Consider the following 57365-nt stretch of genomic DNA (forward strand, 5'->3'; position numbering starts at 1 on the left):
TTGGAATAGGCGCGGACCACCTCTTTCTCCCACGCATCGCGCGCGGCGTTGAAGCAGGCGACCATGCCGGTCGTGCTGTCCGCCGCCGGCTTTTCGAGGCATTGGGAAAGGGTGGCGTCGATCGGATCGACGGCGTTGTCCTGCGCCAGGGCTGGGGAGAATAGAGCGCCTCCCGCCAAGAACAGCAGGCCGGCCAGAATCAGGCGCATCGCGTTCCACTCCTTTTGAAGCAAATCACTCTGTCCGGATTTCGTCCTGAACGGGAGGCGCGGTCAATCCCGTGGCGCGGGTCCTGTCGAGGCGCGAACGACAAGATCCACCGGCCAGAGTTCGTGGATGCTGGTGGGGGCGCGGCCTTCGGCGATGATTTCCATCAGAAGTTCAGCCACCCGCGTGCCCGCGGCGCGGATCGACGAGCGCGTCGTCGACATGGTCGGCACCATGGCGTCCGGATTGAGGAAGGGGATGACGTCATCATGGGCGATCATCGAGATGTCGCGGCCAAGCTCGAGGCCGGCCGAGCGGATGGCCCGCAGCGCGCCGAGCGACATCATCATCGACGACACGAGCAGCGCGGTCGGGCGCGGGCTCTGGGCCAGGAAGCGGGCGGTGATCCGGTAGCCGGTCTCGTCCGTCATGATGCCCTCGGCGATCAGGCTCTCATTGACGGCGACGCCATGGTCGGCCAGCGCCTGGCGAAGCCCGCGCTCACGGTCGACGGCAAAGGTCTGGCGCGTCTCGCCATTGATAAGGCCGATGCGGCGATGACCGAGATCGAGCAGATGTTTGGTCGCATGTCGGAATGCGCCCTCATTGTCGATGTCGAGCCAGGCGTGCGGGATCGGGCATTCCGAACGGCCATGCACGACGAAGGGCAGGCCAAGCTCGGTCAGAAGTGCGATGCGCGGATCGTTGAAGGTCGGGCTCGACAGGATGACGGCGTCGACGCGCGAACTGATCGCCATGCGCCGGTAGGTCGCCAGCTCGTCACCGGCGCGCGACGGCGACAGCACGATGTCGATCTCGTCCTTCATCAGCCGCTCCCCGAGGCCTGCCTGGAACTCGACATAGTGGGGATCGAGCAGCATGTTGCGGTCGGTAGGCAGCACGATGCCGATGGCGTTGGAGCGCCCTGTGGCAAGGCGACGGGCGCTGGCATTGGGGCGATAGTCGTAGTGGCGCGCGGCATCCAGCACACGGCGCCGCGTTTCCGCATTGACCTCGGGATAGCCGTTCAGCGCGCGGCTCACCGTCGTCTGCGACAGGCCGAGATGCAGCGCCAGTTCCTTCAGTCTCATTGGAAATGTGTCCTCCCCGGAAACATTCAAAGCGCTTTCAAACCGGCGCGCAAGTGAGCTTTCGATAGCGGCCGGAGATCTGAGATGTCTGCTGCAGTGCGTCACCGGCAATAGCCTCAGAAATCGTCAATGAATCAAGTAAGTATTATGTTTTGTCATATGAATTTACAATAAATCATGCTGCAACGCACAGTCACACGGATCGGCGTCGGGGTTGACAGCGAGGGGCGTTGCCGGTTTGATCGCCTTCAAAGCGCTTTGAGGCCGGTGAAGGGGATCCACCTTTGTCGGGAGTGCTTAGGGGGAGGAGAGGCGGGCTTCCGCGGTGCACGGCACCCAGTGGTCGCAGTAGCTTCGAGGCTCCTGTCACGCGATATTTCTCAGGGAGGGTTCTCGCAATGAAGTTGCGCACTGCGCTTATGGCTTTCGGGGCCGGCGTCGTCCTTATGGGCAGCGCCGCCAATGCCGCCAATCTGTCGATCGTGTCCGGCGATACGGGCAACGGTCTCGCCGTGCTGCGTGAGCAGCTCGACATCTTCGAGAAGAACACCGGCAACAAGGTCACGATCGTGCCGATGCCGTCGTCGACCAGCGATCAGTTCGGTCAGTACAAGCTTTGGCTCGCGGCCGGTAATTCGGATATCGACGTTTACCAGACCGACGTCATCTGGGCGCCGCAGCTCTCCGAGCAGTTGCTCGACCTGACGGACGCCACCAAGGATGTCGTCGGCGCGCATTTCCCGTCGATCATCGAATCGCAGACCGTGAACGGCAAGCTCGTCGCGCTGCCGATCTTCACCGATGCGCCGGCGCTCTACTATCGCAAGGACCTGCTCGAGAAGTACGGCAAGCAGCCGCCGAAGACCTGGGACGAACTCGCCGTAACCGCGAAGGAAGTCCAGGACAAAGAGCGCGAAGCCGGCTCCAAGGATATCTGGGGCTTCGTCTGGCAGGGCAATTCCTATGAAGGCCTGACCTGCAACGCGCTCGAATGGGTCAAGTCGAATGGCGGCGGCCAGATCATCGAGGCCGATGGTTCGATCTCAATCAACAACCCGCAGGCAGCCGCTGCGCTCGATCGCGCCAAGGGCTGGGTCAACACCATTTCGCCGCCCGGCGTGCTCGCCTACCAGGAAGAAGAAGCCCGCGGCGTCTGGCAGACCGGCAATGCCGTGTTCATGCGCAACTGGCCGTATGCCTTCGGTCTCGGCAATGGCGCCGACTCGGCCGTGAAGGGCAAGTTCGACGTCGTCCCGCTGCCGGCAGGCTCCGGTGAGGGCGCCAAGTCCGCCGCAACGCTGGGCGGCTGGAACCTGGCCGTCTCGAAGTACAGCAAGAGCCCGAAGGAAGCGATCGAACTGGTCAAGTTCGTCGCTTCGCCGGAAATGCAGAAGCTCAAGGCTCTCAAGGCTTCGAACCTGCCGACGATCCAGGCTCTCTATGACGATGCCGACATCGCCAAGGATCAGCCGATCATCCCGCGCTGGAAGGAAGTCTTCCAGAATGCCGTGCCGCGTCCTTCGGCTCCGGCCAAGGTCAAGTACAACGAAGTGTCGTCCAACTTCTGGACCGCGACCCACGACACGCTCAGCGGCAACGGCTCGGCAGCCGATAACCTCGAAATGCTCGAGGCCAAGCTGACCAAGCTCAAGGGCGCCGGCTGGTAAAGCCAGACGCAAGCCATGCCGGCGTTCCCAAGCCTGACCGCCGGCATCGCCCATTGACCCGTTCCGCGTGGCGGATACCGTAAGGTTTCGCCACGCCTTTCCCGTTCAATGCCGAGCCATTGGTCCAAACAGCGAGAGCCGAGAACATGGCGGTAGCCGAGACAATTGCCGTGCCCATCGCAGGCATGCGCTCCGACCTGATGCGCCAGCGGGTGCGTTCGGCCTGGATTTTCCTCGCCCCGATGCTGATCGTCCTCGCTCTCGTCGCCGGCTGGCCGCTGGTGCGAAGCATCTATTTCTCGTTCACCGACGCCTCGCTCGCCAACATCGATGCGGCGCAGTGGATCGGCTTCGAGAATTATCTGTCCATCACCACGCTGAAGAGCGGCAAGGTCCTGTATGACGGCCTGCTCGCCGACCCGATCTGGTGGCGCGCCGTCTGGAACACCGTCAAATTCACCATCGTCTCGGTGACGCTGGAGACGATCTTCGGCATCATCGTAGCGCTGGTGCTCAACGCTGAATTCAAGGGCCGTGGCATTGTCCGCGCCGCCATCCTCGTCCCCTGGGCGATCCCGACCGTCGTCTCCGCCAAGATGTGGGGCTGGATGCTGAACGACCAGTTCGGCATCATCAACGACATCCTGATGAATCTCGGCATCATCTCCAGCAAGATCGCCTGGACCGCCAATCCGGACACGGCGATGTTCGCGGTGCTGATCGTCGACATCTGGAAGACGACGCCGTTCATGGCGCTGCTGATCCTCGCCGGCCTGCAGATGGTGCCGGGTGACATCTACGAGGCCGCCAAGATCGACGGCGTCCATCCGGTCAAGGTCTTCTTCAAGGTGACGCTGCCGTTGATCCGCCCGGCCCTGATGGTCGCGGTGATCTTCCGCATGCTCGATGCGCTGCGCATCTTCGACCTGATCTACGTGCTGACGCCGAACAATTCGCAGACCAAGACCATGTCGGTCTACGCCCGCGAGAACCTGTTCGATTTCGACAAGTTCGCTTACGGCTCAGCCGCCGCGACCTTCCTGTTCCTGATCCTGGCGGTCATCACGGTGGTCTACATCGTCGTCGGACGCGTCAATTTCGACGGAGGCCGATAATGCTCTGGACCCTTGCCAAGCGCGTCGCCTTCTACGGCCTCGTCATCGGGATCGTCTTCATCTCGCTGTTTCCGTTCTATTACGCGATCCTGACTTCGTTCAAATCCGGCACGGATCTGTTCCGCGTCGACTACTGGCCGAGGACCTTCGCCCTCGACAACTACATCTCCGTGCTGACCACGGGCAGCTTCGTCCGCAATCTCGGCAACTCGCTGCTGGTGTCGACCGTGGTGGTGGCGATCTCGCTACTGCTGGCGATCACGGCCTCTTTCGCACTCGCCCGCGTCCGCTTCCGCGGTCGCTCGCTGCTGCTCTTCACCATCCTGTCGGTGTCTATGTTCCCGCAGATCGCGGTGCTGGCTGGCCTGTTCGAGATCATCCGCTTCTTCGGCATCTTCAACACGCCGCTGGCGCTGATCTTCGCCTACATGATCTTCACCCTGCCGTTCACCGTCTGGGTGCTGACCACCTTCATGCGCGACCTGCCGATCGAGATCGAGGAAGCGGCGATCGTCGACGGCGCCTCGCCGTGGATCATCATCACCAAGGTGTTCATGCCGCTGATGTGGCCGGCGCTGGTGACGACGGGCCTGCTCGCCTTCATCGCCGCCTGGAACGAGTTCCTGTTCGCTCTGACCTTCACCTCGTCCAACGCCACCCGCACGGTGCCGGTGGCGATCGCGCTGCTCTCGGGTAGCAGCCAGTATGAAATCCCCTGGGGCAACATCATGGCCGCGTCGGTGATCGTCACCGTGCCGCTGGTCGTGCTGGTCCTCATCTTCCAACGCAAGATCATTTCCGGCCTGACCGCCGGCGGCGTAAAGGGCTGATGGATGAGTGAAGTTGTTTCCGGCGGCGGGATCGCCTCGCACGCCGCCGATGCAGACTGGTGGCGCGGCGCGGTGATCTACCAGATCTATCCGCGCTCGTTCCAGGACACGGACGGCGACGGCGTTGGCGACCTGAAGGGCATTGCCGGTCGGCTCGACCACATCGCCTCGCTCGACGTCGATGCGATATGGATTTCGCCTTTCTTCCAGTCGCCGATGAAGGACTTTGGCTACGACGTCTCGGACTATTGCGCCGTCGACCCGCTGTTCGGCACGCTTGCGGATTTCGACCACCTGATCGCCGAAGCGCACGCGCGCAACATCAAGGTCACGATCGACCAGGTGCTGTCGCACACCTCCGACCAGCACGCCTGGTTCAAGGAAAGCCGCTCTTCCAAGACCAATGCCAAGGCGGACTGGTATGTCTGGGCCGATGCCAAGCCGGACGGCACGCCGCCCAACAACTGGCTGTCGATCTTCGGCGGTTCGGCCTGGGAATGGGACACCACCCGCTGCCAGTATTTCCTGCACAACTTCCTGACCTCGCAGCCGGACATCAACTTCCACTCGCAGGCGGCGCAGGACGCGTTGCTCGACTCGGTCGAGTTCTGGCTGAAGCGCGGCGTTGACGGTTTCCGGCTCGATACCGTGAACTTCTATGTCCACTCGCAGGGGCTGGAGAACAATCCGCCCGCTTCGCTGGAAGACCGCAGTTCGCCCGAGGCGCCGGCCGTCAATCCGTATAACTGGCAGGACCATATCCACGACAAGAGCCAGCCGGAAAACCTAGAATTCCTGAAGCGCCTGCGCGCGTTGCTCGACCGCTATCCGGCCAAGACGACCGTCGGTGAGATCGGCGACGGTCCGCGCTCGCTGAAGACGATGGCGGCCTATACGTCCGGCGGCGACAAGCTGCACATGTCCTACACTTTCGACTTCCTCAGCCCGATCTTCTCGAAGGCGCATTTCGTCCAGCGGGTGAAGGCGTTCGAGGCAATCGTTGGCGATGGCTGGCCATGCTGGGCGTTTTCCAACCACGATGTCGTGCGCCATGTCTCGCGCTGGACCAGCGATGGCGACTTTGACGGGGTCGCGAAGATCGCCGCCGGCATCCTGCTTTCGCTGCGCGGCTCGGTCTGCCTCTATCAGGGCGAAGAACTGGGATTGACCGAGGCCGACGTCGCCTATGAGGATCTGCAGGATCCCTACGGCATTCGCTTCTGGCCGGAATATAAGGGTCGCGACGGCTGTCGCACGCCGATGGTCTGGGAATCGAACGGCGCCTATGCCGGTTTCTCGTCGGCCAAGCCGTGGTTGCCGGTACCGCCGGAACACATTGCCAAGGCCGTCAATCGCGAGACGTCGGACCGGTCGTCGGTCCTGGCTCAATACCGCCAGATGATCGCCTTCCGACGCGCCCATCCGGCGTTGCGCGATGGTTCGATTGAATTTGTCGATGCGCCTGGCGATGTGCTGGCCTTCGTGCGCGAAGACGGCGGCGAGAAAATCCTTTGCGTTTTCAATCTCGGCAGTTCCGGCGCCAGCTTCGCGGTGCCGGCTGGCATGAAACTCACGGCGCTCGACGGGCATGGCTTCAAGGCCGGGCTCGACGCGGCGGGTCGGACCGTCAGCCTCGGCGGACGCGACGCATTCTTCGGCAAGATCGCCTGAAACAAGAAACGGGCACGGGAAGGAAACCATATGGCTGGCTTGCTGCTACGCGATATCCGGAAGGCCTACGGCACCGTGAAGGTGCTGCATGGCATCGATCTCGACATCAAGTCGGGTGAGTTCGTCGTCTTCGTCGGTCCGTCCGGCTGCGGCAAGTCCACGCTTTTGCGCCTGATCGCAGGGCTCGAGGACATCACCTCCGGCACGCTGCAGATCGACGGCAAGGTGGTGAACCAGCTGGCGCCGTCTAAGCGCGGCATTGCCATGGTGTTCCAGAGCTACGCGCTCTATCCGCATATGACCGTCTACGACAACATGGCCTTCGGCATGAAGATCGGCGGCGGTGGCAAGGAAGAGATCGATCGCCGCGTGCGCGAGGCGGCCAATGTCCTGCAGATCACGCCCTATCTCGACCGCCTGCCGAAGCAGCTTTCCGGCGGCCAGCGCCAGCGCGTCGCCATCGGCCGCGCCATCGTGCGCGACCCAAAAGTGTTCCTGTTCGACGAGCCGCTGTCCAACCTCGATGCGGCGCTGCGCGTGCAGACCCGCATCGAGATCAACAAGTTGCATGAGCGCATGGCCGGCGTGACGATGATCTATGTCACGCACGACCAGGTCGAGGCGATGACGCTGGCCGACCGCATCGTCGTGCTGAACGGCGGTCGGGTCGAGCAGGTCGGCGCACCGATGGAGCTCTACCACCATCCCGACAATCTGTTCGTGGCCAAGTTCCTCGGTTCGCCGTCGATGAACACCATCCCCTGCGTGATCGAATCCGGCGGCGCCAATCCGACCATTCGCCCGAATGGCTGCGGCTCGATCCGGATTCAAGCCTCGATCCCGGAAAGTGCAGCCGGCGCGAAGGGAACCTTCGGCGTCCGCCCCGAAGATCTTCAGATCACCACCGGCGATGACGCCATCTTCCGTGGCACCATCGATATCGTCGAGCAGCTTGGCGAAGTGACGCTGATCTATGTCGATATCGGCACTGAAGAGCCGATCGTCGCCAAGCTCGAAAACGACATTCCCTTCACCAAGGGCGAGACGATCGCGCTGACCTCGCCGCTGAAGCATCTGCAGGTGTTTGACGAAAAGGGCGTTGCCTATCGGCGGACCTGATCGGCGCGCCAACGCATGCCAATTCTATGGCCCGTCGATCGGCCTGCCGGTCGGTCGACGGGAGTAACGAGATAGCGAGGTTGCCATGACGCTTACGCTCTACATGCATCCGCTCGCGTCCTACTGCCACAAGGCGCTGATCGCGTTCTACGAGAACGATACGCCTTTCAAGACCCATTTCCTCGATCTCGGCGACCCGACGGTTCGGGCGGAATTCAACGCGCTCTGGCCGATCGGCAAGATGCCGGTGCTGCTGGACCAGGTCCGCGGCCAGACGGTGCCCGAGGCGACCATCATCATCGAATACCTCGCGACCTATTACCCGGGGCCGACGAAATTCATCCCGGAAGATCCGGAACGCGCCTGGCAGACCCGGCTCACCGACCGCTTCTATGATCTCTACGTGCATGAGCCGATGCAGAAGATTGTCGTCGACCGATTGCGCCCGGACGCAAGCAAGGATCCGTTCGGCGTCGAGGCGGCGAGAACGACGTTGCTCACATCTTACGACATCCTCGAAAAGCAGATGGACCAGCGTTTCTGGGCGATGGGCGAGGACTTTTCCCTCGCCGATTGCGCCGCCGCGCCGGCTCTCTTCTATGCCGACAAGGTGCAGCCCTTCGGCGAGACACATCCAGCCCTTGCCGGCTATTTCGGCCGGCTGCTGGACAGGCCCTCCTACGCCCGCGTGCTGGAAGAGGCGAAGCCCTACTTCGACATGTTCCCCGGCTAGTAGACGCTCTAGGCAAGCCGCCGGGCGACAATCTTGCCTTCCGTGCGCAGGGTCAGTTCGATATGGCCGGCCTGGGTGACGTCCTGCACCTTGCTGGGTCGATAGGCGCAGAGATTGGTACCGCCGCGATGGCGCAGGCTGTCGAACAGGACGCCATCGCCCCCCTCGGCCCGGATCGCCTCGCCAAATGCCTGCGCGCTGGCATAGTCGCTGCGTGAATAGAGGTGCGGCCGCTCGTTCTGCCGGTTTCGGATGTCGCAATAGGCGCCGTCGATGCGGGCGGTATAAGCGCGATAGGTGGTGACGAAACGCTCCGCGCCGCTACGCAGCATCTCGCGTCGCAGATGATGGGCCACTTCGGCGATACAGGTCTCGACCGCTAACGCGCCATACCACGCCCCGAGCGCCCCGCCGGAAAAGCGCAGGCCCGATGGCGGCGTGTGCAGGAAGGACGCCATGATGACGCTGGCGTTCGGTCGGCCATAGGCCCATTCGGATCGCGGCAGGCGGGCGGCGCGCTCGGCCACCAGCCGGTCATTGGTCCAGCCTTCCAGTTCCATCACATCCGCGAGGTCGTCGGCCGATGCGACGTCCTCGAAGGCGGCGACGGGCGGAAAACGCGAGGGAATCAGCCGATGCGTCGGCTGGTCGATCGCAACCTGCGGGAATTCGGATGACGTCATGCCCAGACGATGTCGCTCGTCTCGATCGGGTCGATATCATCGAAACCGGGCAGGGGAGCGGAGAACAACCCACCGCGCCAGGCGTCGAGATGGCGGCGCACCAGCATCAGCCCGTCCTGCGTTCCGGCCGTGATCAGCGCCAGCGGCGACTGGCCGCCGAACAGCGGTCCGCTGTTACCGGCTGTTAACCATCTGTTAGCCTCAACGTCACTTTGGAAGACGATTTTCAGCGCCTTGTAGATGCCGAGGATGGCCGAGATGCGAAGCAGCGTATCGACGGGCAGGGTGAGGTCGACACCAGCCCGCGTTTTGGCGAGCCAACCAAAATAGGTCGAGCGTCCGGGCTGGCCGAGCACGCGCATCCGCTCGGCCTCGGTCAGGCCCCATGTGTCGGCGATGGCGCTGAAGGTTCGCAACCCGGGGCCGCTCATCCGGCGGCGGGCAGCCGCGCTGTAGCGATCCGCCACCATCGGCGCGGGCTGAGTCAGGGCGTTCGACGTTCGCGCGAGGCGGGTCATGACAAGCTCCTTATCCAGTTAAGGACAATATAGTCCGGATCTGGACAAGCGCAAGGCTTTGTACGCAAGGCGGGCGACAGGAGCACGGTCTGGTCCGGTCGGCTTCTAGCCGCGCCGGATCATTGTGCGAACGGGGCGAGGGCGCTTTGGCAGCGGGGTGAGAGCGAGGCGGCGTTTGCCTTCAGGCAGGCGATGACGTTACCGCCACCAATCGGAACGCCACGGCAATGAGTGCGAAAGTCCCGGCTGCAGGATTGGCGGATCAATGCCGCCTCCTGGCGTGGAGCCAGATTGACGGCCGGCGGCGTTGCCGCTGCAGCGGCCGGTGGTGTCTTGGCGGCTGCCGCAGGCGCTTTGGTGGCAGGTGCGGCGCCGGTGGTCTTTGCGGCCGGCTTTGTGGCGTCTCCGGCCGGTGCCGTCGCGTCTGCCGGTTGCGTGGCTGGTGCCGCGGCGCTGCCGCCAACCGCCTGCACCGCCGTACGGCAGGCGTCCGACAGCTTGGCGACGTTCTGTTGCAGGCAATTCAGCGCGGGCATGCCGCCGGGCGGTACGCTGGCGCAGTAGGTGCGATAATCGGTGGGGCAGGCGGATCGGATCGCGGATTGCTGCGCCTTGCTCGGCGTTTGCGCCATCACGGGCAAGAGGCCGAAACCGAGGATGACGGCGAAGGCCGCCGAAGCGAAGACCTGCAAGAAACGCGAAATGGGTCGAGCCATGAAGTCCTCCCAAAAGGGGAGTTTCTTACCATGAGGCTTCCGTAGCGGCAATTTGCCCGCAATCGACGCCTGGCAGCATGGATTGCCCTATCGAAACAGAGATTATTTCGTTGCGATGCCGGGACCATCCTTCGGTTCTAGGAATTCCAGCCGGTTGCCGAACGGGTCGCTGGCATAGAAGCGGTCGTAGCCGGCGAGCGGCTCGTCATCCTGGAGTGCGTGGCCATTCGCGAGCAGGCGTTGGCGGAGTTCGGCGAGGTCGTGGACGAGAAAGGCCGGATGCGCCTTTTTCGCCGGACGGAAGTCCGCCTCGACGCCGAGATGAAGCTGGCGCGACCCTGCCTGGAACCAGACGCCGCCGCGCCGGGCCAGATTGGCCGGCTTGGCAAGCTCGGCCAGGCCGAGCAGGTCGCCATAAAAGCCGCGCGCCGCGTTCTCGCAACCCGCCGGCATGGCGAGTTGTACATGGTCGATGTCGACGATCGGCATTCGTCGCTCTCCGATAGGCTGGAAATATCCGGGGCGCGGGCTGCGCCCCGGAAATTCCGTCTTCAGCCGTCGATCTTGAACACGTTTTCCGCCACGCCCGCGACGTCGAGCTCGACGGCGAACAGGCCGCCGGCCAGGCGCTCGAGCGGGCCGTCGCCGCCCTGGGCGGTGGTGATGTAGAGCGTCTTCAAATCCGCGCCGCCAAAGGTGCAGTTGGTGATGTTGGAGACCGGCATGTCGAGAACGCGGTCGACCTTGCCCTCGGGCGAGATGCGGACGATGCAGCCGCCATGATAGCGGCAGTTCCAGACATAGCCTTCGCTGTCGATCTGCGAACCGTCGGGCGAGCCGCGCTCAAAACCCGAAAACCAGACGGTCTCACCGGAAACCGCGCCCGTCGCCGGGTCATAGTCGAACGACCAAAGCTCGTTCTTCATGGTGTCGCCGGTGTAGAAGCGGTTGCGTGACAAGTCCCAGCACATGGTGTTGGAAATGCCGATATCCGACTGGATCGTTTCGCTGGCGCCATCCTTGGTCACGCGGTAGAGGCCGCCCAGCGCCGGGCCGGTGATGTCGACGCCCGAACCATCCGGCGCGACATTGTTGAACATCGAGCCGACGACGAGATTGCCGAACGGATCCGGCCTGCCGTCATTCAGCCGTGCTTTCGGTGTGTTTTTCTCCGGAAAGGCGAAGTCGGCGCGCGCGTCATTGGCGGGCTGCCAGAGAATTACCTTCGAGCCGAGCGCGAGAATCAGCGTATCCGCCCGGTCGGTCAGGCCGATGGTGGTGACGGGCTCGTCGAACAGCCAATTCTGCGTCGTTTTGGTCGCAGGATCGTAGCGATGAACGAGGAAACGATTGATATCGGTCCAATACACAACCTGTTCGGCGGCGCTCCACACCACACCTTCGCCGCAACGATCGCCCGCGGGCACAACGCAAACCGGATCCGCCATCGACATTTCCCCTTTACCCCGCCGGAGCGGGCCTCGTCCAACTCACTGAAATCGCATAGCGTGGCGCGAACACCACCACACGCGAATCTTGTCGCAAAGTTTTTATTTCGATGCTCTAATTTTTTCCCTCAACTTATGTAGCGGAATTGATTAGGACACAGGGCAGACCAGTTGAGGTCCGGCTGACACCGGAAAGAGGGATTTCATGACCAGTCGTATCATCGCCGTCGACCCCTTCGATCTCGTCGTCTTCGGCGCTACCGGCGATCTCGCTTATCGCAAGCTTATGCCGGCGCTCTACCACCGCCATCGTGACGAGCAGATTCCTTCCGTCGCGCGCATCATCGGCGTTTCGCGCCGACCGATGAGCGACGACGAATACCGGAAGCTGACCGAAGCGGCGCTGGAGAAGTTCGTGCCGGTCGAGGAGCGTGAGCCGGAGCAGGTCGCCTCGTTCCTGAAGCGCATCACCTATGTCTCCGTCGACGCCACCGCGGAAAAGGCCGGCTGGCCCGATCTCGCCAAGGCGCTGGAAGGCGGCAAGGATCGTATCCGCGCCTTCTATCTCGCCGTGGCGCCGGATCTGTTCGGCATCATCTGCGAAGGCCTCGGTGCGCATCACCTCGTGACGCCGAAGACCCGCGTCATCATCGAGAAGCCGATCGGCAAGAGCCTTGCCTCCGCCAACGAGTTGAACGACTCGATCGGCAAGGTGTTCAAGGAGAGCCAGATCTACCGCATCGACCATTACCTCGGTAAGGAGACGGTGCAGAACCTGATGGCGCTCCGCTTCGCCAACGCTCTGTTCGAGCCGCTCTGGAACGCCAACCACATCGACCACGTGCAGATCACCGTCGCCGAGAGCCTCGGCGTCGAAGGTCGTGCCGGCTATTACGACACTGCCGGCGCGCTGCGCGACATGGTGCAGAACCACATCCTTCAGCTCGTCTGCCTCGTGGCCATGGAGCCGCCCAGCCGCTTCGACGCCGACGCGCTGCGCGACGAGAAGCTGAAGGTGCTGCGCGCGCTCAAGCCGATCGTCGATGGCGATGTCGAGACCGTCACCGTGCGCGGCCAGTACAAGGCCGGCGCTTCGGCAGGCGGCCCGGTTCCGGGTTATCTGGAAGAACTCGGCAATGATGGATCCAACACCGAGACATTCGTCGCGGTGAAGGCGGAGATCGAGAACTGGCGCTGGGCTGGCGTCCCGTTCTATATCCGCACCGGCAAGCGCCTGCCGTCGCGCCTTTCCGAGATCGTCGTCAACTTCAAGTCGATCCCGCATTCGATCTTCGAAGGCGCCGCCGGCCAGCTCGCTTCCAACCAGCTGATCATGCGGTTGCAGCCCGACGAGGGCGTGCGTCTCTGGCTGATGATCAAGGATCCGGGCCCGGGCGGCATGCGCCTTCGCCATGTTCCGCTCGACATGAGCTTCGCCGAGACCTTCAAGATCCGCAGCCCCGAAGCCTATGAGCGGCTGATCATGGACGTCATCCGCGGCAACGCCACGCTGTTCATGCGGCGCGACGAAGTCGAGGCGGCGTGGAAGTGGATCGACCCGATCCTCGACGGCTGGGCCAATTCGCGCGAGGCGCCGAAGGCCTATACGGCCGGAACATGGGGACCGTCCTCGTCGATCGCCTTGATCGAGCGCGACGGGCGCACCTGGCACGAAGAAGGCGCCTGAGGATCGCGCCGCTCGCCTCCAAAACCGGCGAGCGGCCCATACTCAAAAAAATCGACCGAGCGGGAATCCCTCTCCCGCTCCCGGAGGGGTTCCGTTGAGGGGTTTGGAGTGAGCAGGCGCCACCCTGCTTCTCGCCCGTTCGGACGTCCAGGAGACACCACATCATGACCATTCACCCCAAGGTCCTCGAAGTGACCGATCGGATCCGGGCTCGCAGCGAACAGACGCGCGGGCTTTATCTCGATCGCCTGGCCGCCGCCAAGGAAGCCGGACCGCGTCGTGCGGCGCTCGCCTGCGGTAACCAGGCTCACGGCTTCGCCGCCTGCGGCCCGTCCGACAAGGCTGTGCTGAAGGGCGACGTCTCGCCCAATCTGGGCATCATCACGTCCTACAACGACATGCTCTCGGCGCATCAGCCTTACGAGACCTATCCCGAGCTGATCCGCCAGGCGGCCCGCGAAGTCGGCGGCGTGGCGCAGGTTGCCGGCGGCGTCCCGGCCATGTGCGACGGCGTCACCCAGGGCCAGACCGGCATGGAGCTGTCGCTGTTTTCGCGCGACGCCATCGCCATGTCGGCGGCGATCGGCCTGTCGCACAACACCTATGACGCCGCCGTCTATCTCGGCATTTGCGACAAGATTGTTCCCGGCCTGCTGATCGCGGCGCTGACCTTCGGCCACCTGCCGGCGGTGTTCATTCCGGCCGGACCGATGACCTCTGGCCTGCCGAACAGCGAAAAGGCCCGCATCCGCCAGCTTTATGCCGAAGGCAAGGCGACCCGCGCCGACCTGCTCGAAGCCGAGAGCGCTTCCTATCATGGCCCCGGCACCTGCACCTTCTACGGCACTGCCAATACCAACCAGATGCTGATGGAGATCATGGGCCTGCATCTGCCGGGCTCGTCCTTCGTCAATCCGAACACCCCGCTGCGCGACGCGCTGACCAAGGCCGCCGCCAAGCGCGCGCTGGCGATCACCGCGCTCGGCAACGAGTTCACGCCGATCGGCGAGATCATCGACGAGAAGGCGGTTGTGAACGGCGTCGTCGGCCTCAACGCCACCGGCGGCTCGACCAACCACACCATGCACCTCGTCGCCATGGCCAAGGCTGCCGGCATCCAGCTGACCTGGGACGACTTCTCCGACCTTTCCGACGTCGTGCCGCTGCTGACGCGCGTCTATCCGAACGGCCTTGCCGACGTGAACCATTTCCACGCGGCAGGCGGCATGAGCTTCCTCATCCGCGAGCTGTTGCAGGCGGGTCTGGTGCACGAAGACGTCAAGACCGTCTGGGGCCCCGGCCTCTCGAGCTACACCGTCGAGCCGAAGGTCAACGAGGCGGGCGTCATCGAGTGGCAGGAAGGGGCGAAGGTTAGCCTCGACGAGAAGGTGCTGGCTCCGGTATCCAAGGCCTTCCAAGCATCGGGCGGCCTCAAGGTGCTGGAGGGCAATCTCGGCCGCTCCGTCATCAAGGTCTCGGCCGTGAAGCCGGATCGCCACGTCATCGAAGCGCCGGCTCGGGTGTTCCACACCCAGGACGCGCTGATCGACGCGTTCAAGGCCGGCGAGCTGACGCATGATTTCATCGCCGTCATCCGCTTCCAGGGTCCGCGCGCCAACGGCATGCCGGAACTGCACAAGCTGACGCCGACGCTCGCCGTGCTGCAGGATCGCGGCCTCAAGGTGGCGCTGGTCACCGATGGCCGCATGTCGGGCGCATCCGGCAAGGTGCCGGCGGCGATCCACGTCACGCCGGAAGCGGCGGCCGGCGGCGCCATCGGCAAGGTGCATGATGGCGACATCGTGCGGGTCGATGCGGTGGCGGGAACGCTGGAAGTCCTGGTCGACGCCGAGACTTTCGCGGCACGCGAGCTTGCGGTGGTGGATCTTGCCGGCAACGAGTTCGGCATTGGCCGAGAGCTCTTCGCCATGTTCCGCGCCAACGCTGCCCCGGCCGAGCTGGGCGCTGGCGTATTCTAGGGGCGCGCAGGCGGTGTCTCGATAAAGGCGATAAGGTAAGTCGTGTATTCGTGATCAACGTCTTGATCTCATCGTTGCGAGATCAAGACGTCATTCGCGCCAAGGGGCGCGAAATCTGAAGTTCTGCAATCGGCCCACTCGAAATACGCACGCACCGCTGTGTGTACGGGCAACAGTGGAATGTTTTTCCGCCGTACTTCCAGAGATTGGAATGCGTGCCGTCGTCTTCCGTCGGGCAAGTCTCTACAAAGTCTGCAATCGTTCCAGACTTCGCGTGGTCCTTTCTTCGGACCGCGCTCAGGGAGAGACGGATGGCCCCGATCCATCGTTCGGTTCAGCGCAAGCTCGGCACGTTTCCCGCCTTTCACAAGGTCGAGGGTCGTCGGGTCGTGATCGTCGGTGGCGGTGGCGAAGCGGCGGCCAAGATTCGCCTGCTTTCCGAGACGAGCGCCGATCTCGTCGTCTTCGCAGTCGAGCTGGAGGCTGAAGCACAGCGCGATCTCGAAGCCGCTGGCGCAACGCTGGAGCGCCGGGTGCCTGTCGCTGCCGATCTCGCCGATGCGGCGCTCGTCTTTGCCGCGACCGGCGAACTGCAAGCGGACCGCGCCGTGCGCGATCTCGCCAAGTCTGTCGGCGTACCGGTCAATGTCGTCGATCGCCCCGATCTCTGCGATTTCTACACGCCCGCGCTGGTCAATCGCGCACCGCTGTCGATTGCCATCTCGACGGAAGGTGCGGCCCCGGTTCTGGCGCGGCATGTGCGCGCCCGCATCGAGGCGATGCTGTCGCCGCGCCTTGGCGATCTCGCCGATCTGGCCGAACGCCTGCGGGGGCAGGTTGCGGCGAAGATCGGCACAGGCGAGGGGCGCCGTCGCTTCTGGGCGCATTTCTTCACCGGTCCGACCGCTGCCAAGGTTCTGGCCGGCCAGATCGAAGACGGCGCAACGGATGCGATCGCGGATATTGATCGCGCAGCCGAGACGTCGAAAACAACCAGCGTCGGCCATGTCAGCCTTGTCGGTGCGGGGCCGGGCGCGGAAGACCTGCTGACGCTGCGCGCGCAGCGCCTGCTGCAGGAAGCCGACGTCATCGTCTATGACAAGCTGGTGCCGGACGCGATCGTCGCCATGGGCCGCCGCGATGCGCTCAGGATCTATGTCGGCAAGGCCAAGGGCGCGCATGCCGCCAGCCAGGACGAGATCAACGCCATCCTCGTTCGCGAAGCCTCGGACGGCCGCCGCGTCGTGCGGCTGAAGTCGGGCGACCCGCTGATCTTCGGTCGCGCCGGCGAGGAGATGGCAGCTTTGCGCGCCGCCGGTATCCCGTTCGATATCGTCCCGGGCATCACCGCCGCCTTCGCTGCCGCCGCCGAGAACGAAATTCCGCTGACGCTGCGCGACGTCGCCTCCAGCCTGGTGGTCGCCACCGGCCACGACATGCGCGGCGATACGCTGCCGGATTGGGCTGGCCTGGCGCTCTCGGGCGCCACCGTCGCCGTCTATATGGGCCGCAGCGTCGCCACCAAGGTGGCGGGCAAGCTGATCGAGAACGGCCTGTCGCCGTCGACGCCGATCGCCGTCATCGAAAACGCCTCGCGCGCCGATCGCCGTGCCTATGCCGGCCGGCTCGACGAACTGGCTCAAATCGCCGACCGCCCGGAACTCGACGGCCCCGTCGTCATCATCGTCGGCCGCGTGGTCGCCGAGAGCGCATTGGGCGTTTCGCCGCTGCCGCTCGTGGCGATGGCGGCGTGAAGCAAAGCATCTGGAAAGCGCCATGACCGACAAGCTCATCACAGCGAACCATCTCGGCGACGGGCTCGTCGTGTTCCTGACCGCCAAGGGCGGCTGGTCCTACAAGCTCGCCGAGGCCCGCGTCATTCCCGAGGCCGAGCTGGAGGCTGCTCTCGCGGTCGCCAAGAGCCAGCACGAGGCCGGCATCGTCGTCGACCCCTACGAGATCGAGACGACTGTCGTCGAGGGCATTCCTGTCCCGGTACGCCTGCGCGAGCGCATCCGTGCTGCCGGCGGTCCGACCGTCACCTATGGCGAGGCCGAGATCGCCGAACGCGCCGCCACTTTGAAGCATGCAGGTTGAGTGATGTATCGCTACGACGAGTTCGACCATGAGTTCGTGACCGCCCGCGTCGCGCAGTTCCGCGATCAGGTCGGTAGGCGCGTTTCCGGCGAGTTGACGGAAGACCAGTTCAAGCCGCTCCGGCTGATGAACGGCGTCTATCTGCAGCTGCACGCCTACATGCTGCGCGTCGCCGTGCCCTATGGCACGCTGAACAGCGAGCAGATGCGGATGCTGGCGCATGTCGCGCGGAAGTATGACCGCGGCTACGGCCATTTCACCACCCGCCAGAACATCCAGTACAACTGGCCGAAGCTCTCCGAGATCCCTGATGCGCTGGCCGAGCTTGCCTCGGTCGAGATGCACGCGATCCAGACGTCTGGCAATTGCATCCGCAATGTCACGGCCGACCATTTCGCCGGCGCCGCCGAGGACGAGGTCGCCGATCCGCGCCCCTATGCCGAGATCCTGCGCCAGTGGTCGTCGCTGCACCCGGAATTCGTCTTCCTGCCGCGCAAGTTCAAGGTTGCCGTCACCGGCGCCGAGCGCGACCGCGCTGCGATCCAGGTGCATGACATCGGCCTGCACCTGAAGAAGGATGCCGAGGGCCGGCTGGGCTTCGCCGTCTATATCGGCGGTGGCCAGGGCCGCACGCCGATGGTCGCCAAGAAGATCCGCGACTTCCTGCCGGAAGAGGACCTGCTCTCCTATTCGGAGGCGATTCTGCGCGTCTACAATCTGAACGGCCGTCGCGATAATAAGTACAAGGCGCGTATCAAGATCCTCGTCCACGAGACCGGCGCCGACGAGATTGCGCGCCAGGTCGAGGAAGAGTGGGAGCGCATCCGCCACGGCGCGCTCAAGCTGCCGCAGGGCGAAGTCGAGCGCATCCGTGAATATTTCGCCGCTCCCGACACACTGACGGCGCTGCCGCCGAGCCCGGCGCTGGCGATCGAGCGGGCGCGCGATCCCGAATTCGACGCCTGGGTCGAGCGCAACACCCATCCGCACCGCATCGCCGGCCATGTCTCGGTGACGATCTCGCTGAAGCCCATCGGCGGCACGCCGGGCGACGCGACGGCCGACCAGATGGACCTCGTGGCCGATCTTGCCAAGCGCCTCGCCTTTGATGAGATCCGCGTCAGCCATGAGCAGAACCTGATCCTGCCGCATGTCGCCAAGAGCGACCTGAAGGCGATCTATGACGAGCTGGTCGTGGCGGGCCTTGCCACCGCCAATGCCGGCCTCGTCACCGACATCATCGCCTGCCCGGGCCTCGATTATTGCGCGCTCGCCAATGCCCGCTCGATCCCGGTCGCCCAGCGCATCTCGCAGCGCTTCGGCGACATGGAACGCCAGCGCGACATCGGCGATCTGAAGATCAAGATCTCCGGCTGCATCAATGCCTGCGGCCACCACCATGTCGGCCATATCGGCATTCTGGGCGTCGAGAAGAAGGGCGAGGAATTCTACCAGATCTCGCTCGGCGGCTCCGGCGACGAGAATTCGTCAATCGGCGAGATCATCGGACGCGGCTTCTCGACCGAAGAGATCGTCGATGCGATCGAGACGGTGGTCGACACCTATATCGCCAAGCGCGAAAGCCACGACGAGACCTTCCTTGCCGCCTATCGCCGCCTTGGCCAGGCACCCTTCAAGGAAGCTCTCTATGGGACGGCTTGAACCGGTAGCCTTCGGCTTCGACCATGAAAGCGCGGGGCTGCAGGAAGCGGCCATTCTGAATGCGCGCTTTTCCGGCCTGACCGCGCAGCAACTCGTCGCGCGCTCGCTCGACGAGATCTTTCCGGGCCGCATCGCGCTGGTTTCCAGCTTCGGCGCGGAATCGGCGGTGCTGCTGCATCTGGTCGCCTCGATCGACCGGCACGTGCCGGTCGTGTTCGTCGACACGCGGCGCCTGTTTCCCGAGACGCTTGCCTATCGTGATGCGCTGGCCGAGAAACTGAAGCTCACCGACATGCGCACCATTGCGCCGGACGCGGAAAAGCTTGCCGCGGCCGATCCCTACAAGGCGTTGTGGATGACGGACGCGGACGCCTGCTGCCATATCCGCAAGACGGAGCCGCTGGCGCGCGCCATGGAAGGTTTTGATGCCTGGTTCACCGGGCGCAAGCGTTTCCAGGCGGCGACGCGCGCGGCGATCCAGTCGTTCGAACAGGACGGCGCGCGGATCAAGGTCAATCCGCTGGCCTCCTGGGGCGTGGACGAGCTCAAGGCCTATATGGCCGAGCACGATCTGCCGCCGCATCCGCTGGTGGCGCAGGGTTACCCGTCGATCGGTTGCCAGCCCTGCACGTCGAAGGTAAAGCCCGGCGAGGATGCGCGGGCGGGACGCTGGCGGGGTCTGGAAAAGACCGAGTGCGGCATCCATCTAGGTCTTGAGAACGACGGAAGCGGCATCTGACATGAGCCTTTGGAAGAACGGATCTTTTGTCCTGGACGTGTTTCGGCGCGTCGCAGACGACGAGGCGATTGGCGCGGACGAAGCGGTGATCGTCACGCTGGGGCGTTTTCGCGCCGAGAGAGCGGAATTGCTGGCTCGCAGCGCGCCGCTTGGCGTGGTGATCGAGCCGGGCGCGGACTGGTCGGATATCGTCGATGACTTGCCGCGTCTCGCGGTGGTGGCGGCGGACCTGCCGAAGTTTGCCGATGGCCGGGCCTTTTCCATCGGCCGTCTGCTGCGCGACCGGGATGGCTTCACGGGGGAGCTGCGCGCTGTCGGCGCGTTTTTCCTCGACCAGATCCCGTTCCTGAAGCGCGTCGGCTTCGACGCCTTCTCGACCGAGGACCCGCTTGTGCTAAAGGGACTTCGCGAAGGCCGTTGGCCGGAAGTGACCGAGTATTTGCAGCCGATCGCCGATCATGGCGAAGTGCCGGCCGGAACCCGCCCCTGGGCGCGCCGGCCTTCGGCACCGGCTGTTGAGTAAGGAACGCGTTTCATGAAGATCTTCGTCACCGATCATGCCGGCGAGGAGCACGAGCTGGAAGCCCTCGAAGGCTGGCGGGTGATGGAAGTTATCCGCGACTGGAACGTCGGCATCAAGGCGGAATGCGGCGGCGCCTGCGCCTGCGCGACCTGCCATGTCTATGTCGACGCCGACTGGGTCGACCGGCTCATCCCGATGACGGACGAGGAAGAAGAGCGGCTGGACGACGCGATGGCGGTCAAGTCGAACTCGCGCCTGTCGTGCCAGCTGCTGATGTCCGACGAACTGGATGGTCTTCGCGTTCGCTTGGCTCCCGGCAGCGAGCCGGAAGAGCTGGCGGCGTAGAGGCAGCCCGGTCGCCTATTTTCCTGAGATTCGGATGCCCGCCCTACGCTCGCCGTCATCCCTGCGAAAGCAGGGATCCATTCGGCATTCGGCGGAAGGCGGCTGTATGGATCCCTGCTTTCGCAGGGATGACGGCCCGTAGGTTGGCGGGTACGCCTGTCCGCTCGCTTGCTGCAACCCCCACAGCCATCATCAACCCCCACCCACGGCCATCATCCTGAGGTGCCCGGCGCAGCCGGGCCTCGAAGGAGGGTCCAGATGTCGTCCGTCTGGTTGGCAGCAAGCCTATGATCCGGCGCGCACAGGGAGGTTCCGGAGTTTCGCTGGACCCTCCTTCGAGGCTTCGCTGCGCGAAGCACCTCAGGATGATGGGCGGGGGAAGCGGGAAGCGGGAAGCGGGAAGCGGCAGGAAGTCAGTCTCCATCGATCGATCTGCTTCGAGAAACCTTTTGCGGTCGAAATCCGGTGTCTGAAACGTGCCTTTCTCTCCAAAATTCCCTCGCGGGATCTTGATATTTAGGTCAGGCTCCGTTACCTATTTCCCTGTCGAAAAACGTTAGCCGGTGTGGTTATCCCGGCTGCCGCGAAAGCGGTTGAGTCGCTTCCCAGCGAACCCACGGCGCCTTTGATCCGGAATCCGGGTGGCGCTGTGGAACGAAATGTCTTCGTCCGCTCCACCCATTTTTATGCATGGAGCCCCCACTTGAATCCCAAGACCATTGTTATCGCGCAGTTCTTCATTTCGGGCATGATGGCCTTCATAATGACGGGCTTTTTCGGCTTCCTCCATCTCGGTCTGACCTCCGAGTGGCTGCACGAATGGGCTGGGTCCTTCGTCATCGCGTGGCCCGTCGCCTTCGTCCTCTCGCTCGGGGTCGGCAAGCTGGGATTCCTGATTGCGACCCGGATTACCGGCGAGACTGCCTGAGATCTGGCCGTGGCCGGTTCCATGGATCTAGGCCGCAGCTGTCATGGCTGCGGCTTTTCCATGCCGCCGTTTAGTCCAGCGTCCTGCGATAGCGGAACAGCGCCAGCGTGCCGACCGCGAGCCAGAAGGCAATCAGCGGCCAGACCTCGTTGACGAGATCCGTGGGACCGCTGCCCTTCAGCATGATGCCGCGCACAGAGCGGATGTAATGCGTGATCGGCAGGGCGCTGCCGATGACCTGGGCCCAGTCCGGCATGCCGCGAAACGGGAACATGAAGCCGGAAAGCAGGATCGACGGCAGGAACCAGAAGAAGGTCATCTGCATCGCCTGCATCTGGTTGCGGGCGATCGTCGAGAAGGTGTAGCCGAGCGTCACGTTGCAGCCGATGAACAGGAAGGTTACGCCGAGCAGCACGGCGAACGAGCCCATCATCGGCACATGGAACAGGATCTGCGCGCAGACCAGGATCACCGCGACCTGCACCAGCCCGAAGCCGATATAGGGCACGATCTTGCCGATCATGATTTCGAGCGGCGTCGCCGGCATCGCCATCAGGTTTTCCATCGTGCCGCGCTCGATCTCGCGCGTCAGGGCCAGCGCCGTCATCAGGATGGTCGTCATGGTCAAAATGGTGCCGAGCAGGCCGGGCACGATGTTGTAAGCGGTGATCCCTTCCGGGTTGTAGCGGCGCTGGATGACGAGATCGACCGCGGGCGGCAGTCTTTCCTGCGTCGCAAGCGGGCCGGTCAGTTCGCGCGCGAGCGCGCTGGAGAGTATCTGGGGCAGGGCGCCCAGTGCGTTCGAGGTCGCGGCCGGATCGGTGGCGTCCGCCTCAACCAGCAATTGCGGCCGTGTCCCACGCACGAGATCGCGTTCGAAGCCGGGTGGCAAGGTGATGACATAGCTGGCCGAGCCATCGATCAGCGCCTCGTTCGCCTGCGCCTCGCTGGCCAGGCCCGGCGCGATGGAAAAATAGCCCGACGCCTCCATCGCCGCGACGATGGTGCGTGTCGCCGGGCCGCTTTCGGCCGCCACCATCAGCGTCGGCAACCGCTTGGGGTCGAGATTGATGGCGTAGCCGAACAGGACCAGCTGGATGATCGGAATGCCGATGATCATGGCGAAGGTCAGCCGGTCGCGTCGCATCTGGATGAATTCCTTCACCATCAGCGCGACGATCCGGGAAAGCGAGAAGCCGGCGCTCATGATGCCTTGCCGTTCGCAGATCTATCGGCGGCCTGCGCCGTCTGCATCAGGCGGATGAACACGTCCTCGAGGCTGGTTTCGCCCGGTTCGGCGACGGCGTCGGAGCCGGCCTCGGCCAGCGCCGAGTCGACAGCCTGCTTCAGCGCGGCGGGATCGGGCCCGACGACATGCAGGTCATTGCCGAACGGCGCCGCCTGTTCGACGCCCGGCTTTTCCCGCACCGCCTTGGCGATCACGCCGACATCGCTGCCGCTGACCACAATGGTGGAAAGCCCCGAACTCTCGATCACCTCGGCGACGGTGCCGCGCGCAACAATCTTGCCATAGGCGATGTAGATGATGCGGTGGCAGCGCTCGGCCTCGTCCATGTAGTGGGTCGAGACGAGCACGGTCAGTCCGTCGCTGGCGAGGTCATGGATTTCGTCCCAGAATTCGCGCCGCGCCTGCGGGTCGACGCCGGCCGTCGGCTCGTCCAGCAGCAGCAGTTTCGGCTGGTGCATGACCGAGGCTGCCAGCGCCAGCCGCTGCTTCCAGCCGCCGGAAAGCGACCCCGCCAGCTGGTCGCGGCGTTCATAGAGGCCGAGCCGTTCCAGCGTCCTGTTCACGGTCGCAGCGCGATCGGACAGGTCGTAGATCCGCGCCACGAAATCGAGGTTTTCGCGGATGGTCAGATCTTCGTAGAGCGAGAAGCGCTGCGTCATGTAGCCGACCTGCCGCTTGATCCTGTCGGCATCCCTGAGGATGTCCATGCCGAGGCAGGTGCCGTTGCCGCCATCGGGACGGAGCAGGCCGCAGATCATGCGGATCGTCGTCGTCTTGCCGGAGCCGTTCGGGCCGAGGAAGCCGACGATCTCGCCGCGCCGGACATCGAGCGAGACATCGTCGACGACGGTCTTGTTGCCGAAGCGCTTGGTCAGGCCGTGAATGTCGATAACGACGCTTTCGGGCCTGTCGGACGCCATCCTATTGCTCCGCCGCCATCAGCCGGACATCGACGGGCTGGCCGGGATCGAGCCGCCGGGCCTCGCCCTCGGGCTTGGCCTCGACGCGCAAGACCAGCTTGGCGCGGCTCTCCTTCGAATAGATCACCGGCGGGGTGAACTCGGCCTCGGTGGCAATGCTTGCAACGGTGGCGCTCAGGCCGTCGGCGCAGCCGTCGCAGAGGATCTTTACCCGCTGGCCGGGATGCACGGAGGAGCGCGTTGCTTCCGGCACGTAGAACAGGATTTTTCGCGCCCCCTCGGGCAGGAGGGAGACGACGGCCTGGCCCGCCGGCACGAGCTCGCCGATCTGGTAGAAGACCTCCTCAATACGGCCGGAGGCGGTGGCGGCCTGCTTCCGCCGCGCCAATTTCGTCTCGGCGGTGGTCACGGCGGCGGCGAGGGCTGCGACCTGCTGCTCGGCCGCGACGATCAAGTCGGGCCGGGCCGGCAGGTTGGCGACGGACCGGTTCTCCTGCGCCACGCGCACACGGGCGGCGGCGGAATCGAGATCGGCTTTCGACTGGTCGAGCGTCGCGACCGCGACGACGGCTCGCTTCGAGAGGTCGCGATTGCGATCATAGGACTTCTGCGCGACCGTCAGCGTCGCCTCGGCATCGGCAAGCTGCGCGTCGAGCACCCGGATCTCTTCCGGCCGCTTGCCGGTCAGGAGATCGGCGAGGCTCGCCTTGGCCTGGGCGAGTTGCGCCTTGGCCTCGGCGAGGGCCGAGGTCTCGTCGCGATCGTCGAGCGTGAAGAGCGTGGCGCCGGCCTTGACCGGGTCGCCGCGCTTGACCGCAAGCGTGGTCAGCCGGCCTGATGCTTCCGCCCCGACCAGCACATAATCGGCATCGACATAGCCATGCAGCAACGGGTCACGCGCGCTGTCGCCGCAGCCGGCCAGGAGCAGCAGCGCGACGATCCAGGGCGCATGGCCTGCCCGCATGTCATCCCTCGTTGATCAGCGTCTCTCCGACCAGCAGATCGATGTGCTCGGCGACGACGCGGCGAATCTGATCGCGGTCGCCGCAGGCCAGCGTATCGCGTCCGAGCTTCTTCGCCACCATGGGGCGGGCGACACAGAAGATCACGAACTGGCCCGAGATCGCAAAGGAGCGGAACGTCGCTTCTTCCGAGTGGGGATCGAGGTTCAGCAGGAACGCGATCAGCTCCGTCGTCGTGCTTTGGCACTTCATCATGAAGTCGTAGATGACGTCGAAGGTGGAGGAGGGCTCCATCTGCTCGCGCATGATGAAACGGCCCCAGAGTTCGGCCTCGGCCTCCCCCAGCATGGAATCGATATGGACGTCGATGATCCCCTGCAGCAGGCTCCGCGCGGTCGGACGGTCAATCGATCCGGTCAGCGCTTTCGCGGCTCGGTCGATGCTGTCGCCGATGCGCGATTCCATCTGCTCGACGACATATTCGGCGACGGCCTTGTGCAGCGCGTCCTTGCTGCCGAAGTGATAGACGATGGCCGCGAGATTGGCGCCGGCGCGCTTGGCGATGTCGCGGGTAGCCGCGCCTTCGAAGCCATAGCGACCAAACACGTCGAGCGCGGCGATCAGCAGGTTGTGGCGCGTCTCGGCGCCGCGATCCTGGCGGGCGCGACGGTAGTGTCGCGAGGCGGGTAGTGCCGGCTCTTCGGCGCGTTCGAGCCCGTCGAAGACAATTGCTTCGATCGGGCTCGCGTCGAATTCCGATCGTTCCATCGTGACCGCTTCCGCATTCATCCTGGCATGACTCCGATTTATTCCGCCCCGCTAGCAAAATCATGCAACCGGGCGGCGTAGTCAATCGATCGAATGAATTTATGCCAGACTATAAATTTTTGCGAAGGCCTTGCGCGACGACTCCTGCCTCACCAAGGGAAACAGAGCGAAACAGCGGGAAACATTGAGCAACAAATGACGACGCGCAAAAGCGGTTTGCGCGCCGGTCGTGGCTGCCCCGTTCGAAATGGCGTCCAGCCGTTGGCGATCGGAGCGCCTGTCGGTTGTGTCGGTGGCTCCGGAAGCCGGGCCGCGAAAGCCTTCGCAACCCGGCGTTCGCGGCTTCAGCTGGTGGTGACGATTCCCTTGGCGACCAGCCAGTCGACAGACTCGCGCACCGCCTCGAAGGACGAGTAGCGCGGCTGGTAGTCGAGGTGGCGCTTTGCCTTGTCGATGCTGCAGTTCGGGCTGCGCGAGATGTGGTCGAGCGTCTGCTCGACGATCTCCGCGCTATGGACCTGCTTCCATTGGTCCCAAGGCAAATAGGCGAGCTTCGCCTCGTGGCCGAACCACGACGACACCGTCTCGGCATAGCCGCGCAAGGTGACCGCCTGCGACGAGACCGTGTGAAACGCCTCGCCGACCGCCATACTCCAATTGCCGATAGCCTTCATGAACATCTGCGCCACGTCGTCGGCATGGACGTGATGCACTGTCTCGAGCCCGAAATTCGGCAGCACCAGTTCCTTGCCTTGCGCCAGCGTCGAGAACACGGCCGGATCGAAATGGCCGGCCGGGTTGAGTGGCGCCCAGCCGGGGCCGACGATGTGGCCCGGATGCACGATCGTGGCCGGAAAGTCGTTCCGCTGCGCCTCGTGCATCAGATAGGCTTCGATCGCTGCCTTCTGGGTTCCGTATTCGCCGAAGGGACGGCGCGCGACGGTCTCGGGCGTCGGCACCGCGACGCTTGGACCATGCACCCAGATCGTGCCGGTATGGAGGAAATGCTCGACCCGACCGCGCAGCGCATCGACCAGCAGTTGCGCGCTCGGTAGGGTGAAGCAGATCATGTCGATGACGATATCGGGCCGGAGATCGCTGATCTTGGCCCCAAAGGTTCCGGCGCGGTCTTCCGCCTCGCGGTCGAGCGTTACCGTCTCGACCTGCGACCAGGCGGCGTTTGGCTTGTAGGCCTCGCGCTGGCCGCGCGCGACGTTGACGACCTCGAAACCTGCCGCGACGAGTCTCGGCACCAGATAGGTGCCGACATGGCCGCTGCCCCCGATCACGATCACGCGCGTCATTCTTGTCTCCCCGGATTTGGTTGCCCTGATGTTAGCGTAAGCGCCTTGGCGCGCCAGAGGGCCTGCGCGCCCCAAAAGGGTTGTCGGCCTGTTTATGTGGGGGTGTCGCGGGTGCTATCGTTTCGGTTCCGCCGTCCGTAGGAGTTCCACATGACCGCTTGGCCCGATCGACGCATTCTGGACCTGTTCGGGATCGAGCATCCAATCCTGCTGGCGCCAATGGCGGGCCCTGGCACGGCGGAACTGGCGATCGCCGTGGCGGAAGCGGGCGGGCTCGGGGCGCTGCCCTGCGCGACGATCACGCCGGAACAGGCGCGCAGCGCCCTCGACGCATTTCGCGCTGCGACGTCCAGGCCGGTCAATCTGAACTTCTTCTGTCATCGCAAGCCGGAGGACGATCCGCAGCGCGAGGCCGCCTGGCGGGCGCGCCTGGCGCCCTATTACCGCGAACTCGGCCTCGACCCGGCGATGCCGGTGGCGCCGTCCAACCGCGCGCCGTTCGACGATGCTTTTTGCGAGGTGGTCGAGGCCTACAGGCCGGAGATCGTCAGCTTCCATTTCGGCCTTCCGGAGCCGCGGCTGCTCGACCGGGTCAAGGCGACCGGCGCGAAGGTGATCGCCTCGGCAACGACGGTGCGCGAGGCGCGGCATCTGGAGGCCGAGGGCTGCGACGCCATCATCGCCCAGGGATTCGAGGCGGGCGGCCATCGCGGCATGTTCCTGACCGCCGATGTCTCAAGCCAGATCGGCACCTTCGCCTTGGTGCCGCAGGTGGTGGATGCGGTTGGCGTTCCGGTCATCGCGGCCGGCGGCATCGCCGATGCGCGCGGTGTCGTCGCGGCGCTGGCGCTCGGCGCGTCGGCGGTGCAGATCGGCACGGCCTTCCTGCTGTCGCCGGAAGCAAAAATTCCGTCGCAGCATCGCCGTGCGCTGGAAACGGCCGAAGCCGACGAGACGGCTATCACCAATATCTTCACCGGCCGTCCGGCGCGCGGCATCATCAACCGGCTGATGAGCGAGCTTGGGCGACTGGCCCCCGACGCACCGGCGTTTCCACTCGCCGGCGGCGCGCTGGCGCCGTTGCGCGCCGAGACGGAGCCGGTCGGCTCGCGCGATTTTATGTCGCTCTGGTCCGGCCAGGCAGCGCGTCTCGCCAAGCCGATGCCGGCGGGCGATTTCGTCAGGACGCTGGCGGCCGAGGTGCTGGCGAAGGTCCGGTGAGGCCAGAGCGAGATCGATCTTCTTTGGAGCATCCTCACCTCTCCCTGAGGGAGAGGTCGACGGCCGCAGGTCGGCGGGTGAGGGTTTACGGTCTCACCGGATGGTTCCCTAAACCCTCTCCCGGCTCTTCGAGCCGACCTCTCCCTCAGGGAGAGGTGAAAGGTCGGAATCGACCCAGATGGAACTTGCTCTAGTTCTCGCTCTCCCTCGGAGGCACCACCCTCGACATGCTGAGGAGGCCCGGAGGGCCGTCTCGAAGCACGCACTGAAGTGCAAGACCGAAGCGCCGCGCTGCATTGCCCCTGTGCGTCCTTCGAGACGGCTTTCTACGAAAGCCTCCTCAGGATGATGGGAATGGGTGTCTGGCAGTGTGGCCGGCAGCCCCTGAACTGGCTCATCCAAGCCCAAGAGCCATAGAGGACAAAAAGGGCGGACGAAGCCGCCCTTGCGTGGCGTGAAGTGCCAAACCCTCAGTGCGTGTTCGGCCCGAGTGCGTGCGCCAGTTCCTCGTCGGACATGCCGGTAATAACCCGCTCGACCGCCTCGACCGTCGTCTTCTTCGGGTCGATGTCATCGGCCACCACCTTGCCGCGTCGCATCACGACGATGCGGTCGACGACCTGGAAGACGTGGTGGATGTTGTGGGCGATGAAGATGCAGGAGTGGCCCGAATCCCGCGCCCCGCGCACGAAGCGCAGCACGCCCTGCGTTTCCGCGACGCCGAGATTGTTGGTCGGCTCGTCGAGGATGATCAGGTCGCTTTCGAAATGCATGGCGCGGGCGATCGCCACCGCCTGCCGCTCGCCACCCGACAGGGAGCCGATCGGCGTTTCGGGCGGGATGTTCTTGCTGATGCCGACCTGCTTGAGCAGGTCGCGGGCGACCTGGTTCATCATCTCGTCGTCCATCCGGTTCAGGAAGCGCGGGCCCTTGATCGGCTCGCGCCCGAGGAACAGGTTTCTCGCGATCGAGAGCTGCGTCACCAGCGCCGAGTCCTGGTAGATCGTCTCGATGCCGGCGGCGATGGCGTCGGTCGTCGACTTCATCTCGACCTTCTTGCCGCGCACATAGATCGAACCGCTTGTGAGCGGCACGGCGCCCGAAAGCACCTTGATCAGCGTCGACTTGCCGGCGCCATTGTCGCCGAGCAGGCCGACGATCTCGCGCTCATTGACGGTGAAGGAGACATTTTCCAGGGCCTGGATGCGGCCATAGAACTTGCTGACATTGTCCATGCGGATGAGTGGTTCGCTCATGATCTCATGTCCCCGCGTGGTGGCGGCGTTCAAGCCACGAATGCAGGGCCATCATGCCCAGGATGATGGCGCCGATGAAGATGTTGTAGGCGAGGCCCGGCACGCCGATCAGCACGATGCCGTTGCGCATGACGCGCAGGATGAAGATGCCGAGCACGGTGCCGATGATGGTGCCGCGACCGCCTGTGAGCGCCGTGCCGCCGATGACGACCATGGCGATGACTTCCAACTCGTAGCCCATGCCGCTGTTCGGATTGGCGGCGGAGGTGCGTACCGACGAGATGATGCCGGCGAAGCCTGCGAGCGTCGAGCAGAGGATGAACAGCGCCACCTTGGTGCGGTCGACCTTGACGCCGCGCGCCCTTGCGGCGCCCGGATTGCCGCCGGCGGCCTGGATCCAGTTGCCGACGCGGGTGCGGTTCAGCACATAGCCGAGGATGATGACGGCGGCGATGAACCAGAACAGCGACATGTAGATCCGGAACGGGCCGACATAGAAATCACCGACCAGCACCTCGGCCAGCCAGTGACCGCCCGCGTCCCATGTGCGCTGCGGGAAACCGTTGGTGATGAACAGCGCCGTTCCGCGCACGACCAGCAGCATGCCGAGCGTGACGAGGAAGGATGGAATCTTGAGCTTGGTGACGAACCAGCCATTGACCAGGCCGATCAGCGCCGCCGTGACGATGGCGATGATGAAACCGATCTCCATCGGCATCATGCCGCCATTGACGAAAGTCCACATCAGCACCGGCGTGAAGCCGAACACCGAACCGACGGAAAGGTCGAATTCGCCCGAGGTCATCAGCAGCGTCATGGCGAGCGCGATGAGGCCGAGTTCGACGGTGAAGGCGAGCGTGTTGCCGATGTTGAGCGGCGACAGGAACTCGGGATTGATCGCCCAGAAGACGAAGAGTTCGAGGGCAAGAAGAATGAAAGGGCCGAATTCGGGCCTGGCGATCAGGCGTCGCAGCATCGGGGATTTCCTTGAGGCTCAGACCGTCGATGCCGCGGAGGCGTCGGATGTCACACGCTAGGGAGCCGCGCACGCGAGATCGCGGCGGCAGCAGCTCATGCGGAAGGATAAGGGCATTCGCGACGGATGCCGTCGCGAATGCCCAGGATGCGGGAGCCTACTTGCCCGAGAGGATGTCGTCGTAGATCTGCGCGGTGTCCTTTTCGTAGAGGGCGCCGGTGATCACGTTGAAGCCGGGAGGAATGCCGCCGGCTGCCATGTTGGCGAGCGAGAGGGCGACATAGGAGGTCGCCTGCGGGTCCTGCCACTGGGCGGCGTTCACATAGCCCTGCAGCACTTCCTGGGTGGTGTCGAGCGAGTTGCCCCAGCCGACGACCGGGATTTCGCCGGCCTTGACGCCGACCTGGTCGAACACGCGCTTGATCGAGCCATTGACCAGATCGCCCATGCCGATGATCGCCTTGATCTTGGCGCGGTTTGTGGTCAGGTAATCCGACATGCGGGTGATGATTTCGCCCTGGTCGAGCGTCGTGTCGGTGACTTCCCAGGTGATGCCGAGCGGCTTGAAGACGGAGGCGATGCCTTCTTCTTCCTGCACGCCATAGGTGGCGCCGGGAACTTCAACCGGCATCCAGACGAAGTCGCCTGACTTCACATGGCCCTTGTCGACCAGATACTGCGCCCAGGCCTTGCCGAACACGACGTTGTCGCCGCCGACATAGGCGTCGAACGAAGCCTTCGGGTCGGGGGTGTTGAAGTTGATGATCGGGATCTTGGCGGCGTTGGCTTCCTTGGCGATCTCGACGAGGCTGCCCGGATCGGGGCTCGACGTGACGATGCCGTCGGCCTTGGCGGCGATGGCGGCGCGCAGGGCTTCCTGCTGCGAGGGCACGTCATTGCCATGGAACGAGGTATTGACGGTGTTGCCCGTATCCTTCGCCCACTGCTGCGCACCGGCGAGGAAGTAGGTCCAGACCGGATCGGCCGGCGTGCCATGCGAGACCCAGTAGAAGGTCTTCGCCTGGGCTGCGGCCGGAATGGCCAAAGCGAGCATCGCGCCCGACAGAAGTATCGTCAGCTTTTTGAACATGGTCGTCCTCCCGTTGAACTTTTTCGTTCGTGGACCACGGCTATGGCTGCCGCTTCGCCGCTTTGCACGGCGCGCTTGCGGCCCGGTCGAGAGGGTTTCTCGCCATGGCCGCAGCGGTCTCGGAGTGGAGACTGACACAACTAACGCAGGCGTCAACCGGCGCTGCGACAGATTGTCCAAAGAAATGACATCGCTGTCATCGGCAGGGCGCAAAGGTTTTTTTGGCCAGCCCGCCAAGAGCGGCAGCCCATGCGGCCTGAGATCTCAGATCCTGTCGCGCAGGGCGTACCAGCTCATGCCGGCGACCAGCGCCGGCCAGCGCAAAAGCTTGCCGCCCGGGAAGCGCGGGCAGGGCAGGGAGGCGAAGGCGTCGAGCTTGCCGGGGTTGCCGAGAATCGCTTCGGCGAGGATTTTGCCGCCGAATGGCGCCAGCGCGACGCCCTGGCCGGAATAGCCGGATGCCGCGTAGACGCCGCTGCGCACCTTGCGCAGGAAGGGCAGGCGGTTGACCGTGACGGCGAGCGTGCCGCCCCAGGCGTGGTCGATCCGCGTCCGCTCCAGCTGCGGATAGATTTTCAGCAGATGCCGCCGCACGAAGGCGAAGATGTCGGCCGGATCGGAGCGCGAATAGGTCTCGCCGCCGCCGAACAGGATGCGGCCGTCCGGCGTCGGTCGCCAGTAATAGACGACGAAGCGCGAGTCCGAGACGGCCTCGCCGCCGGGGATCAGGCCACCCGGCCCGCCGGCGCCGATCGGCTCGGTGGTGAGGATGAAGTTCTTGATCGGCATCGCCCGGGTTTCGACCTCCTGGTCGATGCCGTCGAGCAGGCCGTTGCCGGCGAGAATGATGGTTTCGGCCTTGATCCGCCCGCGCAGCGTTTCGATCACCGGCGTCTCGCCGTCGACGAGCTTTGTCGCCGCCGTGCCTTCATGGATGCGCGCGCCCGCCTTGGCGGCGGCGCGGGCGAGCCCCTGTGCGAATTTGAGCGGGTGCAGATGACCGGCCGTGCGATCGAGCCGGCCGCCGAAATAGCTGTCCGTGCCGATCATCGGCGCCAACTGCTCGCGGTCGATCCATTCGGCCGGGGCATAGCCATAGTCGCGGTTCAGCTTTTCGACATAGTGGCGCTCTTCGTCGACGAGGCGCGGCTTGTGAACCGTCTCGATCAGGCCGGGCCGCCATTCGGCGTCGATCTGGTGCTTGTCGATCAACTGATGGACGAGCGCCTTCGCTTCTTCGGCAAGGCCCCACAGTTCATGCGCCGCCGGTTTGCCGAGGCGCTTTTCCAGAAAATCCTGGTCGCGGCGCTGGCCGGTATGCAACTGGCCGCCATTGCGCCCCGAGGCGCCCCAGCCGATTTTTTCGGCCTCGATCAGGACGGTGTCGATGCCCGCTTCGGCCAGATGCAGCGCCGCCGACAGGCCGGTATAGCCGCCGCCGACGATGACGACATCGGCGCGCGTATCGCCGTCGAGCGGCGGAAAGGCGAGCGTCTGGTCGGCGGTATCCGCATACCAGGAAGGGGCGTGCGGCTGGCTCATGCGCGCCTCACAGCAGGCCGAGCCGCTTCAACTCGGCTTGCGTATCGTCGAGCGTCTTGCGGGCCGAGGTGATCAGCTGATCGGCCTCGTCATGGGAGAGCGTCAGCGGCGGCGCGATGATCAGGCTGTCGCGCACGGCGCGCATGACGAGATTGTTGCGAAGCGAGATGTCGCGCGCCAGCGTGCCGACCCTTCCGGTATCGGCGAACTTTTGTCCCCGCGAGCGCTTGTCGGGCACCAGTTCGATGGCGCCCATCAGCCCGGTCATGCGGGCTTCGCCGACCAGCGGATGGTCGGCGAGCGATTGCCAGCGGCTTTGCAGATAGGGGCCGATATCGTCGCGCACCCGCTCGACCAGCTTCTCGTCCTCGAGGATGCGGAGGTTTTCGAGTGCTGCGGCGGCCGTGACGGGATGGGCCGAATAGGTGAAGCCGTGGTGGAACTCGCCCGAGGCTTCGAGGACGTTGCCGACCTTGTCGGAGACCATGACGCCGCCGATCGGCAGGTAGCCCGACGAAATGCCCTTGGCGATCGACATCAGATCCGGCTCGATGCCGAAAGTCTCGGAGCCGAACCAGTTGCCGGTGCGGCCGAAGCCGGTGATGACCTCGTCGGCGACCAGCAGGATGTCGCGCTGATCGAGGATGCGCTTCACTTCCGGCCAGTAGGTGGCGGGCGGGATGATGACGCCGCCGGCGCCCTGGATCGGCTCGGCGACGAAGGCGGCGATCTTGTCTTCGCCGATGGCGTCGATCGCCTTCTCCAGCTCGCGCGCGGCAAAGATACCGAATTCGTCCTGGCTCATCTCGCCGCCCTCGCCGAACCAGTAGGGCTGGGCGATATGGTGGATGCCGGGGATGGGCAGGCCGCCCTGGCTGTGGATCGACGTCATGCCGCCGAGGCTGCCGCCGCCCATGGTCGAGCCGTGATAGGCGTTTTTCCGCGCGATCAGGACCGTCTTGTCCGGCTTGCCGAGGCTCGCCCAATAGTGGCGGACCATGCGGATGACGGTGTCGTTGGCCTCCGAGCCCGAGCCGACGAAGAAGACGCGGTTGAACTGCGGCGGCGTGATCGCGGCGAGCTTTTCGGCGAGCGCGATTGCCGGCGGGTGGGTGGTCTTGAAGAAGGTGTTGTAGAAGGAAAGCTCGCTCATCTGCCGCTGGACGGCGTCGGCGATTTCCTTGCGGCCATGGCCGATATTGACGCACCAGAGACCGGACATGCCGTCGAGGATGCGGTTGCCCTCGGAATCCCAGATCCAGGAGCCCTCGGCCCGGACGATGACCCGGCTGCCCTCGGCGTTCAGGCTCTTCATGTCGGAGAAGGCATGGATGTGGTGCGCCGCGTCGCGGGCGCGATAGTCGGCGGTGACGTTGGATGGCTTCGTCATGAGCGGGTCCGGTTGCGGTATTCCCAACATCGCCGCCCGGGCTTTCGGCTCGGGCAGCGCAGGCGCGGCAAGCTGCGGAAGTACTAGACGTTCAGCAGCAGGAACTCGCGCTCCCACGGGCTGATCACCTGCATGAACGTCTCGTATTCCGCTCGCTTGATCGCGCCATAGGTGGCGACGAAGCGCTCGCCGAAGATCTCCGCCAGCTCGTCCTGTTCCTCGAACAGGGCGACGGCCTCAAGCAGCCCGCGCGGCAGGTCGATTTCGTTCGAGTTGGCCGAGCCGGTGACCGGATCGCCGACCTTCAGCCCTTCCATCAGGCCGAGATAACCGCAGGCAAGCGACGCGGCGATGGCGAGATAGGGGTTGGCATCGGAGGAGGGCAGGCGGTTTTCTAGCCGCCGGCCGGCGGGGTTGGAGTTCGGCACGCGCAGGCCGACGGTGCGGTTGTCATAGCCCCATTGCGTGTTGACCGGGGCCGAGGACGAACGCACCAGCCGGCGATACGAGTTCACATAGGGCGCCAGCATGCAAAGCACGGCCGGCAGGTATTTCTGCGAGCCGCCGATGAAGGCGAAGAACTTCGACGTCGGGTCGCCGTCCGCGTCGGAGAAGATGTTCTTGCCCGTCTCGACGTCGAGTACCGACTGATGGATATGCATGGCCGAGCCCGGCTCGCGCGACATCGGCTTGGCCATGAAGGTGGCATACATGTCGTGGCGAAGCGCCGCCTCGCGGATCGTCCGCTTGAACAGGAATACCTGATCGGCAAGCGCCAGCGGGTCGCCATGCAGGAGATTGATCTCCATCTGCGCGGCGCCTTCCTCGTGGATCAGCGTGTCGATCTCCAGGCCCTGCTGCTCGGAGAAGTCGTAGATATCGTCGAACAGGTCGTCGAACTCGTTGATCGCGGCGATCGAATAGGACTGCCGCGCTGCTTCCGGCCGGCCGGAGCGCCCGGTCGGCGGTTCGAGCTGGTAATCGGGATCGGTGTTCGGCTTGACCAGGTAGAATTCGAGCTCCGGCGCCACCACGGGCTGCCAGCCCTGATGCGCATAGAGCTCGACGATGCGGCGCAGAACCTGGCGCGGCGCGGTTTCCACCGAGCGACCGTCACGATGATAGCCGTCATGGATGACCTGGGCCGTCGGATCGGCCTCCCATGGCACGACGCAAAGCGTCGACAGGTCCGGTTCGAACATGATGTCCTGGTCGGCGGCGTCGCTTTCGAAGCGGTCGTCGTCGTCAGGATAGTCGCCCGTGATGGTCTGGGTCAGGATCGATCCCGGCATCGACATGGTCGGGCCGGCGAGGAACTTCTGCACCGGCATCATCTTGCCGCGCGCAACGCCTGCCTGATCGGGCACGACGCACTCGATATCCTCGATTCCGCGCGCCTTCAGCCAGTCCCGAGCTTCATCCAGCGACTTTACGCCACGAACGCCGCCCTCGATTGGCTTGGCGCCCTTCTTCCGTTTTGCCACGATATTTCCCCGGCTTTCACGCGACTGCCCATGGAGTGTCGCCATGGCTGAACCGAAGTCAACTTGGACGGACATCCATGCGACTTCCGGTCCCTGCGAATGCTCGCAGGAAACGGTTGAGGTAGCCGAAAAAGCCTTCTAACGTCTGAATCTTAGGACGGGTTTGTGGTCGGGCCGATCAGGATTGGCACGGCTGTACCAGGGGAAATGCATGATCAAGAATGCCTTCAGTGGCGTCGCCCTTTCCGCGATGCTGACCGTCGGAGCCGTCAGCGGCGCCAATGCCGCCGACAAGGAACTCCATATCTTCAACTGGTCCGACTATATCGACACGTCGATCATCGAGGATTTCACCAAGGAAACCGGCATCAAGGTCGTCTACGACGTCTATGATTCCATGGAAATCCTGGAAACGAAGATGCTGGCAGGCGGTTCGGGCTACGACATCGTCGTGCCGACGGATCGCAATCTGAAGCGCATGATCGACGTCGGCGTGTTCCAGGACCTCGACAAGTCGAAGATCCCGAACCTCTCCCACATGTGGGACGAGATCACGACCCGCCTCGCCACCTATGATCCCGGCAACAAGATCGCCGTGAATTACATGTGGGGCACCACCGGCATCGGCTACAATGTCGAGAAGATCAAGGCGATCATGCCGGATGCGCCGGTCGACTCGATGGACATGTTCTTCAATCCGGAAGTCGTTTCGAAGTTCAAGGATTGCGGCGTCTATCTGCTGGATTCGCCTGACGACGTCATCCCGGCCGCGCTGAACTATCTCGGCCTGCCGCCCGACTCGAAAGACCCGGCCGAGATCGCCAAGGCTGGCGAGCTGCTCGACAAGATCCGGCCGTTCATCCGCAAGTTCCACTCGTCGGAATACATCCAGGGCCTCGCCAATGGCGATATCTGCCTGGCCTTCGGCTATTCGGGCGATGTGATCCAGGCCCGCGCCCGCGCGATCGAAGCCAACAACAAGGTTGAAGTCGGCTACGCCATTCCGAAGGAGGGCGGCCTGCTCTGGATGGATTCGATGGCAATCCCGAAGGATGCCCCGAACCCCGAGGCGGCGCTCGCCTTCATCAACTACATCCAGAAGCCGGAAGTGATCGCCAAGGCGACCAACTACGTCTCCTACGCCAATGGCAACAAGGATTCGCAGTCCTTCGTCGACAAGGCGATCCTCGACGATCCGACGATCTACCCGCCGGCGGACGTGATGAAGAAGCTCTACACGACGACGCCGAACGATCCGAAGGTCCAACGCGTCGTGACGCGGCTCTGGACGAAGATCAAGAGCGGCACCTGATCAATGGACAAAAGAGGCCCGGTCTTGTACCGGGCCTTTTCTTGACGGCATGGAACACGGGGTGAGGGCTCATGGCTGGAAAGTCGCTATCGGCAGGCAAGTCGCTTGGGCCGATCCGCAGGGCCTTCGCGCCCTGGAATGATCCGGCCGCGAAGCCGTTCATCCAGTTCCAGAACGTCACCAAGAATTTTGGTGATTTCACCGCCGTCGACGACCTTTCGCTCAACATCTACGAGCGCGAGTTTTTTGCGCTGCTCGGGCCTTCGGGCTGCGGCAAGACCACCTTGATGCGGATGATCGCCGGCTTCGAGGAGCCGACCAGCGGCCATGTCATGCTCGACGGTCAGGATCTGGTCGGCGTCCCGCCCTATCGCCGCCCGACCAACATGATGTTCCAGTCCTACGCGTTGTTCCCGCATATGAACGTCTGGGACAACATCGCCTTCGGCCTGAAGCAGGACGGCATGCCGAAGCCGGAGATCGCCGCGCGCGTCGACGAGATGCTGGCGCTGGTGAAGCTGGAGAAATTCGCCAAACGAAAGCCGCACCAGCTTTCCGGCGGCCAGAAACAGCGCGTCGCACTCGCCCGTTCGCTCGCCAAGAAACCGAAGGTTCTGCTGCTCGATGAACCGCTCGGCGCGCTCGACAAGAAGCTGCGCGAAGAGACCCAGTTCGAGCTGATCGACCTGCAGGTCAAGCTCGGCATGACCTTCGTCATCGTCACGCATGACCAGGAAGAGGCGATGACTGTCGCCGACCGCATCGCCGTGATGGACCAGGGCAAGATCGTCCAGATCGCCACGCCGGCCGAAATCTACGAACAGCCGAATTCGCGCTATGTCGCGGACTTCATCGGCGACATCAACCTGCTCGAAGGCCATATCAGCTCGACCGAGGGTGGCGTCGCGACGCTCGATTGCGTCGGCACCGGCGCCAAGGTGCAGGTGATCCAGGATGGCGGCGCCAAGCTTGGCGACCACGCCTGGTTCGCCGTCCGGCCGGAAAAGGTCACCATCTCGCTGACGCCGCCTGCCGACCCCAGCATCAATGCCGTCACCGGCGAGGTCTGGGACATCGCCTATCTCGGCGACGTCTCGATCTACCATGTGCGGCTCGCGACCGGCGCCACCGTCAAGGCGACCATCACCAACACCACCCGTCTCGTCGAGCGGCCGATCACGTGGGATGACAAGGTCTGGCTGACCTGGTCCCGCGACGGCGGCGTCGTGTTGACGAGGTAGGCGATGGCCCTGACAGACCGCTCTTCCGGACATTCCCGCCTGCGCTGGCTTGTTGTCGCGATCCCCTATTTGTGGCTGATCCTGCTCTTCCTGGCGCCGTTCCTGATCGTCGTGAAGATCTCCCTGTCGACGTCGGCGATCGCCATGCCGCCCTATACGCCGGCGCTCGATTTTACGGCGGGGCTCGGCGCGCTGTGGGAGCAGATCAAGGAATTCACCTTCGATAACTACGTCTTCCTGACGGAGGATGCGCTCTACTGGGAATCCTACCTTTCCAGCCTGAAGATCGCTGTCATCTCGACCTTCCTGGTCCTGCTGATCGGCTATCCGATCGCCTATGGCATGGCGCGTGCCCGCAAGGAGTGGCGGACGACGCTGCTGATGCTGGTGATCCTGCCGTTCTGGACCTCGTTCCTGATCCGCGTCTACGCCTGGATCGGCATCCTGAAGCCCGAGGGGCTGCTGAACCAGTTGCTGCTCTATCTGGGTGTCATCAGCGAGCCGCTCAACATCATGCCGTCGACGCTCGCCGTCTATATCGGCATCGTCTATTCCTACCTGCCCTTCATGATCCTGCCGCTCTACGCGACGCTGGAAAAGCTCGACGAAACGCTGCTGGAGGCCGCCGCCGATCTCGGCTGCCCGCCGACCCAGGCGTTCTGGAAGATCACCTTCCCGCTGTCGCTGCCGGGCGTCATCGCCGGCTGTTTCCTCGTCTTCATCCCGGCCATGGGCGAGTTCGTCATCCCCGACCTGCTCGGCGGTTCCGACACGCTGATGATCGGCAAGACGCTCTGGGCCGAGTTCTTCTCCAACCGGGACTGGCCGGTCTCCTCGGCGGTCGCCGTCGTGCTGCTGGCGATCCTCGTCGTGCCAATCATGCTCTTCCAGAGAGCCCAGAAGAAAGCGGCGGAGTAGGCACATGCGGGCAAGCATTGCGCGGGCAAGATTGGTTCGGTGCGGCCGTTCGGCGGCCGTCATGCGGGGAGCGGCACGATGAGACGCGGCGGTTCCTGGTTCAATGTCACGGCGATCACGCTCGGTTTCGCCTTTCTCTATCTGCCGATCGTGCTGCTGGTCGTCTATTCGTTCAACGCCTCCAAGCTGGTGACGGTCTGGGGCGGGTTTTCGACCAAGTGGTATGTATCGCTCCTGAGCAATCAGGGCCTGCTCGACGCCGCCTGGGTGACCATCCGCGTCGCGCTGCTTTCGGCGACGCTGGCGACCGTGCTTGGCACGCTGGCGGCGATCGCGCTGGTGCGCTTCGGACGGTTTCCAGGCGGCACGCTGTTCTCCGGCATGGTCTACGCGCCGCTCGTCATGCCCGAGGTCATTACCGGCCTCGCCATGCTGCTGCTCTTCGTCGCCATCGGCTTCGCCCGGGGGTTCTGGACGCTGACACTGGCGCACATCACCTTCTCCATGTGCTTCGTCGCCGTGGTCGTGCAATCGCGGCTGGTCACCTTCGATCGCAGTCTGGAGGAAGCGGCGCTGGATCTCGGCTGCCCGCCTTTCCGCACCTTCTTCACCATCACGCTGCCGCTGATCCTGCCGGCCGTTGTCGCCGGATGGATGCTTGCCTTCACCCTGTCGCTCGACGATCTGGTGATCTCGAGCTTCACCACGGGGCCGGGCGCCACGACGCTGCCGATGAAGATCTACAGCCAGGTTCGTCTCGGCGTGACGCCGGAAATCAATGCGATCTGTACGATCCTGATCGCCATCGTCGCGACCGGCGTCATCATCGCCTCGATTGTCACCAAGCGCCGCGAAGTCGAACGGCAGCGCGCGGAACGACTGGCCATCCAGGGCGTTTGATAGGGGTGAAACAAAAATTATCCGGGTAATATTGACGATGCTGATTATATCCGGGTAAAATGCGCGTCTGTTTGAAAAGGACGTGACGATGAGTCTGCCCCAGCAAATCTACTGCACCGCGTTCCAGGGCATCCGTCGCATCGCGACGGGGCTGCTGCCGGATGTCGCGCTGAAAACCAAGCAGGCGCTCGAGCAGGGCGGCGAGCCGGTTCTGCTGTTCGACGACGAGACCAGCCGTCCGATCGAGGTCGATTTTCGCGGCTCGTATGACGATGTGCTCTCCCGGCTCTCGGACGGCACGCCTCTGGCTCCGGCCGCACCGGTCGAGCCGGCGGAAGAAGCGGCGCCGCGCGGCCCCGGTCGACCCAAGCTCGGCGTCGTGGCGCGCGAGGTCACGCTGTTGCCCCGGCATTGGGAATGGTTGAACGGCCAGCCGGGCGGGGCGTCCGTCGCGCTGCGAACACTGGTCGAGGAAGCCCGCCGGGTGCATGAGGGTCGCGACCGGGCCAGGCGCGCGCAGGAATCGACGCTGCGTTTCATGACCGCGATGGCAGGCGACCAGCCGGGCTATGAGGAGGCCAGTCGCGCCCTGTTCGCCGGCGATGGCGCGCGCTTCCGCCAGATGATCGACAACTGGCCCGTCGATATCAAGGAACATACCGGCAAGCTCGCTGGTCCCGCCTTCGAAGAGGCCTGATCCGTCGAGTCTTGTCTCGTCGCGGCTTCTTCACGCGAACCGCCGCGCATTTCGTCCGAGAAAGTTCGGAGATCATCGATGTCCCTGCCGCCGCTCTGGAGGACCTTCCTCGTCTTCCTCGGGCCGATGATCCTGAGCAACATTCTCCAGGCTCTGTCGGGCACCCTCAACAACATCTATCTGGGCCAGATGCTGGGCGTCGGCGCGCTTGCTGCCGTTGCCGCCTTCTTCCCGATCCTGTTCCTGTTCATCTCCTTCTCGATTGGGCTGGGCGCGGGCGCTTCCGTGCTGATCGGCCAGGCCTATGGCGCGCAGAAGCTGGAGACGGTGAAGGCGGTGGCCGGCACAACGCTGACCATGGCGTTCCTGTTCGGCCTGGTGGTGGCGATCTTCGGCGGCGCTTTCACCGCGCCCCTGCTGAAGGCGGTCGGGACGCCGGCCGATATTCTGCCCGACGCCATCGCCTATGCCCGCATCATGCTGATCGCGATGCCGGGGCTGTTCATCTTCCTGCTGATGACGTCGATGATGCGCGGCGTCGGCGACACGGTGACACCGCTCTATGCGCTCACCCTTTCCACGGTTACCGGCTTGATCCTGACACCGGCGCTGATCAAGGGCTGGTTCGGCCTGCCACAGTTCGGCATCGTCAGCGGCGCCTATGCCTCGATTGTTTCGTTCCTGGTCGCGCTGGTCTGGCTGTTCTTCTACATGCGCCGCCGCAAGCACCCGCTGGCGCCTGACGCCGTGCTGATCCGGCATCTGCGCATTGACTGGAAGCTGCTGCGTTCGGTGCTGAAGATCGGCATTCCCTCGGGCGTACAGTTGATCCTCGTCTCGGTGGCCGAAATCGCCGTGCTGGCGTTGGTGAACTCGTTCGGCTCGGATGCGACGGCGGCCTATGGCACCGTCAACATGGTGGTCAACTACGTGCAGTTTCCGGCGATCTCGATTGCCATCACGACGTCGATCCTGGGCGCGCAGGCGATCGGCGCCGGTCGCCAGGCGACGCTGGGCGTGATCACCCGCACCGGTATCCTGCTGAGCCTGATGATAACCGGGGGCCTGGTCGCGATCTGCTATCTGTTCTCGCGCACCTTGATCGGCTTCTTCATCACCAGCGATCCGGTGATCGAACTGGCGCAGACGCTGCTGCACATCGTGCTCTGGGGCTATATCATCTTCGGCGTTTCGAGCGTGCTGGCCGGCGTCATGCGGGCCAGCGGCACGGTGCTGATGCCGACCGCGATCTCCGTCCTGGCGATCCTCGGCGTCGAGGTGCCGGTTGCCTATTGGCTGTCGGGACATTTCGGCATCAACGGCGTCTGGGCTGCCTATCCGATCGCCTATATCGCCATGCTGGCCATGCAGGCGAGCTATTACCAGTTCGTCTGGCGCAGGAAGCCGATCAAGCGGATGGTCTGAGGCCGCCGTTCTACGGCAGCAGGGAGCGGGCGAAGCTCCGGATCGGGCCGACGGCCGGAACGGCGTCCTGCTGGCTGCGGCGCGAAAGGCCGCTGAAGTCCGGCACCAGCGTCGGGTGTTGCCAATTGCCACCAATGATGAAGGGGACGTGGACCGGCGTGCTGGTCGTGCCGCTGGCCCGGTCGATCTTCAGCTCGCCGCGTGCGCTCAGCGTCGGGGATTGCAGCGGCGCTTCGCCGGACAGCGTGATCGTGTAGCCCGACCCCGTCACGAGGATCGATGGCGCCGCGATCCGGTCGGCGTCGATGGTGAAGGTGCCGTCGGCCTGGCGGAATTTCGTCGAGCCGCCGAGCAGGTTGCCGCTCATCGTGCCGTCCGACGTGATCGCTTGTGAAAGGGCGCCAATGTTGACGCCGTCGAAGGTGCCGTCGGCGATCGTCGCCTTGCCGCTGCCGGAGAGCGAGCCAATCAACCCGTTCCAGTTGGTGCCATGCGCCGACAGGCTGACCGTGCCGGAGCCGATGCCGTCGATCTGGCCGATGCCGAACAGGTCGGAGAGTGCGGCGCGCACGGGCAGGCCGTCGATGCGGCCCTGCAGCGAGCCCGAGGCCGCTTCGTCCCGCAGCGAGGCCGAGAGGCTGGCGGAAAGGCGGCCGCCATAGAGCTGGGCCTCGCCGACCGAAAGATCCAGCCGCTCGTCGCGGATCGTGGCCGATGCCGCCGTGCGCCCGAGCCGGGCGCTGCCAAGCAGCACCTGGGCTGCCGAGATGCGCAGGTCGAGATCGTTGCTGTCGAGACCGGCGAGCGGCAAGGGCAGGTCGGGCGTGGCGCGCGCCTCCGCGACAAGGCTGGCCAGCGCCTCGGCATAGGCGGAAAGATCGAGGCTTTCGAAGGCAAGCGTGCCTTGGACGGACGGCCGGTGGCCGGTGAAGTCAATCGATAGCGCGCCTTCGCTCTCATTGCCATCGACGCTGATCTTGGCGTCGGCGAAGGTCAGGGTGTTGGACGCGAGGCTGGCATGGGATTCGATTGAAGCGCTGCCCAGTGTCGAGCCTTCGCCCATCGGCATGTCGAAGATGCCGGCGAGACGACGGATCGAGGGCGTCGTGACGGTCAGCTCGCCTTCGCCCTGCAACTGGATGAGATTGGCGACCGTGCCGGTAAACGAGGCGCGCAGCGGCGTCGAGGCAATGGCGAAGCGCAGCGCCGTCTCGCGGCCGCTGACGAGATCGAGCGGCGCGCCGATCGAGCCGTTGAAATCAAACGCCTCGCTCTGCCAGGTCGCGCTGCCCTTGATGCTGGCGGTGGCCGCGGGATCCGGCCAGTCCAGCCGGGCATCGACACCGGTCAGCAGCAACTCTTTCCGGTCCTGGCCGACATAATGCAGGGTTCCCGAGCGGATGACGAGGCGTCCGAGTTCTGAATCGCCGCGCAGCGCCCGCGGCAGCGTCCAGTTCGGCTGGCCCTTTGCATTGACCCCGAAGCGGAACACCGGCTTGTCGAGTTCCAGCACCGAGGGGCGGACGCGCCCGATAATCAGCGGCAGGAATCCGAGCTCCGCCGAAAGCGACTCCATCTCGACGAGCGGCTGCGGGTCCTTGTCCGAGCTGATGCGGACCTTGGCGAAGGTGACGGTCGGATAGGGGTTGAAGGCGACGGTCGGCGTGCCCTCATAGGTAAGCGCGCGTCCGCTCCAGCCCGCAACTTCGCGCGTGAGCGATCGGCGGACGGCTTCGATGGTGACCAACTGGGGCGCCAGAAGGACAAAAGCGCCGCAAAGAATCAGAATCACTGCGAGGGCGGATAGGATTTTTTTCATGTCACCCGGTGACGGTTGCCCCTAACGTATCGGCAGGTGCCACGACCGAATGGTTCCCCGATAGGCAGAATTCCGTTATTTCGCAAGGCTTTTCTCGTCAAAGCCGGCAAGGTTTCCCGCGTGACTTGGCGGCAGGCTGCGGATATCCATGGCACGTCAGCGCATTTTTGCCGCACTGCAACCTTTTCGGAGAGGCCGTTTCCGTCATGACGCCTGCGATCGCTTCGTTCCCTTCCGAGCAGCCCTTGTGGACGCCGTCAGCGGCGCGTCTCGCCGATCATCCGATGACGCATTTTCGCGCAGCGGCGGCGGAACGGTCCGGATTGTCGCTTCCTGACCATGATGCCTTGCATCGGTGGTCGATCGACGACCGGGCGACGTTCTGGGATCTGGTCTGGGATTTTTGCGGTGTCGAAGGCGACAAGGGCGAGCGGCTGCTGATCGATGGCGACCGCATGCCGGGGGCGCAGTTCTTTCCCGATGCGACGCTGAATTTCGCCGAAAACCTGCTCAAGGTTTCGGGCGATGACGACGCGCTCGTCTTCTGGGGCGAAGAGCGGGTCAAGCGACGGCTAAGCTGGGACGAACTTCACGCGCTCGTCTCCCGGCTGCAGCAGGCACTGGAAGCTGCCGGCGTCAAGGCTGGCGACCGCGTCGCCGCCATGATGCCCAACATGCCGGAAACGATTGCCGCCATGCTGGCGACCGCCTCGATTGGCGCTGTGTGGTCGTCCTGCTCGCCGGATTTCGGCCCGAATGGTGTTCTCGATCGCTTCGGCCAGATCGAACCGACCGTCTTCTTCGCCTGCGACGGCTATTACTATGGCGGCAAGACCATCGATATCGCGGCGAAACTGGCCGAGATCGTGCCGGGTCTGCCGACGGTGCGAAAAACCGTCATCGTGCCCTATATCGGCACGGCGGAAGCGACGGCGTCGACGCTGGCCAACGGCGTTTCGCTCGACGGCTTCTTTTCGCCCTTTTTGGCGCGGCCGGTCGAGTTCGCCGCCATGCCCTTCGCCCATCCGCTCTACATCCTGTTTTCGTCGGGGACGACGGGCGTGCCGAAATGCATCGTCCATTCGGCCGGCGGCACGCTGTTGCAGCATCTGAAGGAGATCCATCTCCATTCCGGCATCGGCGAGGAAGACCGGCTTTTCTATTTCAGTACCTGCGGCTGGATGATGTGGAACTGGCTCGCTTCCGGCCTCGCCACCGGCGCGACTCTGCTGCTCTATGATGGCTCGCCCTTTCATCCGAACGGCAACATCCTGTTCGACTATGCCGATGCCGAGCAGATGACCTTCTTCGGCACCTCGGCCAAGTTCATTGATGCTCTCCACAAGTCCGGCCTGAAGCCGATCGAGACGCATGATCTGGGCTCGCTGAAGATGATGAGCTCGACCGGCTCGCCGCTGGCGCCGGAAAGCTTTTCCTTCGTCTATGAGAGCATCAAGCACGACATCCATCTCGCTTCGATCTCCGGCGGCACCGACATCGTTTCCTGCTTCGTGCTCGGCATTCCGGGCAAGCCGGTCTGGAAGGGCGAGATCCAGGGACCGGGCCTCGGCCTTGCCGTCGATGTCTGGGACGAGGACGGCAAGTCGCTCGCCAGCGGCAAGGGCGAGCTGGTCTGCTGCAAGGCGTTCCCCGCCATGCCGATCGGCTTTTTCAAAGATGCGGACGGCAGCCGCTATCACGCGGCCTATTTCGACCGCTTCGACAATGTCTGGTGCCATGGCGATTTTGCCGAATGGACGGCGCATGGCGGGCTGATCATCCATGGCCGTTCGGATGCGACGCTCAATCCCGGTGGCGTGCGCATCGGCACCGCCGAGATCTACAACCAGGTTGAACAGGTTGCCGACGTGCTGGAGGCGCTGGCCATCGGCCAGGATTGGGACAGCGACGTTCGTGTGGTGCTGTTCGTGCGCCTGCGCGAGGGCGTGGCTCTCGATGCGGCGCTGGAAAAACAGATCCGTGACAAGATCCGCACCGGCGCTTCGCCGCGCCATGTTCCGGCGAAGATCATCGCCGTCACCGACATACCGCGCACAAAGTCCGGCAAGATCGTCGAACTGGCGGTGCGCGAGATCGTGCATGGCCGTCCGGTGAAAAACCAGGAAGCGCTGGCAAACCCGGAAGCGTTGGCGCTGTTCCGCGATTTGCCTGAGTTGGCGTGAGGGGGGCGGTCGCTCCAGGAGCAGCGACTGCCACCCACTGTCCGTCATCCTCGCGTAGGCGAGGATCCATGCAGCCGTGGTTTAGGGAGTCTCGCACTTCAACCCGGCTGAATGGATCCCGGGTCTTCGCCCGGGATGACGCCGAGTTTGGGGCTGGCCGCGGCGCTTCGGTGCCACGACAAGCCGCCCTTTTGATAGTTTCGACCTTCACGTCTCCCGTTGGGGAGTGGATTCGTCCGAACTAGAACAGGCTCTCCTGCGTCGACGGCTTGGGCTTGGCGGCCTTTTTCGGACGGGGTTCGGCAGCGCCGCCGGCGGCAATCGCGCCGATCTTGCCGTCCTGGAACTCGATCGTCAGCGCGTCGCCGCTGGCAACCTTCGAGGCCGTGCGCACGGTCTTGCCCTCGGCATCCGTCACCAGCGCGAAGCCGCGCGCCAGGACGCTACGATAGGAGAGTGTTTCGGCCAGCCGCCAGGCGCGGTCGAGCCGGTCTCGGTTCTTCTCGACGATGCGGATGAAGGCGCGATTGCCCCGGCTGTCGATCTCGGTGATCTGTACCGCGCCGCGCGAAAGCCGTTGCGCGATAGGCTCGATGCGGAGGCGGCCGGCGATGCGGGCAAAGCCGGCGCGCTTGCGCTCGGCATGAACCTCTAAGGCACGCCCCTGACGCTCGCCCAGTGCGTTCAAACGATCGCGGGCGCGAAGGGTAAGGCGGTCAAGCGAGGCGGGCGACAGTCGACCTGCGCTGCGCTCCAGCTTGCCGCGGTGCGCCAGCGTGTTGGCGCCGAGCGCGCGGCCGATCCGGGCGGCCAGTTCGTCAAAGGCGCGGCGCGGAATGGCGAGCAGATCGTCGAGGCGCGGCAGCGCACGAGTGGCGGCGCGAAGCTCGCGGCGGCGGCCTTCGACATGGCGCAGCATCGCGCCATCAAGCCTGCGGCCGAGATCGCCGACCGAGCCGATCAGTTCCGAACGAACCGGCACGGCCATTTCGGCAGCACCCGTCGGCGTTGGCGCGCGCAGATCCGAGACGAAATCGATCAGCGTCGTGTCGGTCTCGTGGCCGACGGCGGAGATCAGCGGGATCGTCGAGGCGGCGACGGCGCGCACGACGATTTCCTCGTTAAAGCCCCACAGGTCCTCGAGGCTGCCACCACCGCGTGCAACAATCAGCAAATCGGGGCGCGGGATGGCGCCGCCGGGCGTCAGCGCGTTGAAGCCGGCGATGGCCGCGGCCACTTCGGCGGCCGAGGTTTCGCCCTGCACGCGCACCGGCCAGACCAAAACCTGGACCGGAAAACGGTCGGCGAGGCGGTGCAGGATGTCGCGGATGACCGCGCCGGTCGGCGAGGTGACGACGCCGATGACGCGCGGCAGATAGGGGATCGGCCGCTTGCGGTCGGAATCGAACACGCCTTCGGCGGCCAGCTTGCGGCGGCGTTCCTCAAGCAGCGCCATCAGCGCGCCGACACCGGCAGGCTCCAGCGACTCGATGACGATCTGGTACTTTGAAGAGCCCGGGAAGGTGGTCAGCTTGCCGGTGGCGATGACCTCCATGCCCTCTTCTGGCCGGAAACGCAGCTTGCCAAAACTTCCCTTCCAGATCACCGCCTCGATCTTCGAGCGATCGTCCTTCAGCGCGAAATAGGCGTGGCCAGAGGAGTGCGGCCCGCGATAGCCCGAAATCTCGCCGCGCACGCGCACGAAGCCGAAAGCGTCCTCGACGGTGCGCTTCAGCGCCATCGAGATTTCGGAGACGGAGTATTCGCCGGCGTTGTGGACGGGATCGGTCAAGAAGTCGCGGCCTTGCTTGATTCCGCACGATGGCGGCGGGAGGGCGATCCGCCCTGAATGCCCCCGTCCTCCGCGCCGGTCAAGCCGGGCGACGACGCCACCTTGCGGCGCGACGGCGCTTTGCGTAATCGAAGCGTATGTCCCGCTATGATTTCTCCACCCAACGCCTGTTCATCGACGCCCCGCTTAACGAGGGCGCCCGCATCGTCATGGACAAGGGCCAGACCAATTATCTGGTCAATGTGCTCCGCATGCGCGAGGGCGACCCGGTCTTGATCTTCAATGGCCGCGACGGCGAGTGGCAGGCCACCCTGGCCGAGGCCGGTCGCAAGGGCGCGGTGCTGACGGCGGATGCGCTGTCGCGCGAGCAGACGCCGGCTTCGTCGCTGCATTACCTGTTCGCGCCGATCAAGCAGGCGCGGCTGGACTATATGGTGCAGAAGGCGGTCGAGATGGGCGTTGGTCATATCCGCCCCGTCATCACCCGCCGCACGCAAGTGGCGCGGCTGAACGACGACCGGCTGCGCGCCAACGCCATCGAGGCGGCGGAACAATGCGGCGTGCTGTCGATCCCCGAAATCGAAGCGCCGGAACAACTCGCAAGCCTGCTCGCCCGCTGGCCGAAGGATGAGCCGGAGCGGCGGATCATCTTTTGCGATGAGGACGAGACAGGCGCCGATCCGATCTCGATTCTTCGCGCGCTGCCCCGTGGACCACTTGCCGTACTGATCGGCCCGGAAGGCGGCTTCTCGCCGGAGGAACGCGAGACGCTGCACGCGCTGCCCTTCGTCACGGCGATCCCGCTCGGACCCCGGATCCTGCGCGCCGACACCGCTGCCGTGGCGGCGCTGGCGCTGGTACAGGCCGTTGCCGGCGACTGGGTCGAGAGCTGACCGACTGCCGCCTGTATAGTTTTCTATACACAGTTCACGAAATCGTGACTGGAAGGGTATGTGACAGTGATGCGTGGGGGGATCTTGCTCCGCCAAGAGAAGCGCGCGTCGTTTAGATTCATTCCATATTAGAACTCATCTAATCTATAGAATAAATCGAACGTGGCCGGTTGACCTCTATTCGCGATGATGGGATGGACCCAGCAGAAGTCGCCGATACATGACGGCGACCAGGGTTCCGCCCCCTCAATGAACGGAGTTCACTATGCTTAGCCTGACCCGCCTGATCCAGGGCGCCGCCGCAGCAACGCTGCTGGCGACGACCGCGCTTCCCGCATTTGCGGCCGGCGAAGTGAATGTCTACACGACCCGTGAACCAGGGCTGATCCAGCCGCTGCTGGACACCTTCTCCAAGGACACCGGCATCAAGGCCAACGTGATTTTCGTCAAGGAAGGCCTTGCCGAGCGCGTCGCCACCGAGGGCGCGAATTCGCCCGCCGACCTGCTTTCCGTCGTTGATTTCGGCAATCTGATCGAGCTTTCCGAGCGCGGCCTGACCCAGCCGATCCAGTCGACCGTGCTGGAAGAAGCGATCCCCGCCAATCTGCGCGATGCCGACGGCCAGTGGTTCGGCCTTTCGATGCGCGCCCGCGTCATCTACGCCTCGAAGGAGCGCTTCAAGGACGAGACGCTGACCTATGAGGACCTGGCCGACCCGCGCTTCAAGGGCAAGGTCTGCATCCGTTCGGGCCAGCACCCCTACAACACCTCGCTGATCGCGGCCGTGATCGCCAAGGACGGCGCCGATGCCACCAAGACCTGGCTGACCGGCGTCAAGGACAACCTCGCCCGCAAGGCAGGCGGCGGCGACCGTGACGTCGCGCGCGACATCCTCGCCAATCTCTGCGATGTCGGCATCGCCAATTCCTACTATGTCGGCCTGATGCGGTCCGGCAAGGGCGGCCCCGAGCAGGTCGAATGGAGCAACGCGATCCGCGTCATCCTGCCGACCTTCAAGGACAAGGCTGGCACGCATGTGAACGTTTCGGGCGCCGCTGTCGCCAAGAACGCCCCGAACAAGGAAAATGCCGTCAAGCTGCTGGAATTCCTCGCTTCCCAGGAAGCGCAGGAAATCTACGCCAAGGCGAACTTTGAATACCCGGTTCGCGCCGGTGTCGCGCCCGATCCGATCATCGCCGAATTCGGCACGCTGACGGTCGACCCGACGCCGCTGACGGCGATTGCCAAGGACCGCAAGCAGGCCAGCGAACTGGTCGACGTGGTCGGCTTCGACGGCTGATTGTTTTCGATGCGCCGATATACCGGCCCGAACGATGAAATCTCATGTCCCGGCACGTCCGGGACATGAGCGATTCTGCGATTACCCCGCCGCTGATCGCATCGCGACCTGCGCGTCCGGATCGCCTCTGGCGGTTTGGCTCCGCGTTGATCGCCCTTCTGGCCCTAGCGCCCATTGGCGGGCTCGTCTTCTTCGCCTCGCGCGGTTCCGGTGAACTCTGGCCGCACTTGATCGCCAATGTCCTGCCCGTCGCGGCGCGTACGACCGCGCTGCTGCTCGTTGGCGTCGGCATCCTCGTCACCGTTCTGGGCATCGGCACGGCCTGGCTGGTGACGGCCTGCCGCTTTCCCGGCCGTCGCGTGTTCGAATGGGCGCTGCTGCTGCCGCTTTCGGTGCCGAGCTACGTCATGGCCTTCGCCTATCTCGACGTGGTGCATCCGGTCGGCCCGCTGCAAACCAGCCTGCGCAACCTGTTCGGCATCACCGATCCGCGTGGCCTGCCGTTTCCAGAAATCCGCTCGCTCGGCGGCGCGATCCTGCTGCTCGGCCTGATCCTCTACCCTTACGTCTATCTGCCTGTGCGGGCGCTGTTCGTCATGCAGTCGGCCTCGATGCTGGAAGCCTCGCGCACGCTGGGCGCTGGCCGCTTTCGCGCCTTCTGCACGGTCGCGCTGCCGCTGGCGCGTCCCGCCGTCGCGGTCGGCGTCAGCCTGGCGCTGATGGAGGCGCTGAATGATATCGGCGCGTCGGAATTCTTGGGCGTTCGCACGTTGACGGTGGCGATCTACACGACCTGGGTGACGCGCTCGTCGATTGAAGGCGCAGCGCAGATTGCGCTCGTCATGCTGGCGATCGTCTTCGCGCTGGTGCTGCTGGAACGCCTCGGCCGACGCGGCATGAACTATTCCGCCCCGCGCGGAAATAGCCAGGCCATGGCGCAACCGCTGAAGGGCGGTGCTGCCCTGCTTGCAATGCTCGCCTGCGCGCTGCCCATCCTGCTCGGCTTCGTCGTGCCGGCGAGCTATCTCGTCGTCTCGGCGGCGCGGCGCATCCGCCTCGGCGGGCTGCCGGCCGATCTCTGGGTCTGGACCGGCAACAGCGTGTTCTTCGCCGCCATCGCCTCGATCCTGACGCTCGCCATCGGCCTGTTTCTCGCCACGGCCGGCCGCATGTCGCGGCGAAAATCGCTGCACGGGATGATCCGGCTTGCCGGCATCGGCTATGCTATTCCCGGCACGGTGCTGGCCGTCGGCCTGCTGGTGCCGATCGCCGGCCTCGACAACTGGATCGCCGATGCTGTGAAGAGCGTCTGGGGCCGCTCGCCGGGGCTGATCCTGATGAGTTCCGGCGCGGCGCTGATCCTCGCCTATTGCCTGCGTTTCCAGGCGATCTCGATTGGTGGCATCGAGGCTGGCTTCACGCGCATTTCGCCCTCGATCGACATGGCTGCGCGCAGCCTTGGCGCGGGCACGCCCCGGCTTTCGGGCGGCATTCATGTGCCGCTGCTTTCGCCGGCCATCGCCGCCGCCGGACTGCTCGTCTTTGTCGATTGCATGAAGGAATTGCCGGCCACGCTGCTGCTGCGCCCGTTCAATTTCGAGACGCTGGCGACCTACGTCTACGGCGAGGCGGCGCGCGGCACCTATGAGGACGGCGCGGTCGCCGCCCTTGTCATCGTCATCGTCGGCATGCTGCCTGTAGCGCTGCTGGCGCGGGCCGGAACCCGCGAGCGGCGACCGCCGTCGATCGGCGTCAGCTAGGCCCTGCCTTTTTCACCTCTCCCTGAGGGAGAGGTCGACGCACGCAGTGCGGCGGGTGAGGGTTTACGGCCTCACCGGATTGTTTCCTAAACCCTCACCCGGCTCTTCGAGCCGACCTCTCCCTCAGGGAGAGGTGAAGGACGGAGCCTCAGGCGCTGGATCCAGTCATCTGCGCGACACCGGCTTCACCTTCAGGCTCTTGCCCTTCAGTTCATCCAGGGTAGCGGAGGGAGAGATCGCCTGCGGATCGACCTTCACATGCACGATGGCCGGCTTTCCGCTTTCCTGCGCCCGCGCAAACGCCGGCCAGAAATCCTCGGTCCGCTCCACCGTCTCGCCGTGCCCGCCATAGGCGCGGGCAAAGTCGGCGAAGTCCGGATTGACCAGCTTGGTCGCCTCGACGCGGTCGGGATAGCTGCGCTCCTGATGGGCGCGGATGGTGCCATACATGCCGTTGTCGACGACGATCACGAGGATTGCCGCACCGTCCTGCACGGCGGTGCCGAATTCGTTGCTCGTCATCTGGAAGCAGCCGTCGCCGGCAAAGGCGATCACCGTCCGTTCGGGATAGCGCAGCTTGGCGGCGATCGCCGCCGGCACGCCGTAGCCCATTGAACCGGAGGTCGGCGCCAACTGGGTCTTCGATCCCTGGAAGCGGTGATAGCGATGCACCCAGTTGGCATAGTTACCCGCGCCATTGGTGAGGATCGCATCCTTCGGCAGGTTCTCACGCAGGGTCCGCATGACCGCGCCCATCTCCACGCCGCCGACGTCGCGCGGCTTCGGGTCGGACCAGTCGCGATAGGACGCGTTGGCGGCGCGGGTCTCGGCGCTCCAGGGGATGGTCGCCGGCGGATGCACCGCTTCGAGTTGGGCGGCGAAGCCGTTTGGCGTGGCGTTGATGGCGAGCGTCGGGCGATAGACGCGGCCGAGTTCGTCCGATCCGCCATGCACATGCACCAGCGTCTGCTTCGGCTGCGGAATATCCAGCAGCGTATAGCCGGAGGAGGGCATTTCGCTCATTCGGCCGCCGACGAGGATGAGTAGATCGGCTTCCTTGACCCGCTTGGCCAGCGCCGGGTTGATAGCGATGCCGACCTCACCGGCGAAATTCGGATGTTCGTGGTCGAACAGGCCCTGGCGGCGCAGCGAAACGCCGACCGGCAGGTCGAAGCGCTCGGCAAAGCGCTGCATCGAGTTGATCGCCTGGTCGCTCCAGCGCGAGCCGCCGAGCACCAGAAGCGGCCGTTCGGCCTTCCAGAGCATCTTCTGCAATTGCGCCGTCTGGGTCAGGCCCGGATAGGTCTCGATCGGCTCCGACGCGCCGACGGAAGGAACGCTGGAAAGGTCACGCAGCATATCTTCCGGCAGCGCCAGCACGACCGGGCCGGGGCGGCCGGACGTGGCGACATGGAACGCGCGGGAGAGGAATTCCGGGATGCGCGACGCGTCGTCGATCTCCGCCACCCATTTGACGACGTCGCCGAACATCCGCCGGTAGTCGATCTCCTGGAAGGCCTCGCGCTCCCGCATCTCGCGTCCGACCTGGCCGATGAACAGGATCATCGGCGTTGAATCCTGCATGGCGACATGCAGGCCGGCGGCGGCGTTGGTCGCGCCCGGTCCGCGCGTGACAAAGCAGATGCCGGGTTTTCCCGCCATCTTGCCCCAGGCTTCCGCCATCATCGCCGCGCCGCCCTCATGCCGGGCCACGGTCACGGGAATAGCCGAATCATGCAGCGCGTCGAGGACGTCGAGATAGCTTTCGCCGGGGACGCAGAAGACACGCTCGACACCATTGGCTTCCAGCGCCTCGACAATGAGATGGCCGCCGGTGCGGGAAGGGAGGACGTCTGACATGGAATGGAAAATCCTTGCGAGAGGCGAGCTTCCGACCGTCCGGAGTGGATCCGGAGAGTCGCGAAAGAGGGGATGGTGGCATCAACTTCTGTTCGGCGGAAGCCGGGGCCGCTAGACTGTCGCGACGGGGCCAGTTCAGGGACGGAAAAAGTGCATAGCGGAACCTTTGTCTGGCGGGCGAGCCATAGCTGCATCGCCTTCGCGGCGGCCATGATGTTGTCGTCCACCGTGCTTCTGGCCCAATCTGAAGACGCCGACGCGGACAAGCCGATGTTTCCGACGACCGAACTGGCCGAGGGCGCGAAGGACGCGACCCTTACCGATTCGGGCGTCACCGCACGGATCTTCCAGGAGCGGCGGCCGCAGGTCGATCCGGATGATGATGTGCCGGTTCTGCAGGTCATTGTCGGCGGCAAGACGGTGCTGGAGCATGTCGGCGCCGCCTCGGGCATGTCCGTGCCGGCGATGAGTGTGTCGATCGCCAACATCGACACGACCAACAAGAGCCCGGAAGTCTATTTCAGCAGCTACACCGGCGGGGCGCATTGCTGCTCCGACATCGTGGTGGCGACCGAGACCGACAAGGGCTGGGTGGCCGTGCCGATCGGCGCCTTCGATGGCGACGGCGATTATCTGCAGGATCTGAACGACGATGGCGAAGCCGAGATCGTCACCGTCGACAATTCGTTCCTCTACACTTTCGATTGCTATGCCTGCAGTGCCGCGCCGCTCGTCATCAAGACGGTGCGCGATGGCAAGGCGGTCGACATCACCACCGAACCGCGCTTCGCCAAGGCACATCGCGATTGGCTGAAGCAGTTGGAGGATGATTCCGATCCGGTTGCGCGCTGGAAGTCGCCGGGTTTCCTGGCCGGCTGGGTCGCGGCCAGTATCCGCGCCGGCGAGGGCGAGCAGGCCTTCAAGGCGTTGAACAAGCGCTGGGACCTTGCCTCCGACCCTGGCGAGGAGGCCTGCACGACCGGCGCCGATATCGACACTTGTCCGGCCGGCGACCGGAAAGTGTTGAAGTTTCCCGAGCGGTTGAAGCTCTTTCTCGACCGAAACGGCTACCGCTTCTGATTTTTTTCATTTCGAGGCAACGGAAACTGCCTCCTGATGCGTTGAAGCCTATGCGGGTGGCTCAGGACGCGATGCGTCCTCAATCGGATGGGATGGACGAATTATGCTCTCTCGACGTTCTTTGCTGGCTGGACTGCTGGCCGCAGCCGTCGCCGCGCCCTTGGCAACCATGGTTCCGGACGAGGCGGAAGCTCAACAGTGGGGTCCCAACCCGAACCGCAGGCCGCCGCCACCCCGTCGTGAGCGGATTCCGCCGCCGCGTCGTGGTTATGTCTGGGTGGGCGGGCACTGGGACTGGCGTCGCGGGCGCTATGTCTGGGTGAGCGGTGGCTGGAGGCGCGCGCGTCCGGGCTTCCGTCACCGGCCGCCGACCTGGGTCTGGCGCAATGGTCGCTGGGTGCTCGTCCAGGGTGGCTGGTACCGCTAGGGCTAGCGCAAGAATCGGAAACGGCGCGGATTCTCTCCGCGCCGTTTTCGTTTGTGGGCCTCGCCGTGCCGGGATGGCGTTTACCGGTAGGTCTCACCCAGATGATGGATGGTGAGATCAGCGGCGGTCGGCATGCGCTGGCCGGGCTCCGCCTTGAAGGTGACGATGCGGGGCTCGCCGGGCAGCAGCAGGAAGCTCGCATCGTCGAAATGGCCGGGAATGCCTTCCGCCTCGGCCCGGACATGGAAGGCGGGTGCTTCCGACGACAGCAGGAAGCGGCCGGGGCCGACGTCCTGGACCGAAACCTCCGTTGCCGGCAGCTCGAACCGCTTTGGCACGTCCGGGAAGACCACGACCTGCCGCTCCGGCGACGCCACGCCGTCGACAACCGCGTCGATGACATAGAACCGATCCTGCGCCGTGGGGGCGGGGATGGTCATCACCTCGATGGCGCGGTCGGCCGGCACGTTGGCCTTGGCATGGCGTTCGGCAATCAGCGTGCCGTCGAGATCGAAGCTGCGCAGCCGCGTCTCCAGCGCCACGGTCTCGTGGCGGTCGTTGATGGCGCGGACGACGAGCTTGCCGTCCAGCATGCGCGCCGCCAGAGCCACCGGCGCGAAAAACCGCTTGGCGTGGTAGTGCAGCGTCTTCCAGGCGAGCGAATGGTCGATCGACGACCACGACACCGCCGGCCAGACATCATTCAGTTGCCAGTACAGCGCGCCCATCGAATGGGGCTTCTGGCTGCGCCAGTAGCGGACAGCCGTCTCGATGGCGAGCGCCTGCTGTAGCTGTGACAGATAGACGAAACTCTCGAAGCCGGACGGCACGCGGAAATAGCGCGCCATCGTGTCGATGATGCGCGAATTGCCGGCGCCGTCGCGCTGATGGAATTCCATCACCGGCGACGTCGCATTCCAGTTCTCGCGACCGCCCGCGAAGGCGCGGATGCCGGTCATCGACGGGAAAGACTGGAAGCCAAACTCCGAGCAGAAGCGCGGCTTGACCGTGTAGTAGTGGTCGAAATTCTTGTTCGAGTGCCAGACATCCCAGAAATGCAGATCGCCGGAGCTGTCGTCATGCCAGGCGTCGCCATAGTCCATGTCGCCATTGCAGGGGCTGGACGGCCAGAAGCGGCGGTCAGGATCGGTATCCTGCACAGCCTGGTCGATGACCCGGTTGAAGCGATCGTAATTGACCAGGTAGCGGTCGCGGTTGTTGCGTGAGATCTCGAACCAGTTCAGCGAGCCGATCACCTCGTTGTCGCCGCACCAGAGCGCGATCGACGGCCGGCTGGAGAGACGCTTGATCTGGTAGCGCAGTTCCAGGTCGATCTCGGCCAGGAAGTCCGGCGTCGAGGGATATTGCGAGCAGGAGAACATCATGTCCTGCCAGACCAGCAGGCCGAGCCGGTCGCAGGCGTCATAGAAGGCGTCGAACTCGTAGAAGCCGCCGCCCCAGACGCGGATCATGTTCATGTTGGCTTCGACGGCGGCCGTCAGCAGCGCGTCGATCCGTTCCGTCGTGATGGCCGAGGGCAGAGCGTCGGCCGGGATCCAGTTGGCGCCCTTGGAGAAGATGTCGATGCCGTTGACGCGGAAGAACATCGAGGCGCCAGCCTCATCCTTCTCCGTCACCACTTCCAGCGTGCGGAAGCCGATCTTTCGGCGGGCCGTGTCGCCCGGAATGGTGACGACGGCCTCATAGAGGGGCTGATCGCCATGGCCGGCCGGCCACCACAGCTCCGGCTTCCCGATGTCGAGCGACAAGGTCGCCTTGCCGCCATGCTCGGCCGAGATCTTTGCCTCGGCACGCACGGTTTTTCCGGCGAGCTCGAA

Annotated in this window: 50 protein-coding genes (2 of these 50 cut by a window edge); 28 read left to right on the plus strand and 22 right to left on the minus strand. The window is 64.4% G+C overall.

The features are described 5' to 3' along the window. Both OSH12_RS12770 and OSH12_RS12775 read right to left on the minus strand, forming a co-directional pair. Positions 1 to 209 carry the 5' portion of a lysozyme inhibitor LprI family protein gene (locus tag OSH12_RS12770; protein WP_266343949.1) on the minus strand. Its footprint begins 208 nt before the window's first position, so the window shows 209 of its 417 coding nt (coding positions 1-209); the start codon lies at positions 207 to 209; the stop codon falls past the left edge of the window. Positions 210 to 272: 63 nt separating this feature from the next. Further along, positions 273 to 1298 (minus strand): substrate-binding domain-containing protein, encoded by a 1026-nt coding sequence (locus OSH12_RS12775; protein ID WP_266343950.1) that lies wholly within the window; start codon positions 1296 to 1298, stop codon positions 273 to 275. Positions 1299 to 1717: 419 nt separating this feature from the next. On the opposite strand from OSH12_RS12775, the gene OSH12_RS12780 reads away from it, so the two are divergent. The 6 genes from OSH12_RS12780 to OSH12_RS12805 all read left to right on the plus strand — a co-directional run bounded on the left by OSH12_RS12780 (position 1718) and on the right by OSH12_RS12805 (position 8433). Further along, on the plus strand, positions 1718 to 2965 hold the full coding sequence (locus OSH12_RS12780) for an ABC transporter substrate-binding protein (protein ID WP_380224363.1): 1248 nt from the start codon (positions 1718 to 1720) through the stop codon (positions 2963 to 2965). 146 nt (positions 2966 to 3111) lie between these two features. Next, positions 3112 to 4080 (plus strand): carbohydrate ABC transporter permease, encoded by a 969-nt coding sequence (locus tag OSH12_RS12785; protein WP_266343952.1) that lies wholly within the window; start codon positions 3112 to 3114, stop codon positions 4078 to 4080. Continuing rightward, positions 4080 to 4910, plus strand: a complete 831-nt coding sequence (locus OSH12_RS12790) for a carbohydrate ABC transporter permease (protein ID WP_266343953.1) — start codon at positions 4080 to 4082, stop codon at positions 4908 to 4910. The genes OSH12_RS12785 and OSH12_RS12790 overlap by 1 nt, the downstream gene beginning before the upstream one ends. 3 nt (positions 4911 to 4913) lie before the next feature. After that, a complete protein-coding gene (bglA, locus tag OSH12_RS12795; protein WP_266343954.1) occupies positions 4914 to 6581 on the plus strand; it encodes a beta-galactosidase BglA in 1668 nt (555 codons plus the stop codon). 30 nt (positions 6582 to 6611) lie between these two features. Then, positions 6612 to 7700, plus strand: coding sequence for an ABC transporter ATP-binding protein (locus tag OSH12_RS12800; protein ID WP_266343955.1), 1089 nt, complete (start codon positions 6612 to 6614; stop codon positions 7698 to 7700). An 85-nt stretch (positions 7701 to 7785) separates the two neighbouring features. Beyond that, on the plus strand, positions 7786 to 8433 hold the full coding sequence (locus OSH12_RS12805; protein ID WP_266343956.1) for a glutathione S-transferase family protein: 648 nt from the start codon (positions 7786 to 7788) through the stop codon (positions 8431 to 8433). Positions 8434 to 8441: 8 nt separating this feature from the next. Here OSH12_RS12805 and OSH12_RS12810 read toward each other — a convergent pair whose 3' ends face one another. From OSH12_RS12810 to OSH12_RS12830, 5 genes are all read right to left on the minus strand, one after another. Beyond that, a complete protein-coding gene (locus tag OSH12_RS12810) occupies positions 8442 to 9116 on the minus strand; it encodes an RES family NAD+ phosphorylase (RefSeq protein WP_266343957.1) in 675 nt (224 codons plus the stop codon). Beyond that, positions 9113 to 9634, minus strand: a complete 522-nt coding sequence (locus tag OSH12_RS12815) for an MbcA/ParS/Xre antitoxin family protein (protein WP_266343958.1) — start codon at positions 9632 to 9634, stop codon at positions 9113 to 9115. The genes OSH12_RS12810 and OSH12_RS12815 overlap by 4 nt, the downstream gene beginning before the upstream one ends. 119 nt (positions 9635 to 9753) lie before the next feature. Beyond that, a complete protein-coding gene (locus OSH12_RS12820; RefSeq protein WP_266343959.1) occupies positions 9754 to 10350 on the minus strand; it encodes a cysteine rich repeat-containing protein in 597 nt (198 codons plus the stop codon). Between the two features lie 102 nt (positions 10351 to 10452). Next, entirely contained in the window at positions 10453 to 10839 is a 387-nt protein-coding gene (locus OSH12_RS12825) for a VOC family protein (RefSeq protein ID WP_266343960.1), read from the minus strand. Positions 10840 to 10901: 62 nt separating this feature from the next. Next, a complete protein-coding gene (locus tag OSH12_RS12830; RefSeq protein WP_323180649.1) occupies positions 10902 to 11804 on the minus strand; it encodes an SMP-30/gluconolactonase/LRE family protein in 903 nt (300 codons plus the stop codon). A 199-nt stretch (positions 11805 to 12003) separates the two neighbouring features. Between OSH12_RS12830 and zwf the strand changes: the two genes are divergently transcribed. From zwf to OSH12_RS12875, 9 genes are all read left to right on the plus strand, one after another. Further along, positions 12004 to 13485, plus strand: coding sequence for a glucose-6-phosphate dehydrogenase (gene zwf, locus OSH12_RS12835; protein ID WP_266343962.1), 1482 nt, complete (start codon positions 12004 to 12006; stop codon positions 13483 to 13485). 164 nt (positions 13486 to 13649) lie between these two features. Beyond that, positions 13650 to 15464: a phosphogluconate dehydratase gene (gene edd, locus OSH12_RS12840; protein ID WP_266343963.1), complete on the plus strand. Its 1815-nt coding sequence runs from the start codon at positions 13650 to 13652 to the stop codon at positions 15462 to 15464. A 311-nt stretch (positions 15465 to 15775) separates the two neighbouring features. Next, positions 15776 to 17218: a siroheme synthase CysG gene (cysG, locus tag OSH12_RS12845; RefSeq protein WP_266343964.1), complete on the plus strand. Its 1443-nt coding sequence runs from the start codon at positions 15776 to 15778 to the stop codon at positions 17216 to 17218. A 22-nt stretch (positions 17219 to 17240) separates the two neighbouring features. Further along, positions 17241 to 17561, plus strand: coding sequence for a DUF2849 domain-containing protein (locus OSH12_RS12850; protein ID WP_266343965.1), 321 nt, complete (start codon positions 17241 to 17243; stop codon positions 17559 to 17561). Positions 17562 to 17564: 3 nt separating this feature from the next. After that, on the plus strand, positions 17565 to 19223 hold the full coding sequence (locus OSH12_RS12855) for a nitrite/sulfite reductase (protein ID WP_266343966.1): 1659 nt from the start codon (positions 17565 to 17567) through the stop codon (positions 19221 to 19223). Further along, entirely contained in the window at positions 19210 to 19962 is a 753-nt protein-coding gene (locus OSH12_RS12860; RefSeq protein ID WP_266343967.1) for a phosphoadenylyl-sulfate reductase, read from the plus strand. Before OSH12_RS12855 ends, OSH12_RS12860 begins: the two co-directional genes overlap by 14 nt. 1 nt (position 19963) lies before the next feature. Then, on the plus strand, positions 19964 to 20485 hold the full coding sequence (locus OSH12_RS12865) for a DUF934 domain-containing protein (protein ID WP_266343968.1): 522 nt from the start codon (positions 19964 to 19966) through the stop codon (positions 20483 to 20485). Positions 20486 to 20497: 12 nt separating this feature from the next. Next, a complete protein-coding gene (locus OSH12_RS12870) occupies positions 20498 to 20830 on the plus strand; it encodes a 2Fe-2S iron-sulfur cluster-binding protein (RefSeq protein WP_266343969.1) in 333 nt (110 codons plus the stop codon). 703 nt (positions 20831 to 21533) lie between these two features. Further along, entirely contained in the window at positions 21534 to 21758 is a 225-nt protein-coding gene (locus OSH12_RS12875) for a DUF2798 domain-containing protein (RefSeq protein ID WP_266343970.1), read from the plus strand. A gap of 70 nt (positions 21759 to 21828) precedes the next feature. Here OSH12_RS12875 and OSH12_RS12880 read toward each other — a convergent pair whose 3' ends face one another. The 5 genes from OSH12_RS12880 to OSH12_RS12900 form a co-directional block, all read right to left on the minus strand. Then, the gene (locus tag OSH12_RS12880; protein WP_266343971.1) at positions 21829 to 22965 is read right to left on the minus strand and encodes an ABC transporter permease; all 1137 of its coding nucleotides are present in this window, start codon (positions 22963 to 22965) and stop codon (positions 21829 to 21831) included. Then, positions 22962 to 23927 (minus strand): ABC transporter ATP-binding protein, encoded by a 966-nt coding sequence (locus OSH12_RS12885; RefSeq protein ID WP_266343972.1) that lies wholly within the window; start codon positions 23925 to 23927, stop codon positions 22962 to 22964. Before OSH12_RS12885 ends, OSH12_RS12880 begins: the two co-directional genes overlap by 4 nt. A gap of 1 nt (position 23928) precedes the next feature. Further along, positions 23929 to 24891, minus strand: a complete 963-nt coding sequence (locus tag OSH12_RS12890) for an HlyD family secretion protein (RefSeq protein ID WP_266343973.1) — start codon at positions 24889 to 24891, stop codon at positions 23929 to 23931. Between the two features lies 1 nt (position 24892). Further along, positions 24893 to 25657 (minus strand): CerR family C-terminal domain-containing protein, encoded by a 765-nt coding sequence (locus OSH12_RS12895; RefSeq protein ID WP_266343974.1) that lies wholly within the window; start codon positions 25655 to 25657, stop codon positions 24893 to 24895. Positions 25658 to 26001: 344 nt separating this feature from the next. After that, the gene (locus OSH12_RS12900; RefSeq protein WP_266343975.1) at positions 26002 to 26961 is read right to left on the minus strand and encodes an NAD-dependent epimerase/dehydratase family protein; all 960 of its coding nucleotides are present in this window, start codon (positions 26959 to 26961) and stop codon (positions 26002 to 26004) included. Between the two features lie 150 nt (positions 26962 to 27111). Here OSH12_RS12900 and OSH12_RS12905 point away from each other — a divergent pair, with 150 nt between their 5' ends. Then, entirely contained in the window at positions 27112 to 28182 is a 1071-nt protein-coding gene (locus OSH12_RS12905) for an NAD(P)H-dependent flavin oxidoreductase (protein ID WP_266343976.1), read from the plus strand. A gap of 470 nt (positions 28183 to 28652) precedes the next feature. Here OSH12_RS12905 and OSH12_RS12910 read toward each other — a convergent pair whose 3' ends face one another. The 6 genes from OSH12_RS12910 to OSH12_RS12935 form a co-directional block, all read right to left on the minus strand. Next, positions 28653 to 29438, minus strand: coding sequence for an ATP-binding cassette domain-containing protein (locus OSH12_RS12910; protein ID WP_266343977.1), 786 nt, complete (start codon positions 29436 to 29438; stop codon positions 28653 to 28655). Positions 29439 to 29442: 4 nt separating this feature from the next. After that, positions 29443 to 30414: an ABC transporter permease gene (locus OSH12_RS12915; RefSeq protein ID WP_266343978.1), complete on the minus strand. Its 972-nt coding sequence runs from the start codon at positions 30412 to 30414 to the stop codon at positions 29443 to 29445. A gap of 157 nt (positions 30415 to 30571) precedes the next feature. After that, positions 30572 to 31504, minus strand: coding sequence for a substrate-binding domain-containing protein (locus OSH12_RS12920; RefSeq protein ID WP_266343979.1), 933 nt, complete (start codon positions 31502 to 31504; stop codon positions 30572 to 30574). Between the two features lie 264 nt (positions 31505 to 31768). Continuing rightward, the gene (locus OSH12_RS12925) at positions 31769 to 33046 is read right to left on the minus strand and encodes an NAD(P)/FAD-dependent oxidoreductase (protein WP_266343980.1); all 1278 of its coding nucleotides are present in this window, start codon (positions 33044 to 33046) and stop codon (positions 31769 to 31771) included. A gap of 7 nt (positions 33047 to 33053) precedes the next feature. Further along, a complete protein-coding gene (locus OSH12_RS12930) occupies positions 33054 to 34436 on the minus strand; it encodes an aspartate aminotransferase family protein (protein WP_266343981.1) in 1383 nt (460 codons plus the stop codon). A gap of 83 nt (positions 34437 to 34519) precedes the next feature. Further along, positions 34520 to 35920, minus strand: a complete 1401-nt coding sequence (locus OSH12_RS12935; protein WP_266343982.1) for a glutamine synthetase family protein — start codon at positions 35918 to 35920, stop codon at positions 34520 to 34522. A 211-nt stretch (positions 35921 to 36131) separates the two neighbouring features. Here OSH12_RS12935 and OSH12_RS12940 point away from each other — a divergent pair, with 211 nt between their 5' ends. The 6 genes from OSH12_RS12940 (at position 36132) to OSH12_RS12965 (ending at position 42413) form a co-directional block, all read left to right on the plus strand. Continuing rightward, positions 36132 to 37232 (plus strand): polyamine ABC transporter substrate-binding protein, encoded by a 1101-nt coding sequence (locus OSH12_RS12940; RefSeq protein WP_266343983.1) that lies wholly within the window; start codon positions 36132 to 36134, stop codon positions 37230 to 37232. Between the two features lie 71 nt (positions 37233 to 37303). Further along, the gene (locus tag OSH12_RS12945) at positions 37304 to 38473 is read left to right on the plus strand and encodes an ABC transporter ATP-binding protein (protein ID WP_266343984.1); all 1170 of its coding nucleotides are present in this window, start codon (positions 37304 to 37306) and stop codon (positions 38471 to 38473) included. Between the two features lie 3 nt (positions 38474 to 38476). Then, positions 38477 to 39391, plus strand: a complete 915-nt coding sequence (locus tag OSH12_RS12950; protein WP_266343985.1) for an ABC transporter permease subunit — start codon at positions 38477 to 38479, stop codon at positions 39389 to 39391. A 78-nt stretch (positions 39392 to 39469) separates the two neighbouring features. After that, complete coding sequence (locus tag OSH12_RS12955) at positions 39470 to 40291, plus strand: ABC transporter permease (protein WP_266343986.1); 822 nt, start codon at positions 39470 to 39472, stop codon at positions 40289 to 40291. A gap of 88 nt (positions 40292 to 40379) precedes the next feature. Continuing rightward, a complete protein-coding gene (locus tag OSH12_RS12960) occupies positions 40380 to 40988 on the plus strand; it encodes a DUF2239 family protein (RefSeq protein ID WP_266343987.1) in 609 nt (202 codons plus the stop codon). A 78-nt stretch (positions 40989 to 41066) separates the two neighbouring features. Beyond that, the gene (locus OSH12_RS12965; RefSeq protein ID WP_266343988.1) at positions 41067 to 42413 is read left to right on the plus strand and encodes an MATE family efflux transporter; all 1347 of its coding nucleotides are present in this window, start codon (positions 41067 to 41069) and stop codon (positions 42411 to 42413) included. Positions 42414 to 42423: 10 nt separating this feature from the next. On the opposite strand, the gene OSH12_RS12970 is transcribed toward OSH12_RS12965, so the two are convergent. After that, positions 42424 to 44232 carry an AsmA family protein gene (locus tag OSH12_RS12970; protein ID WP_266343989.1) on the minus strand — a complete coding sequence of 603 codons (1809 nt, stop codon included), beginning with the start codon at positions 44230 to 44232 and terminating at the stop codon, positions 42424 to 42426. A gap of 206 nt (positions 44233 to 44438) precedes the next feature. Between OSH12_RS12970 and OSH12_RS12975 the strand changes: the two genes are divergently transcribed. Continuing rightward, complete coding sequence (locus OSH12_RS12975; protein WP_266343990.1) at positions 44439 to 46415, plus strand: acetoacetate--CoA ligase; 1977 nt, start codon at positions 44439 to 44441, stop codon at positions 46413 to 46415. Positions 46416 to 46656: 241 nt separating this feature from the next. On the opposite strand, the gene xseA is transcribed toward OSH12_RS12975, so the two are convergent. After that, positions 46657 to 48228, minus strand: a complete 1572-nt coding sequence (xseA, locus tag OSH12_RS12980; protein ID WP_380224361.1) for an exodeoxyribonuclease VII large subunit — start codon at positions 48226 to 48228, stop codon at positions 46657 to 46659. A 116-nt stretch (positions 48229 to 48344) separates the two neighbouring features. On the opposite strand from xseA, the gene OSH12_RS12985 reads away from it, so the two are divergent. The 3 genes from OSH12_RS12985 (at position 48345) to OSH12_RS12995 (ending at position 52160) form a co-directional block, all read left to right on the plus strand. After that, entirely contained in the window at positions 48345 to 49100 is a 756-nt protein-coding gene (locus tag OSH12_RS12985) for a 16S rRNA (uracil(1498)-N(3))-methyltransferase (RefSeq protein WP_266343992.1), read from the plus strand. Between the two features lie 265 nt (positions 49101 to 49365). Further along, positions 49366 to 50400: a Fe(3+) ABC transporter substrate-binding protein gene (locus OSH12_RS12990; protein WP_266343993.1), complete on the plus strand. Its 1035-nt coding sequence runs from the start codon at positions 49366 to 49368 to the stop codon at positions 50398 to 50400. 65 nt (positions 50401 to 50465) lie between these two features. Then, positions 50466 to 52160 carry an ABC transporter permease gene (locus OSH12_RS12995; RefSeq protein WP_266343994.1) on the plus strand — a complete coding sequence of 565 codons (1695 nt, stop codon included), beginning with the start codon at positions 50466 to 50468 and terminating at the stop codon, positions 52158 to 52160. A 165-nt stretch (positions 52161 to 52325) separates the two neighbouring features. Here OSH12_RS12995 and OSH12_RS13000 read toward each other — a convergent pair whose 3' ends face one another. Beyond that, a complete protein-coding gene (locus OSH12_RS13000) occupies positions 52326 to 54020 on the minus strand; it encodes a thiamine pyrophosphate-binding protein (protein WP_266343995.1) in 1695 nt (564 codons plus the stop codon). Positions 54021 to 54170: 150 nt separating this feature from the next. Here OSH12_RS13000 and OSH12_RS13005 point away from each other — a divergent pair, with 150 nt between their 5' ends. Then, positions 54171 to 55100, plus strand: coding sequence for a hypothetical protein (locus OSH12_RS13005; protein ID WP_266343996.1), 930 nt, complete (start codon positions 54171 to 54173; stop codon positions 55098 to 55100). A gap of 103 nt (positions 55101 to 55203) precedes the next feature. After that, entirely contained in the window at positions 55204 to 55527 is a 324-nt protein-coding gene (locus OSH12_RS13010) for a twin-arginine translocation signal domain-containing protein (protein WP_266343997.1), read from the plus strand. Between the two features lie 80 nt (positions 55528 to 55607). On the opposite strand, the gene OSH12_RS13015 is transcribed toward OSH12_RS13010, so the two are convergent. After that, a protein-coding gene (locus OSH12_RS13015; RefSeq protein WP_266343998.1) for a beta-mannosidase crosses the window boundary here: on the minus strand, positions 55608 to 57365 show its 3' portion. 681 nt of this gene lie beyond the right edge of the window; 1758 of the gene's 2439 nt are visible here — the last part of the coding sequence; the start codon falls outside the window, past its right edge — the gene reads right to left on this strand; its stop codon occupies positions 55608 to 55610.

The organism is Kaistia terrae (assembly GCF_026344005.1).
Lineage (GTDB): Bacteria > Pseudomonadota > Alphaproteobacteria > Rhizobiales > Kaistiaceae > Kaistia > Kaistia terrae.

What these genes read in the sequence shown, in the direction of transcription:
- OSH12_RS12925 (WP_266343980.1), bottom strand. Translation starts at nt 33,046, where the DNA reads ATGAGCCAGCCGCACGCCCCTTCCTGGTATGCGGATACCGCCGACCAG.
- OSH12_RS12955 (WP_266343986.1), top strand. Translation starts at nt 39,470, where the DNA reads ATGAGACGCGGCGGTTCCTGGTTCAATGTCACGGCGATCACGCTCGGT.
- OSH12_RS12785 (WP_266343952.1), top strand. Translation starts at nt 3,112, where the DNA reads ATGGCGGTAGCCGAGACAATTGCCGTGCCCATCGCAGGCATGCGCTCC.
- OSH12_RS12870 (WP_266343969.1), top strand. Translation starts at nt 20,498, where the DNA reads ATGAAGATCTTCGTCACCGATCATGCCGGCGAGGAGCACGAGCTGGAA.
- OSH12_RS12975 (WP_266343990.1), top strand. Translation starts at nt 44,439, where the DNA reads ATGACGCCTGCGATCGCTTCGTTCCCTTCCGAGCAGCCCTTGTGGACG.
- OSH12_RS12815 (WP_266343958.1), bottom strand. Translation starts at nt 9,634, where the DNA reads ATGACCCGCCTCGCGCGAACGTCGAACGCCCTGACTCAGCCCGCGCCG.
- OSH12_RS13010 (WP_266343997.1), top strand. Translation starts at nt 55,204, where the DNA reads ATGCTCTCTCGACGTTCTTTGCTGGCTGGACTGCTGGCCGCAGCCGTC.
- zwf (WP_266343962.1), top strand. Translation starts at nt 12,004, where the DNA reads ATGACCAGTCGTATCATCGCCGTCGACCCCTTCGATCTCGTCGTCTTC.
- OSH12_RS12930 (WP_266343981.1), bottom strand. Translation starts at nt 34,436, where the DNA reads ATGACGAAGCCATCCAACGTCACCGCCGACTATCGCGCCCGCGACGCG.
- OSH12_RS13000 (WP_266343995.1), bottom strand. Translation starts at nt 54,020, where the DNA reads ATGTCAGACGTCCTCCCTTCCCGCACCGGCGGCCATCTCATTGTCGAG.
- OSH12_RS12960 (WP_266343987.1), top strand. Translation starts at nt 40,380, where the DNA reads ATGAGTCTGCCCCAGCAAATCTACTGCACCGCGTTCCAGGGCATCCGT.
- OSH12_RS12950 (WP_266343985.1), top strand. Translation starts at nt 38,477, where the DNA reads ATGGCCCTGACAGACCGCTCTTCCGGACATTCCCGCCTGCGCTGGCTT.
- OSH12_RS12805 (WP_266343956.1), top strand. Translation starts at nt 7,786, where the DNA reads ATGACGCTTACGCTCTACATGCATCCGCTCGCGTCCTACTGCCACAAG.
- OSH12_RS12910 (WP_266343977.1), bottom strand. Translation starts at nt 29,438, where the DNA reads ATGAGCGAACCACTCATCCGCATGGACAATGTCAGCAAGTTCTATGGC.
- bglA (WP_266343954.1), top strand. Translation starts at nt 4,914, where the DNA reads ATGAGTGAAGTTGTTTCCGGCGGCGGGATCGCCTCGCACGCCGCCGAT.
- OSH12_RS12800 (WP_266343955.1), top strand. Translation starts at nt 6,612, where the DNA reads ATGGCTGGCTTGCTGCTACGCGATATCCGGAAGGCCTACGGCACCGTG.
- edd (WP_266343963.1), top strand. Translation starts at nt 13,650, where the DNA reads ATGACCATTCACCCCAAGGTCCTCGAAGTGACCGATCGGATCCGGGCT.
- OSH12_RS12865 (WP_266343968.1), top strand. Translation starts at nt 19,964, where the DNA reads ATGAGCCTTTGGAAGAACGGATCTTTTGTCCTGGACGTGTTTCGGCGC.
- OSH12_RS12820 (WP_266343959.1), bottom strand. Translation starts at nt 10,350, where the DNA reads ATGGCTCGACCCATTTCGCGTTTCTTGCAGGTCTTCGCTTCGGCGGCC.
- OSH12_RS12915 (WP_266343978.1), bottom strand. Translation starts at nt 30,414, where the DNA reads ATGCTGCGACGCCTGATCGCCAGGCCCGAATTCGGCCCTTTCATTCTT.
- OSH12_RS12970 (WP_266343989.1), bottom strand. Translation starts at nt 44,232, where the DNA reads ATGAAAAAAATCCTATCCGCCCTCGCAGTGATTCTGATTCTTTGCGGC.
- OSH12_RS12890 (WP_266343973.1), bottom strand. Translation starts at nt 24,891, where the DNA reads ATGCGGGCAGGCCATGCGCCCTGGATCGTCGCGCTGCTGCTCCTGGCC.
- OSH12_RS12885 (WP_266343972.1), bottom strand. Translation starts at nt 23,927, where the DNA reads ATGGCGTCCGACAGGCCCGAAAGCGTCGTTATCGACATTCACGGCCTG.
- OSH12_RS12905 (WP_266343976.1), top strand. Translation starts at nt 27,112, where the DNA reads ATGACCGCTTGGCCCGATCGACGCATTCTGGACCTGTTCGGGATCGAG.
- OSH12_RS12790 (WP_266343953.1), top strand. Translation starts at nt 4,080, where the DNA reads ATGCTCTGGACCCTTGCCAAGCGCGTCGCCTTCTACGGCCTCGTCATC.
- OSH12_RS12775 (WP_266343950.1), bottom strand. Translation starts at nt 1,298, where the DNA reads ATGAGACTGAAGGAACTGGCGCTGCATCTCGGCCTGTCGCAGACGACG.
- OSH12_RS12860 (WP_266343967.1), top strand. Translation starts at nt 19,210, where the DNA reads ATGGGACGGCTTGAACCGGTAGCCTTCGGCTTCGACCATGAAAGCGCG.
- OSH12_RS12830 (WP_323180649.1), bottom strand. Translation starts at nt 11,804, where the DNA reads ATGTCGATGGCGGATCCGGTTTGCGTTGTGCCCGCGGGCGATCGTTGC.
- OSH12_RS12850 (WP_266343965.1), top strand. Translation starts at nt 17,241, where the DNA reads ATGACCGACAAGCTCATCACAGCGAACCATCTCGGCGACGGGCTCGTC.
- OSH12_RS12965 (WP_266343988.1), top strand. Translation starts at nt 41,067, where the DNA reads ATGTCCCTGCCGCCGCTCTGGAGGACCTTCCTCGTCTTCCTCGGGCCG.
- OSH12_RS12920 (WP_266343979.1), bottom strand. Translation starts at nt 31,504, where the DNA reads ATGTTCAAAAAGCTGACGATACTTCTGTCGGGCGCGATGCTCGCTTTG.
- OSH12_RS12900 (WP_266343975.1), bottom strand. Translation starts at nt 26,961, where the DNA reads ATGACGCGCGTGATCGTGATCGGGGGCAGCGGCCATGTCGGCACCTAT.
- OSH12_RS12995 (WP_266343994.1), top strand. Translation starts at nt 50,466, where the DNA reads ATGAGCGATTCTGCGATTACCCCGCCGCTGATCGCATCGCGACCTGCG.
- OSH12_RS12895 (WP_266343974.1), bottom strand. Translation starts at nt 25,657, where the DNA reads ATGGAACGATCGGAATTCGACGCGAGCCCGATCGAAGCAATTGTCTTC.
- OSH12_RS12940 (WP_266343983.1), top strand. Translation starts at nt 36,132, where the DNA reads ATGATCAAGAATGCCTTCAGTGGCGTCGCCCTTTCCGCGATGCTGACC.
- OSH12_RS12990 (WP_266343993.1), top strand. Translation starts at nt 49,366, where the DNA reads ATGCTTAGCCTGACCCGCCTGATCCAGGGCGCCGCCGCAGCAACGCTG.
- OSH12_RS12810 (WP_266343957.1), bottom strand. Translation starts at nt 9,116, where the DNA reads ATGACGTCATCCGAATTCCCGCAGGTTGCGATCGACCAGCCGACGCAT.
- OSH12_RS12880 (WP_266343971.1), bottom strand. Translation starts at nt 22,965, where the DNA reads ATGAGCGCCGGCTTCTCGCTTTCCCGGATCGTCGCGCTGATGGTGAAG.
- OSH12_RS12855 (WP_266343966.1), top strand. Translation starts at nt 17,565, where the DNA reads ATGTATCGCTACGACGAGTTCGACCATGAGTTCGTGACCGCCCGCGTC.
- OSH12_RS12985 (WP_266343992.1), top strand. Translation starts at nt 48,345, where the DNA reads ATGTCCCGCTATGATTTCTCCACCCAACGCCTGTTCATCGACGCCCCG.
- OSH12_RS12945 (WP_266343984.1), top strand. Translation starts at nt 37,304, where the DNA reads ATGGCTGGAAAGTCGCTATCGGCAGGCAAGTCGCTTGGGCCGATCCGC.
- cysG (WP_266343964.1), top strand. Translation starts at nt 15,776, where the DNA reads ATGGCCCCGATCCATCGTTCGGTTCAGCGCAAGCTCGGCACGTTTCCC.
- OSH12_RS12780 (WP_380224363.1), top strand. Translation starts at nt 1,718, where the DNA reads ATGGCTTTCGGGGCCGGCGTCGTCCTTATGGGCAGCGCCGCCAATGCC.
- OSH12_RS12825 (WP_266343960.1), bottom strand. Translation starts at nt 10,839, where the DNA reads ATGCCGATCGTCGACATCGACCATGTACAACTCGCCATGCCGGCGGGT.